At 65.4% G+C, this 40752-nt stretch carries 36 protein-coding genes, 1 other RNA gene, 1 pseudogene and 2 CRISPR repeat arrays; of the genes and pseudogenes, 23 read left to right on the top strand and 15 right to left on the bottom strand.

Annotated elements, in window-relative coordinates:
- Positions 1–35 precede the first annotated feature (35 nt).
- Positions 36–412, bottom strand: an RNA gene (gene rnpB, locus DPM12_RS21160) — RNase P RNA component class A.
- A gap of 144 nt (positions 413–556) precedes the next feature.
- The gene (locus tag DPM12_RS21155; protein ID WP_123788505.1) at positions 557–1117 is read right to left on the bottom strand and encodes a TetR/AcrR family transcriptional regulator; all 561 of its coding nucleotides are present in this window, start codon (positions 1115–1117) and stop codon (positions 557–559) included.
- 134 nt (positions 1118–1251) lie between these two features.
- On the opposite strand from DPM12_RS21155, the gene DPM12_RS21150 reads away from it, so the two are divergent.
- Positions 1252–1881, top strand: coding sequence for an SRPBCC family protein (locus DPM12_RS21150; RefSeq protein ID WP_158542991.1), 630 nt, complete (start codon positions 1252–1254; stop codon positions 1879–1881).
- Positions 1882–1989: 108 nt separating this feature from the next.
- Here DPM12_RS21150 and DPM12_RS21145 read toward each other — a convergent pair whose 3' ends face one another.
- Entirely contained in the window at positions 1990–3585 is a 1596-nt protein-coding gene (locus DPM12_RS21145; RefSeq protein WP_112260331.1) for an MFS transporter, read from the bottom strand.
- A gap of 202 nt (positions 3586–3787) precedes the next feature.
- Complete coding sequence (gene map, locus DPM12_RS21140; RefSeq protein WP_112260330.1) at positions 3788–4636, bottom strand: type I methionyl aminopeptidase; 849 nt, start codon at positions 4634–4636, stop codon at positions 3788–3790.
- Positions 4637–4753: 117 nt separating this feature from the next.
- Here map and DPM12_RS21135 point away from each other — a divergent pair, with 117 nt between their 5' ends.
- On the top strand, positions 4754–4954 hold the full coding sequence (locus DPM12_RS21135) for a hypothetical protein (RefSeq protein ID WP_112260329.1): 201 nt from the start codon (positions 4754–4756) through the stop codon (positions 4952–4954).
- A 12-nt stretch (positions 4955–4966) separates the two neighbouring features.
- On the opposite strand, the gene DPM12_RS21130 is transcribed toward DPM12_RS21135, so the two are convergent.
- The gene (locus DPM12_RS21130; protein ID WP_112260328.1) at positions 4967–5602 is read right to left on the bottom strand and encodes a PadR family transcriptional regulator; all 636 of its coding nucleotides are present in this window, start codon (positions 5600–5602) and stop codon (positions 4967–4969) included.
- A 124-nt stretch (positions 5603–5726) separates the two neighbouring features.
- Between DPM12_RS21130 and DPM12_RS21125 the strand changes: the two genes are divergently transcribed.
- Together DPM12_RS21125 and DPM12_RS21120 are read left to right on the top strand one after the other, a co-directional pair.
- Positions 5727–6584 carry an SDR family NAD(P)-dependent oxidoreductase gene (locus DPM12_RS21125; RefSeq protein ID WP_112260327.1) on the top strand — a complete coding sequence of 286 codons (858 nt, stop codon included), beginning with the start codon at positions 5727–5729 and terminating at the stop codon, positions 6582–6584.
- On the top strand, positions 6581–7429 hold the full coding sequence (locus DPM12_RS21120) for an SDR family NAD(P)-dependent oxidoreductase (protein ID WP_112260326.1): 849 nt from the start codon (positions 6581–6583) through the stop codon (positions 7427–7429). The genes DPM12_RS21125 and DPM12_RS21120 overlap by 4 nt, the downstream gene beginning before the upstream one ends.
- 124 nt (positions 7430–7553) lie before the next feature.
- Here DPM12_RS21120 and panB read toward each other — a convergent pair whose 3' ends face one another.
- A complete protein-coding gene (gene panB / locus DPM12_RS21115; protein WP_112260325.1) occupies positions 7554–8390 on the bottom strand; it encodes a 3-methyl-2-oxobutanoate hydroxymethyltransferase in 837 nt (278 codons plus the stop codon).
- 100 nt (positions 8391–8490) lie between these two features.
- Here panB and DPM12_RS21110 point away from each other — a divergent pair, with 100 nt between their 5' ends.
- Entirely contained in the window at positions 8491–9501 is a 1011-nt protein-coding gene (locus DPM12_RS21110; RefSeq protein WP_158542990.1) for an aquaporin, read from the top strand.
- Positions 9502–9538: 37 nt separating this feature from the next.
- Here the strand turns inward: DPM12_RS21110 and DPM12_RS21105 are convergent, their stop codons facing one another.
- On the bottom strand, positions 9539–9913 hold the full coding sequence (locus DPM12_RS21105; protein ID WP_112260341.1) for a nitroreductase family deazaflavin-dependent oxidoreductase: 375 nt from the start codon (positions 9911–9913) through the stop codon (positions 9539–9541).
- 116 nt (positions 9914–10029) lie between these two features.
- Positions 10030–11856, bottom strand: coding sequence for an NAD+ synthase (locus DPM12_RS21100; RefSeq protein WP_112260340.1), 1827 nt, complete (start codon positions 11854–11856; stop codon positions 10030–10032).
- Between the two features lie 98 nt (positions 11857–11954).
- Between DPM12_RS21100 and glnA the strand changes: the two genes are divergently transcribed.
- The 3 genes from glnA to crcB all read left to right on the top strand — a co-directional run bounded on the left by glnA (position 11955) and on the right by crcB (position 14233).
- A complete protein-coding gene (glnA, locus tag DPM12_RS21095) occupies positions 11955–13283 on the top strand; it encodes a type I glutamate--ammonia ligase (protein ID WP_112260323.1) in 1329 nt (442 codons plus the stop codon).
- Positions 13284–13311: 28 nt separating this feature from the next.
- Positions 13312–13785: a fluoride efflux transporter FluC gene (locus DPM12_RS21090; RefSeq protein ID WP_112260322.1), complete on the top strand. Its 474-nt coding sequence runs from the start codon at positions 13312–13314 to the stop codon at positions 13783–13785.
- Between the two features lie 82 nt (positions 13786–13867).
- Positions 13868–14233, top strand: coding sequence for a fluoride efflux transporter CrcB (gene crcB, locus DPM12_RS21085; RefSeq protein WP_112260321.1), 366 nt, complete (start codon positions 13868–13870; stop codon positions 14231–14233).
- Positions 14234–14255: 22 nt separating this feature from the next.
- Here crcB and DPM12_RS21080 read toward each other — a convergent pair whose 3' ends face one another.
- Entirely contained in the window at positions 14256–15773 is a 1518-nt protein-coding gene (locus DPM12_RS21080; RefSeq protein ID WP_112260339.1) for an aldehyde dehydrogenase (NADP(+)), read from the bottom strand.
- 291 nt (positions 15774–16064) lie between these two features.
- On the opposite strand from DPM12_RS21080, the gene DPM12_RS21075 reads away from it, so the two are divergent.
- Positions 16065–19109 (top strand): bifunctional [glutamine synthetase] adenylyltransferase/[glutamine synthetase]-adenylyl-L-tyrosine phosphorylase, encoded by a 3045-nt coding sequence (locus DPM12_RS21075; RefSeq protein ID WP_112260320.1) that lies wholly within the window; start codon positions 16065–16067, stop codon positions 19107–19109.
- A 6-nt stretch (positions 19110–19115) separates the two neighbouring features.
- Here DPM12_RS21075 and DPM12_RS23350 read toward each other — a convergent pair whose 3' ends face one another.
- On the bottom strand, positions 19116–19367 hold the full coding sequence (locus DPM12_RS23350) for a hypothetical protein (protein ID WP_123788503.1): 252 nt from the start codon (positions 19365–19367) through the stop codon (positions 19116–19118).
- 194 nt (positions 19368–19561) lie between these two features.
- Here DPM12_RS23350 and DPM12_RS21070 point away from each other — a divergent pair, with 194 nt between their 5' ends.
- Positions 19562–20851, top strand: coding sequence for an ABC transporter ATP-binding protein (locus tag DPM12_RS21070; protein WP_112260338.1), 1290 nt, complete (start codon positions 19562–19564; stop codon positions 20849–20851).
- Between the two features lie 205 nt (positions 20852–21056).
- Here DPM12_RS21070 and DPM12_RS21065 read toward each other — a convergent pair whose 3' ends face one another.
- Both DPM12_RS21065 and DPM12_RS21060 read right to left on the bottom strand, forming a co-directional pair.
- Entirely contained in the window at positions 21057–21527 is a 471-nt protein-coding gene (locus DPM12_RS21065) for a hypothetical protein (RefSeq protein ID WP_211659205.1), read from the bottom strand.
- Positions 21528–21550: 23 nt separating this feature from the next.
- Complete coding sequence (locus DPM12_RS21060; RefSeq protein WP_112260319.1) at positions 21551–21943, bottom strand: heavy metal-responsive transcriptional regulator; 393 nt, start codon at positions 21941–21943, stop codon at positions 21551–21553.
- Positions 21944–22238: 295 nt separating this feature from the next.
- On the opposite strand from DPM12_RS21060, the gene DPM12_RS21055 reads away from it, so the two are divergent.
- Entirely contained in the window at positions 22239–23648 is a 1410-nt protein-coding gene (locus DPM12_RS21055; RefSeq protein ID WP_112260336.1) for a mycothione reductase, read from the top strand.
- A gap of 85 nt (positions 23649–23733) precedes the next feature.
- Positions 23734–25008 carry an HNH endonuclease signature motif containing protein gene (locus tag DPM12_RS21050; RefSeq protein WP_112260318.1) on the top strand — a complete coding sequence of 425 codons (1275 nt, stop codon included), beginning with the start codon at positions 23734–23736 and terminating at the stop codon, positions 25006–25008.
- A gap of 27 nt (positions 25009–25035) precedes the next feature.
- Here the strand turns inward: DPM12_RS21050 and DPM12_RS21045 are convergent, their stop codons facing one another.
- The gene (locus DPM12_RS21045) at positions 25036–25710 is read right to left on the bottom strand and encodes a haloacid dehalogenase type II (protein WP_112260317.1); all 675 of its coding nucleotides are present in this window, start codon (positions 25708–25710) and stop codon (positions 25036–25038) included.
- 294 nt (positions 25711–26004) lie between these two features.
- Here DPM12_RS21045 and DPM12_RS21040 point away from each other — a divergent pair, with 294 nt between their 5' ends.
- From DPM12_RS21040 to cas6e, 11 genes are all read left to right on the top strand, one after another.
- A complete protein-coding gene (locus DPM12_RS21040; protein ID WP_123788502.1) occupies positions 26005–26700 on the top strand; it encodes a TlpA family protein disulfide reductase in 696 nt (231 codons plus the stop codon).
- A 2-nt stretch (positions 26701–26702) separates the two neighbouring features.
- On the top strand, positions 26703–27584 hold the full coding sequence (locus tag DPM12_RS21035; protein ID WP_112260315.1) for a cytochrome c biogenesis CcdA family protein: 882 nt from the start codon (positions 26703–26705) through the stop codon (positions 27582–27584).
- A 125-nt stretch (positions 27585–27709) separates the two neighbouring features.
- Complete coding sequence (locus DPM12_RS21030) at positions 27710–28240, top strand: DnaJ family domain-containing protein (RefSeq protein ID WP_164465299.1); 531 nt, start codon at positions 27710–27712, stop codon at positions 28238–28240.
- Positions 28241–28501: 261 nt separating this feature from the next.
- Positions 28502–28798, top strand: coding sequence for a Fe-S cluster assembly protein HesB (locus DPM12_RS21025; RefSeq protein ID WP_112260314.1), 297 nt, complete (start codon positions 28502–28504; stop codon positions 28796–28798).
- Between the two features lie 437 nt (positions 28799–29235).
- A CRISPR array of direct repeats spans positions 29236–30912; the repeat unit is 28 nt; unit sequence GGATCATCCCCGCGTGCGCGGGGAGCAC.
- Between the two features lie 174 nt (positions 30913–31086).
- Positions 31087–33552: a CRISPR-associated helicase Cas3' gene (gene cas3 / locus DPM12_RS21020; protein ID WP_112260313.1), complete on the top strand. Its 2466-nt coding sequence runs from the start codon at positions 31087–31089 to the stop codon at positions 33550–33552.
- Between the two features lie 2 nt (positions 33553–33554).
- Positions 33555–33923, top strand: coding sequence for a hypothetical protein (locus tag DPM12_RS21015; protein WP_112260312.1), 369 nt, complete (start codon positions 33555–33557; stop codon positions 33921–33923).
- A gap of 305 nt (positions 33924–34228) precedes the next feature.
- On the top strand, positions 34229–35992 hold the full coding sequence (gene casA / locus DPM12_RS21010) for a type I-E CRISPR-associated protein Cse1/CasA (RefSeq protein WP_112260311.1): 1764 nt from the start codon (positions 34229–34231) through the stop codon (positions 35990–35992).
- On the top strand, positions 35992–36606 hold the full coding sequence (gene casB / locus DPM12_RS21005) for a type I-E CRISPR-associated protein Cse2/CasB (protein WP_112260310.1): 615 nt from the start codon (positions 35992–35994) through the stop codon (positions 36604–36606). The genes casA and casB overlap by 1 nt, the downstream gene beginning before the upstream one ends.
- Positions 36603–37748 carry a type I-E CRISPR-associated protein Cas7/Cse4/CasC gene (gene cas7e / locus DPM12_RS21000; RefSeq protein ID WP_112260309.1) on the top strand — a complete coding sequence of 382 codons (1146 nt, stop codon included), beginning with the start codon at positions 36603–36605 and terminating at the stop codon, positions 37746–37748. Before casB ends, cas7e begins: the two co-directional genes overlap by 4 nt.
- Positions 37749–37750: 2 nt before the next feature.
- On the top strand, positions 37751–38494 hold the full coding sequence (gene cas5e / locus DPM12_RS20995; protein WP_112260334.1) for a type I-E CRISPR-associated protein Cas5/CasD: 744 nt from the start codon (positions 37751–37753) through the stop codon (positions 38492–38494).
- Positions 38485–39165: a type I-E CRISPR-associated protein Cas6/Cse3/CasE gene (cas6e, locus tag DPM12_RS24570; protein WP_112260308.1), complete on the top strand. Its 681-nt coding sequence runs from the start codon at positions 38485–38487 to the stop codon at positions 39163–39165. The genes cas5e and cas6e overlap by 10 nt, the downstream gene beginning before the upstream one ends.
- A 198-nt stretch (positions 39166–39363) precedes the next feature.
- On the opposite strand, the pseudogene DPM12_RS24395 reads toward cas6e, so the two are convergent.
- Together DPM12_RS24395 and DPM12_RS20980 are read right to left on the bottom strand one after the other, a co-directional pair.
- A pseudogene (locus DPM12_RS24395) lies at positions 39364–39659 on the bottom strand (HigA family addiction module antitoxin).
- 13 nt (positions 39660–39672) lie between these two features.
- Positions 39673–39954, bottom strand: coding sequence for a type II toxin-antitoxin system RelE/ParE family toxin (locus tag DPM12_RS20980; protein ID WP_112260307.1), 282 nt, complete (start codon positions 39952–39954; stop codon positions 39673–39675).
- A 155-nt stretch (positions 39955–40109) separates the two neighbouring features.
- Positions 40110–40686: a CRISPR direct-repeat array (repeat unit 28 nt; unit sequence GGATCATCCCCGCGTGCGCGGGGAGCAC).
- Between the last annotated feature and the right edge of the window lie 66 nt (positions 40687–40752).

The raw sequence follows: 40752 nt of genomic DNA, 5'->3' as shown, positions 1-40752 counted from the left end.
GTGAGGCTGGGTCGGCGTCTGTCGGTGCAGGTGAGAGGACGAGCTGGCCTATAAGCCGGATTCTGTGCCTCCCGACGATGCGGGAGCGGCGGCCATCCATCTAGGACTGCCGTTGCCGACAGCCTCGTGCGGTCTACCCGGAAGCATCGGGCGGGCCACCCTCGAACGCTTCCTGTCTGACCTTGCTCCAGGTGGGGTTTGCCGAGCCGTCCTGGTCACCCAAGACGCTGGTGGTCTCTTACACCACCGTTTCACCCTTACCGGCATGCCGGGGCATGCCGGCGGTTTGCTTTCTGTGGCACTTTCCCGCGGGTCACCCCGGGTGGGCGTTACCCACCACCTTGCCCTGTGGAGTCCGGACTTTCCTCGGCGACGCTGCACACAGCGTCGACGCGGCCGCCCGGCCAGCTCGTCCTCCGCTACATCCGAGGATACCGCGCTGCCGGTCTCGGTCACGACCGGCCATGTCAGCTCGCCGCGTTCCAGGCACGCAGCATGGCATCGGGCGCGGTCGGCCACGGTTCCCGCGCCGGTGAGCTGTCGAGGCTAGGTCGCGTCAGCCAGCGAGGCGGGTGAGGAGGTGACCGACGAGATCTTCAGGGGTCGGCGAGTTGGGCTTCTTGCGGAGGTGACCGGCAAGGCTGAGGTCGATGGCGCCGTGGCCGAGCGCCCACACCAGGGTGGTGATGTAGCTGGCGTCCCCGATGAGAGTGCCGTCGTCGATGGCCACGCCTACGCATTCGTGTATGACCTGCGTGGCCGCCTCGGCGGCGTGGCCGAGTTCGGCGTGTGGAACGTCGCCCCAAGGGCCGAAGGTGAGCTTGAAACGTGTCGGATGGGCCTGTGCCCAGTGCACGTAGGTGAGCGCGCAGGCGTGTACCTTGGCTCGCCCGGTGGAGTGGCCGGCAGCTGCCCCTCTCATTTGCTGCGCAAGTGTGTCGAGCTCGGCCGCGGCGACGGAGGCGAGAAGGTCTTGTTTGTCAGAGAAGTGTTTGTACGGGGCGTTGTGCGAGAGGCCCGCGCGCGTGCCGACTTCTCGCAGTGTCACTGCCGCCGCCCCACCCTGGTCGACGAGCTCGGCTGCCACGTCGATCAGCCTTTCCCGCGTTGATCTCATGTGTTGACCGTATCGCACTGGTGCCGCCAGGTTGACACTGTCAACCTGACTTGATACACGTAGTTGACAATGTCAACCCAGCGGGAAAGATCGACATGCGTCAGTGGTGGCAGAGACTGAGCAGGAGGCGAAAGATGACATTCTCGGTGCTTGCGGGATTCGCCGTGCTGATCGTCATCGGTGGTGTTGTGGTGACGCGAGTGGCGGCGCCACCGTCATCGCCGCCGGAGTTTGCGGGCCCACATCCGGACCTCGCGGCCGAGGGCTATGTCAGCCACACCGAAACGATCTTTATCGGCGTCCCACGCGACGAGTTCTACGCCTGGGTCAATGATCCCCAGCGCGATCTGAGTGACCTGGTCGAAGGGACCGACGATCTTCCCGCGATAAAGGACACGGAGAACCTGCGCGGAAACTGGGATCCGAACACCGATCGTGCGGGTCACCGGAGGCGGGTAGAGTTCGAGACGGGGCACTATGTGGCCGAGGAAGTCCTCGTGGACTCCAAGGAGACGTTCCGGTACATGATTTGGGGCTTCACCAACCTCCCGCAGCGGCTCGCGATCAGCCATGCGGTGGCGGAGTTCACCTACGAGGTCGTCGACGATGGAACCCAGTTGACATGGACGTACTCGTTTCAGCCGACGGCAGGTCTGGTCCGCCCGTTCCTGTCGAACTTCGTCGACGGCACGATGTCCGGCATGATGCAAGCGACGCTCGCCGCGTGGAAGGACCGCGCCGAAGCGGATCTCCAGCGAGCGTAGCGGCGGGGGATCCGTTTCGGCAGTGCCGGCCCTCGCCGTGGACCTCCACGACGACGGATGCGCGCAACGGCCATGCCGCGCTGTCGGGCGCCGTCACGACCGAGGATGTCAGCTCGGTGTCGGGAGCTGGCCGGATGCCGGGTCGGATGCCGGCTGCTCCACTGGCTCGGCGGTCTCTGCGCCGGGCTGAGCACCTTTGCGGCGCAGGAGCACGGCGGCAAGCGCCGCCGCGGCGATGACGAGACCGGCGTTGACCACACTCGCCACGTGTACTCCCTGGGTGAATGCATCCCGGGTGAGAGCCAGCAGCTCGTCACCGGTCGCGCCGGACACGTCGGCGGCCGCCTCGGTCGCGCCGCCCAGCGTCTCCTGGGCAGCACTGCTGGCGTCGGGCGGGAGGCCGTCCGGGAGCGTGCCGGGGGTGACGAGCCTGCGGTAGACGGCGGTGGCGACGCTCCCGCCGATGGCCACACCCAGGGCGAGCCCGAGTTCGGACGCGGTCTCGGCGATGCCCGACGCCGATCCCGCGCGTTCCGGTGGAGCGCTGCCGATCACGAGGTCGTACGTCAGCGCGATGGCGGGGTTGATGGCGAACATCAGAATGCTGAAGCCGACCGTGGCGACGACGAGTCCGGAGTCGGCGGATGCCTGGGTGATCACCAGCAGCCCGGCGGCTCCGAGCACGAGCGTCGCGCTGATCGCGGCGCCGTGTCCCACGCGCCGCGCGATGGCGGGAGCGAGCAGCGTGGTCACGATGGAGAGCAGCATGGCGGGCACGACGAGCACGCCGGCTCGCAAGGCAGACACATCCAAGACGAGCTGCATGTATTGCAGGATCAGGAACTGGGTTCCGGCCATGACGAGCAGCCCGGTCAGCTGGGTGCCGAGTGCGGTGCTGAACGCGCGGCGACGGAACAGGGCCAGGTCGATCAGCGGATCGGCGAGGTTCCGCTGCCGGCGGATGAAGAACCCGCCGACGACGAGCCCGGCCGCGAGCGTGAGGAGCGCGATGTAGGTCTCGCCGCCCTTGGCGAACTCCTTGATGCCATACATGATGGCGAGGATCGACACCAGAGAGAGCGCGACACTCGTGGCGTCGATGCGCGCAACGGTGCTGGTGCGGTACTCGGGGAGCAGGATCCGGCCGAACAGCAGGAGCGCGGCCATGACGGGCACGGCGATCAGGAAGACCGATCCCCACCAGAAGCGTTCGAGCATGATGCCGCCGGCCAGCGGCCCGACCGCGCCACCGATCATGAAATTGATCATCCATGCGGCGATGGCGAACGAACGTTGCTTCGGATCGGTGAACATGTTGCTGATCAGGGACAGCGTGGACGGCATCAGCGTCGCGCCGGTCACACCGAGCAGTGCCCGGGCAACGAGAAGCATCTCGGCACTGGTGGAGTACGCGGCGATCACCGAGGCCAGGGCAAAGGCAGTGGCGCCGATCAGCAGCAGGCGGCGGCGTCCGAGCCGGTCGCCGAGAGAGCCCATGGTCATGAGAAATCCGGCGATCATGAAGCCGTAGATGTCGGTGATCCACAGCAGCTGGGTGCTGCTGGGCTGGAGTTCGGCACTGAGTGCGGGTACGGCGAGGTGCAGTACGGTGAGGTCGAGTCCGAGCACCATCGTCGGAAGCGCGAGCAGGCCGAGGCCCATCCATTCGCGCCGACCGGCCTTGATGGCCGTCGAGGTTTCCATGATTCTGTGTCCCTACGTCGTGAGCCAGCGACACAGATGATGACGTTCCGGGTCGTATCGTTATTTCAGGTTTATCGTGGCGGCGTCCGTGAGCTGTGCCACGCCCGAGATCGCGTAGGCCACGCGTCGGGGGACGGCGCAGGTCACGCGCCCGGGAATGGTGCAGTCATGCGGACGGAGGCCCATGCAGGCTGGCCGATCATCAGGGACGGGTGAGGATCTCGGCTCCCGCGTCCGTCACCAGAATCGTGTGCTCGAACTGTGCCGACCGGCGCAGATCCTTGGTGACGACCGTCCATCCGTCGTCCCACATGGTCCACTCGTGAGTACCGAGGTTGAGCATCGGTTCGATGGTGAAGACCATGCCCGGCTCCATAATCATCGTCGATCCGGGGTCGTCGTAGTGCGGAATCACGAGCCCGGAATGGAACGCCTCGCCCACACCGTGCCCGGTAAATTCGCGGACGACGCCGTAGCCGAACCGCTTCGCGTAGGACTGGATCACCCGGCCGATCACGTTGATGGCACGCCCCGGCTTGACCGCCTTGATGCCACGCATGAGCGCTTCCTGGGTCCGCTCGACCAGCAGGCGGCTCTCCTCGTCGACGTCACCGGCGAGGAAGGTGGCGTTGTTGTCCCCGTGCACGCCATTGAGATAGGCGGTGATGTCGATGTTCACGATGTCGCCGTCGGCAATCACCGTGGAATCGGGGATGCCGTGACAGATGACCTCGTTGACGCTGGAGCACAGCGACTTGGGAAAGCCGCGGTAGCCCAGTGTCGACGGGTACGCGCCGTGGTCACAGAGGAACTCGTGGCCGATCCGGTCGAGCTCGTCGGTGGTGACACCGGGCTCGATGTGCTTGCCGACCTCTTGCAGCGCCTGTGCCGCGAGCTGGCCGGCGGCGCGGATGCGTTCGATGGTTTCGGCGTCTTTGACTTCCGAACCGGTGAACGGTTCGGGGCTGCGTTTGCCGACGTACTCGGGCCGCGGAATGGATGCCGGCACCGCCCGCTCGGGCGATACAGTGCCAGGGACAACAGGACTCACGGCAGGCCAGTCTAGGCAGTGACGGGGTGCTCTGCCGAGGGCGGGGAGTTCTGGCCGTATGACGCGGCACCGACGCGTCGTCGGGACGAGCCGGGCAGCGCCGAGTAGGAGGCGGACATGAGCGGATCGTGGTTTTGGTGCTTGGAACACGGGCAGGTCGAGGAGGGCCGCGGCTGCCCGAACGACCGCCGGCTCGGCCCGTACGACACGTACGAGGAGGCGGCCGACGCCATCACGCGCACGCGGGAACGTACCGAACAGATGGAACGCGCCGACGAGCAGGAGCGTGAGTGGGGGAAGGGCTGGGATGGCTCCTGACCTGTGGCCTGCTCAGGTGCGCTCGGTGCCATCGTCGGGCGAGGTGCCATCGTCGGGCGAGGTGCCATCGTCGGGTGCGGTGCCGACGCCCGGTCGGGCATGAGCGTCGCCCTGGGTCTCCTCGGTGACGAGGGGTGCGGACTGCGCCCATATCGCCCATTCGGCGAGCGCCTGGTGGAGACGGACGCCTGCCTCAGCCGCGATCCGCAGCGACTGGGTTGGCGGGCTGTCCCCGTAGTCCCCGCGATCTTTAGCCTCGGCGATCTCGCGGTAGAAGTCGGCCGCCTTGCTGAAGTACGCCGCCTCCCGCGCGAGATGTTTCCGTAGCTCGTCAGGCGGCATCAGCCAGAAGAATACCGATCGCAGCAGCGTTTGCAGCCGCATCGTGTGATCGACGTCGGTCTCGATGAGCCAGCTGCGTACCTCGGCCAGGCCGGCGTCGGTGATCCGGTAGGCCTTGCGGCCGCGTGCCCCGATGCTCTCGACCTCGATGTATCCCTCGTCAGCAAGCCGGTTGAGCTCGGCGTAGATCTTGGGGTGTTGGGCCGGCCAGACCGCGCCGAGCACCTCCTGGAACCGCCGGGCGAGGTCGTAGCCGCTGGCGGGACCCTCGGCGATCAGTCCGAGCAAGCCATGACGCAGCGACATCGAGTCTCCATTCGTGCGTGGTCCGGATTCTCATCTTGACACGCCCAGCTGGGACTTTCAGAATCGGACATGTACCTTAGAACATGTCGTTATTTACATGTAAGAGAGAACAGGTGATGCGGTTATGGCCTCGAACGATGGAGCCGTCCTCGTGACAGGAGCATCTGGTGGAATCGGAGTCGCGACTGTGCGTGCGCTCGCGGATCAGGGAATGACCGTGTTTGCGACGGTCCGCGATGATCAGGGCGGCGCGCTCGACGGCGTCGCTGGAGTTCGCATGGTGGAGATGGATGTCACCGACCCGAAGAACGTCGAGCTCGCCGCAGAGCAGGTGGCCCAGGGTGTGGGGGATCGAGGGCTGCGGGCAGTGGTCAACAACGCCGGTGTGATCGTCCAGGGGCCGCTCGAGCTGGTCCCTCCGGAAGAGCTGCGTCGACAGTTCGAGGTCAACACGTTCGGCCCCGCCTACGTCACGCAGGCGTTCCTTCCGCTGCTACGCCGAGGCCACGGCCGGATCGTCAACGTCACCGCGCCCACCGCCCGGGTCACGGCGCCCTTCCTGGGGCCGATCAGCGCCAGCAAGGCAGCGCTGAACTCGCTCTCCACGGCCATGCGCGGGGAGCTGGCGGCGTGGAAGATTCCTGTCACCCTGGTGGAGCCCGGCGCCATCGCGACGCAAATCTTCGCCAAGGCCGAGGCCGCAGCGCGCAGTGCATTGGCGAACACCGACCCAGCGCGAGCGGCACTGTACGGGCCGCACCTGACCGCCGTCGCCCGGGCCACCGAGAAGCAGAGCACCAGTCCACCTGAAGCCGTGGCCAGGACAATCGTCAAGGCCGTGCAGGCACGGCGGCCCAAGCGGCGCTATGCGGCCACCAGGGATGCGCGCGTGATGGGTCTGCTTTCCCACCTCCCGGCCGGGGTGCGCGAGTCGATGGTCCTGCGGGCCTTCGGGCTGTCCGGCATCAAGGCGGGCGCATGAGGGGCTCGAGTCGGACTATCGTCGTCGCCGGCGCGACGTCCGGTCTCGTCCGGCACACCGCGGTGGAACTGGCCCGAGCGGGACACCGGATGGTGCTCATCGGCCGCGACCCGTCCCGAGCGGCGGACCTGGCGCGGGCAGTGCCTCGGGCACACGTCGTCGTCGAGGATTTGTCCACGTCCGAGGGCGTCGAACGTGCTGCCGCGCAGGTCAGGTCCGTGGTGGATCGCGTCGACACGCTGGTCAACGGGGCTGGCGTGATGCTGCCCCGGCGGATCACCACTGACGAGGACATCGAAATGAACTTCGCCGTGCACCACTTGGCTCCGTTCTCGCTGACCAGCGCGTTGCTGGCGGAGCTACAGCGCGGCGACGGGCGGGTGGTGAACGTCAACTCGGAAGGCCACCGGGCGCCCTTGCGTGGCAGCGGAGCGGTCCGTCTCCAGTTCGACGACCTGCAAAGCGAGCGCAGCTACGACCCGTTCCTGGTGTACAGCCGGACCAAGCTGGCCAACCTGCTGTTCACCTACGAGCTGCACCGGCGGCACCCGGAACTCACCGTGGTGGCGCTGCATCCGGGGATGATCCGGACCGACCTTGGTCGTAACTTCCCGCGGGTTCGGGTGATGCTGTTCACGGCGATGCTTCCGCCGGCGAGGAAGGGTGCCGAGCCAGTAGTCCGCCTGGCAGCCGGCTCAGACCTGGTCAATGGTGCGTATTACGACAAGTTCCAGCCCACGTCATCCTCGAATGCCTCCTACGACGTCGAAGACGCACGACGGTTGTGGGAGATCACCGAGCGCCTCCGCGGCCCGTTCGGCGCGCGCCGCGACGTTCCAGAATGACGATTCCCCAGACTGACGATTCCCCAGACTGACAAGTTTGGCAGGTCCCTGCGCTGTATCGCCCCTGCACCGGCGATGTTCGCGAAGAGACCCAAACATGGTCATTCGGGCACGTTGACCGGCATCAGTGGTAAGCGTGCTCTTCAGTGGGGAACCGCCCGTTGATGACGTCGTCGGCGAAGTCCTGCGTTGCCGAGGTCAGCGCCGCGCGAAGGTCACCGAAAGCCTTGACGAATCGCGCAGCATCTCCCGCGTTCATGCCGGCCATGTCCTGCCAGACCAGAACCTGCGCGTCGCAGTACGGCCCGGCGCCGATACCGATCACGGGTATGGAGAGCCGCTTGGTGATCTCGGCGGCGACCTCGGCGGTCACCATCTCCAGGACCAGGGCGAACGCCCCCGCCCGTTCGAACGCCTCGGCCGCCGCGATCAGGTCCTCGGCCTGCTCGCCGCGGCCCTGGACGCGATAGCCGCCCAGCGCGTTGACGCTCTGCGGCGTGAAGCCGGCGTGCGCCATGACGGCGATCCCGGCGTCGACGATACGTCGTACCGACTCGGCCGCCTGCTGCCCACCTTCCAGCTTGACGGCCTGCGCACCGGTCTCCTTGACGATCCGGATGGATGTGGCCAGTGCCTGCTCGGGATTGATCTGGTAGGAACCGAACGGGAGATCGCACACGACCAGCGCCCGTGATGTGGAGCGGACGACCGCCCGCGCGAGCGGGATCATCTCGTCGACCGTGACCGGGACGGTGTCGGGATGCGCGTACACGTTGTTGGCGGCACTGTCTCCGACGAGCAATACCGGGATGCCGGCCTCGTCAAAGATCTGCGCCGTGTACATCTCGTACGACGTCAGCATCGGCCAGCGCTCGCCGCGTTCCTTCGCTCGGTGAAGGTCGCGGATGGTGATGCGGCGTCCGTAATCGCCGCCGTACAGGCGCGTCGTTTCGTCAGCCATGACAAGAAGCTCCTAGAGTTGCCTCGAGGCCCGTAACGGGTCCCCCTGACATTCGCGATTGTCTCACCTGCCAAAGCTGGAGTGGTCGTCAATGCCCCACATGTGGGTTCGTAATGCCGTCGCGGAGGGCATCGGAACCTTCGCGTTGACGCTGGTCGCGGTCCTGTCCATGACCAGCAACCAGGTCGCGCCGTATGCCCTGGCGCAGGGGTTGACGGTGTTGGTGATGGTGGCAGCACTCGGACATGTCTGCGGCGGGCATTTCAATCCAGCCGTCACTCTGGCGCTCTTTCTTGGCAAACGCATCGACGTGGTGGGTGCAACGATCTACTGGGCAGCGCAGCTCATCGGCGGCATCGTCGCCGCGCTCGTCGTCTTGTTCACGACGAGCCGGGATCTGGTGGCTTCCGGCGTTCCGGGACCGGCCAGCGGAGGCGAGATCAATGTCGTCGGTGCCCTGGTACTTGAGGCGTTCGTCGTGGTGGTCTTGGTGTTGGCCGTCTTCGGTACCATCGTCGATCCGCGCGCCCCGCTCTCGGTCTACCCGTTCGCTGTCGGGCTCGCGTACGCCGGGGGCATCCTGGCTATCGGGGACCTCACGGGTGGTGCGCTTAACCCGGCGCGAGCCTTTGGCCCGGCCGTCGTCGGCGGCGAGTGGTCCGGGATTGCATCGTGGCTGGTCGGCCCCTTGCTGGGTGCGGCGATCGCCTGGCTGATCTACGAGTTCGTCATCGGTGCCGACGACGACACGGCTGCGGCTGACGTGGACGAGGCGGAGCCCGAGCCCGCCGCGGTCGCCTCGGCGACGGCGCCCGCGAGCATGACGGCTCCTGCGATGGGGGCCGCTACCGTGAGCTCGGGCGCCGGCGAGGAGGCGGGCACCCGGCCACAATCCGCAACCGAGAAGGTCGCCGATGGTGGCACTGCTCCCGAAGACCCGGGCGAGGGCGGCGATGCCAACGAGGCGGACCATGCGGACCATGCGGAGGCAGACGCGGCGGAGGAGGCCGAGCAGCCGGCTTCATCTGGGCGTGAGGCGAAACAACCGCCGCCCCCGCCGTCGGAGAATCAGGATCTTCCGCCCGAGCATCGGGGCCTGCTCGACCAGTGACTCGTAGCTGATCGAGTCCGGCGTGGGCCGGGTGGGTTCAGCGGTCCGCCAGGTCCATGCGCAGGTATTCGTTGATGCGCAGGAAGCGTGGCGGACGTTTTACGCTGTCTGGAAGGAGCCGCCACGCCTCGTCGTCACCGATCACCCGAGGGTTGGAGAGTTCGACGTCCCGTCCTTCGATCCTCAGGCGTGCCCGCCCCTCGGCGAGCACGTTCCGCACCCAATCGGATTCGGAGCCGTAAACGAGGATGAATACGTAACCGTCATCGACGGCGTGCGCATCGAGCGGTGTCAGGTGGGTCGTGCCCGATCTCCTTCCGGTGTGGAAGAGAATGGGACGCCTCCCATGCCTGATTTCACGTTGGTTGAACACCCGTTTGTTGATCTGTGTCCACCATCGGGGCATGGGCATGATGGCTCCTGTCGTCACGTCACTTCGATGCCGAGAGATGCGGAAAAGCCGCCAAAACGGCGAATAGATGCACGTCTCAGTATCGAAGTCAGTTCCTCCTGACCGTCAAGCCCCGGTCATGCCGGTGGCGGCGGTGGTGGTGGCTCCTCGGTGGACGGTGCCGTGTTCGTCTCGACGAATTCGCGCCACGCCGTGGTGATGGGTAGCCGCCGGTCACGTCCGAAGTTGCGCTGGGTGATCTTCGGCCCCGGCGGGTACTGGCGCCGCTTGTACTCGGCAGCATCGACCATGCGCAGTACGCGTGCCACGAGCTCTGGCGGAAACCCGACATCGACGAGTTCGTCACTGCCCCGATCCTGCTCGACGTAGTGGTCGAGGATGTCGTCTAGCAAGGAGTAGTCGGGCAGCGAGTCCGAGTCGAGCTGGCCGGGACGGAGCTCGGCACTCGGTGGTTTCTCGATCGAGCCCTCCGGGATGGGTGGCGTCTCGTCTCGATCCTTCGCCACGGTGTTGCGCCACCGGGCCAGCTCCCACACCAGCGTCTTCGGAACGTCCTTGAGCGGCGCGTATCCGCCGACGGTGTCGCCGTAGATCGTCGAGTAGCCCACGGCCAGCTCGCTCTTGTTGCCGGTGGCCAGCACGAGGTGGCCGTCCTGGTTCGACATGCCCATGAGGACCATGCCACGGATCCGCGCTTGCAGGTTCTCCTCGGCCAGCCCGGTCAAGGTGAGGTTGTCGAGGTAGGCCCGCACCATGGGGGCTACGGGAACGACGTGATAGTTCAGCCCGGTGCGTTCGGCGAGCTCGTGCGCGTCGGACTTCGAATGTTCCGACGAGTAGTCGCTGGGCATGGACACACCGTGGACGTTCTCCGCTCCGAGCGCGTCGACGGCGGCGGCTGCGGACAGCGCGGAGTCGATGCCGCCGGACAGGCCCAGTACGACACTGGAGAAGCCGTTCTTGAGTGCGTAATCGCGCAGGCCGGTGACGACGGCGGCATAGACCTCGGCCTGCTCGGACAGTGCGGGCGCTATGACACCGGGCTCGGGCGCGTAGCTGGGCAACGGCGCGGTGGTGAGCGTCGTCCGGCGCACGCGGAAACTCCCGACATAGCCGTCGGCCGAGCCCCACGGATCGGGAGCGGCCGCCGTCGCTTCCGGTAGCTCGAGATCGACGACGAGGCAGCCTTCCTCGAACTGCGGTGCCCGCGCGAGGAGTTCGCCGTCGGCGTCGACGATGAGGGAGTCCCCGTCGAAGACAAGCTCGTCCTGCCCGCCGATCATGTTCACGTAGGCGAGTGCTGCTCGCGAATCGAGGGCGCGGTGCTGGACGAGTTCGAGACGGGTGTCGTCCTTGTGACGCTCGTATGGCGATCCGTTGACGACGAGCAGGAGTCCCGCGTCGGCCTCCCGGGTGACCGACACCGGGCCACCGTCCTGCCACAGGTCTTCGCAGATCGCCAGCGCGATGTCGACACCGTGCAACCGGACGATGTCGAGATGGTTGCCGGGCACGAAGTAGCGGAACTCGTCGAACACGCCGTAGTTGGGCAGGTGATACTTGGCTTGCCGCAGGGCGATGCGCCCGCCATAGAGAACGGCTACGCAGTTCTGTGGCGAACCCTTCGGGCGGCCGACTTGGGGCTGATCGGCGGTGGTGTCGTCGCGGCCGAGATAGCCGACGACGACGGCGATCGAGCCGAGCCCTTCGTCGTCGAGCCGGGTGGCGAGCCGCTCCAGAGCGTTCCTCGATGCGTGGACGAACGGCCGCCGGAATGCGAGATCCTCGACGGGATAACCGGTGAGCACCATCTCGGGGAACGCCACCAGATGGGCGTTCTGCGAGGCGGCGTGGGCGGTCATCCGGACGACGAGCTCGGCGTTGGCGTCGAGCGCGCCGACCGTCGGGTTCACTTGCGCGAGCGCGAGTCTGATCTGCGGCACACCACCGAGCCTATCGGTGTGCTGGCTGCGCGACGTCATATGGCGGACAACGGCGGGGCGTTACGTGGTGGACATCTCTGTGAGGCACACTGTGCAGCGTGGAGAAGCAGCAGGAGTTCGTCCTCAGAACGCTGGAAGAACGCGACATCCGGTTCGTGCGGTTGTGGTTCACCGACGTCTTGGGTTATCTCAAGTCGGTGGCCGTGGCGCCGGCCGAGCTGGAGAACGCCTTCGAGGAAGGCATTGGCTTCGACGGTTCGGCGATCGAGGGTTTCGCGCGTGTCTACGAGGCGGACATGCTGGCCAAACCGGATCCGTCGACGTTCCAGGTGCTTCCGTGGCGGGCAGCGACGGCACGCATGTTCTGCGACATCACGATGCCGGACGGTTCCCCCTCCTATGCCGATCCGCGGCACGTCCTCAAGCGGGCGCTGAGCCGGGCGGCGGAGCGGGGTCTGACGTTCTACACCCATCCCGAGGTCGAGTTTTTCGTCTTCAAGGAGCCGCCACAGCCGGGTAGCGAGCCCATTCCAGTGGATGCCAGCGGGTTCTTCGACCACACGGCGCACGGCGTCGCCCAGGATTTCCGGCGGGACACCATCACCATGCTGGAGGAGATGAGCATCTCCGTGGAGTTCAGTCACCACGAGGTGGCGCCCGGCCAGCAGGAGATCGATCTGCGTTACGCCGACGCGCTGGCGACGTCGGACAATCTCATGACGTTCCGCGCGGTGGTGAAGGAGGTGGCGTTGTCGCAGGGCATGTACGCATCGTTCATGCCCAAGCCGTTCACCGAGCACGCGGGTTCGGGGATGCACACCCACGTGTCCCTGTTCGAGGGGGACCGCAACGTGTTCTTCGAGTCCGGCATGCAGTACCAGCTGTCGAAGACCGCGGAGCAGTTCATCGCGGGTTTGTTGCGGCACGCTCCGGAGATCACGGCCGTCACCAATCAGTGGGTCAACTCCTACAAGCGCCTCCAGGGCGGGGGAGAGGCTCCAGCCTACGTCTGCTGGGGACACAACAACCGCTCGGCGCTGGTGCGAGTGCCCATGTACAAGCCGGGCAAGGGCCAGTCGGTGCGGGTGGAGTTCCGCTCGCTCGATTCCGCGTGCAACCCCTACCTGGCCTACGCGATGATCCTCGCGGCCGGGCTGCGTGGCATCGAGGAGGGCTACGAGCTGCCCCCCGAAGCCGAGGACGACGTGTGGGCGCTGACCGAACGCGAGCGGCGTGCGCTGGGGATCGACCCGCTGCCGACGTCGCTCGACGAGGCGATCCGGGTGATGGAGGGCTCCGAGCTCGTCGCCGAGACGCTCGGGGAGCACGTCTTCGAGTTCTTCCTCCGGAACAAGCGTCAGGAGTGGAACGCCTACCGGCGCCAGGTCACCCAGTACGAGCGCGACATCATGCTGCCCGTGTTGTGAGCCGGCCAAGGGCACGGACGGGCATCCGGTGTTCGGGCGGCAGGTGCCGGTCCTCGGGGCGGTAGCCGCCGGGGGAGTGATCGGTGCGCAGGCGCGATACGGGCTGAGCGTGTTGCCAGGCCTCGGTGGCGATGCGGGTGCCGGCAGTTCTGATAATGCCGACATTGCTGGCAATTCTGACATTGCTGGCATGGCGGGGTTTCCATGGGCGACGCTCGTCGCGAACGTCACGGGATGCCTTCTCATCGGCGTGCTCATGGCGCTGATCGCCGAGATGGCGGCGCCGCATCCGCTCCTGCGGCCGTTCGTCGGCGTGGGCGTTCTTGGCGGGTACACGACGTTTTCCGCCTACGCGGTGGAGACGCATCAAATGCTGGTGGATGACCGGTTCGTGGCTGCTGGCGGGTACCTGGTGGCGACCCCGGTCACGGCCTTGGCCGCGGTGTGGTGCGGCATCCGTCTGACGCGGGCATGGCGCGCACGACGGGTCAGCGGCGGGTGAGCCACAGGTGAGCCACGGGTCAGCTACGGTGAGCCTGCGGCCGACGACGAGGCAGACGCGCGAGAGATGATACGGAGGATCGGTGACGGCGCTCCTGGTGGCGGTGGGTGCGGCACTGGGTGCGCCGCTGCGGTATCTCACCGACCGGTTCATCCGGGCGCGTTTCGGTACGACGTTCCCGTGGGGCACCCTGGCGGTGAACGTGGTCGGCTCGTTCCTTCTCGGGATGCTGATGGCCGGGTGGGTACGTGATCATCTGGACGACGAGATGCTGGCGCTGTTCGGCGTCGGCTTCTGCGGCGCGCTCACGACGTACAGCACGTTCGGGTTCGAGACGCTCCGGCTGCTTGAGGACGGCGCGCGCTGGCACGCGTTCGGAAACGTCGCCGGGAACGTCGTCGCCGGTCTGGCCGCAGCGGCCGCCGGCTGGCTGCTGATTCCCGCGTGAGTGCGTGCTGATCCTCGCGTGATCAGCGGCGAATGGCGCCGTCGATGCGGCGGGGCACCCCCAGCGGGTTGCCGTCCTTCAACGACTCTGGCAGCAGCTCTTGCGGAAACGCCTGGTAGGCCACGGGCCGCATCCACCGGCGGATCGCCGAGGCGCCGACCGAGGAGTGCGTGGGATTGGTCGACGACGGCCACGGGCCGCCGTGCTGGGTTGCCCATGCCACCGGCACGTCCGTCGGCCAGTCGTTCCAGATGAGCCTCCCGGCACGGGGACGCAGGACATCGAGCACCGGCCCCAGCGATTGGAGGTCGGACTGCTCGCCGTGGATGGTGGCGGTCAGGCTGCCTTCGATGGCCTGCAACGCATTGATCAGCTCGTGGGTACTGGCGTATTCGACGATCAGCGAACTCGGACCGAAGCATTCCTCGGCCAGCGTCTCGGCGGATTCGGTGAAGCTCTCCGCGGACGTGACGAACAGGCACGGAACGCCCCACGCCCCGGGCTCGGTGTGCAAGCGTGGCGTGATGAGGCTGCGCACCTCGGAGTGCGCCGAAAGTTCCGCGCTGAGTTTCGCGTACGACTCGGCGACGCGAGCGTTGACCATCGGCGCGGGCGGTACGACGCTGACGGCTTCGGCCAGCGCGGAGTCCAGCTTGTGCCCGACCGGTACGAAGAGTAGCCCGGGCTTGGTGCACAGCTGGCCGTGATCGAGAGTGAACGAGTTGACGAACTCGGTGGCGATGTCGGTTCCCCGCGCCCGGGCCGCAGCCTTGGTGACGACGGTGGGGTTGATACTGCCCAGCTCGCCGTAGAACGGGATGGGGTCGAGCCGGCCGGTGGCGAGGTCATACAGCGCGCGCCCACCATTGGTGGAACCGGTGAACCCGGCGGCCTTGATCCGCGGGTCGACAACGGCGTCGCGTCCGGCCTGCTGGCCGAAGACCACGGTGAAGATCCCGGCCGGCAGGTTGTGGTCCGCGACCACCGAGTTGATGATCTCACCGACGCGCCGGGACAACTCGGGATGGCCCTCGTGTGCCTTGACGATCACCGGACACCCGGACGCCAGGGCGGATGCGGTGTCTCCGCCGGGAATGCCGAACGCGAACGGGAAATTGCTCGCGGCGAAGACGAGGACAGGGCCGAGTGGTTCGAGCTGGCGGCGCAGGTCGGGACGTGGCCCCGGTGCCGCGTTGGGGGACGGCGTGTCGATCGTGACGTCGAGAAAGGAACCTTCCTCGATGGTCTCGGCGAACAGCCGCAGCTGGAACGTCGCCCGGGTCAGCTCGGCGGTCAGGCGTGGCTTGCCGAGGGCAGTTTCGGTGTCGGCCAGTGGGACCAGCTCTTCTGCGCGATCGTCGAGACGGTCGGCGATAGCCCGCAGGAGAGCCGCACGTTCGGTGATCGGCTCGACCGCGAGCCGGCGCGCGGCCGATTTCGCGAGGGAGAGCGCAGAGCTCAGCTCTGCTGGAGGGGTCTCCGAAACCCCCGGCCCCGCAGGCTCTCCCGTCCTGGGGTTCACACTTTCGACCAGCTTCATCAACAACTCCCCGTGACCGGCGTCACGCCCCATCACAGCGCTGGATACGCTATCCATGTGGTGGCGTGATACCGACCATCTCCGCCTTGTATGTGCTCATTTGGTCACTCAGGATGACAGTCATGCGACGCTGGGATCCTAGTTGGTCACACGCGTTACGCACTATGGTGCGTTCGGCTGAGTTCGGCGCAGTATTGCCGATATCGACCGTTTCCTGAAGCCCCAGATCGGGACATCCCGGCGGCTTCCGGGTGGCGTCGTCGCGACCACGGACGCGATAGGTTCGAGACTGTGACCACCCGACCGCCACGCCGACTGGCCACCAGAAGCGCCGCGCTGGCCCGTGCGGGGTTCACCGACACGGAGGCCGCTGAGCGCGAGCTCGACGCGCTGCCGTCCGAGGTGCACGAGCCGGAACAGAACTTGCTCGCGTTGCTCGCCCGCGTGGCCGATCCCGACCTGGCCGTGCGCAATCTGGGGCGGCTACTCGACGCGCTCCCTCCGGGCAGCGATCGTGACGTCTTGCTGCACGGGGTGCGCACCGGGAATGACGCTGCGTTGCGCACGCTGGCGGTGCTCGGCTTCAGCACGGCGCTCGCCGATCACCTCGTGCGCCATCCTGATGATCTCCACGAGCTCTTCGTCGCGACAGCCGATTCCCTCGCAGGCCCGGAGGAGCTGCGCGCCCGCATACTCCGCACGGTGGGGGCCGATCCGGCATCCAGCACCCCCGAGGCCCGGGGGGACTATGGCGTGCTGATCGATTCCTTGCGGATCGCCTACCGGCGCCAGTTGCTCGGGTTGGCGGCGCTCGATCTGACAGCCGGCCTCGAGATCCCCACCGTCGGTACCCAGCTGTCCGATCTGGCGGGGGCCGTGCTGGAGGCGGCGTTGGCGGTCGCCCGCGCGCAGCTACCCGAATCCGCGTCACCCTGCCGGCTGGCGGTGATCGGCATGGGCAAGTGCGGGGGACGCGAGCTGAACTACGTGTCCGACGTCGACGTCATGTTCGTCGCGGAACCAGCCATCGAGGCCGCATCACACGACCAGAAGGACGCGCACGACAGCGATGCTACGGACGCGGCACTGCACACGGCGGCCGTCCTGGCGACGACGGTGATGCGCGCATGCTCCGAGCGCACGGCAGAAGGAACCATCTGGCCCGTGGATGCCGCGCTGCGCCCGGAGGGCAAGGCCGGACCCCTGGTGCGTTCCCAGGCGAGTTATCTCAAGTACTACGAAACATGGGCGAAGACCTGGGAGTTCCAAGCGCTGTTGAAGGCCCGTCCGGTCGCGGGTGACCGGGAGCTGGGAGAGGAGTTCGTGGCCGCGACCCAGCCGTTGGTGTGGAACGCGTCGGGCCGCGACGGGTTCGTCGCCGACGTGCAGGGGATGCGGCAACGCGTCGAGAGCCACATCCGCCCGAAGGAAGCCGAGCGCGAGCTCAAGCTGGGCCCGGGTGGATTGCGTGATGTCGAGTTCGCCGTGCAGTTGCTCCAACTGGTGCACGGGCGGACCGACGAAGGGCTGCGCTCGGCGACGACGCTGGATGCGCTGGCCGCCTTGACCGACGGCGGCTACGTCGGTCGCGACGACGGTGCCGTGCTCGATCGCGCATACCGTTACCTGCGTACCCTCGAACATCGCATCCAATTGCGCGGCCTGCGGCGCACGCACGTGATGCCCGAGGTGCCGGGGGAGTTGCGGGCGTTGGGACGCTCGCTGGCCTTGCGCGATGTCGACGAGCTCACCGAACGGTGGCGCCGTGAGACGCGTGAGGTGCGCCGGCTGCACGAGAAGCTCTTCTACCGCCCCTTGCTCTCGGCTGTGGCGAGCCTGCCTACCGAGGGTGTGCGGCTGAGCCCGGAGGCGGCGCTCGCCCGGCTCGAAGCGCTCGGCTACACCGACCCGGCCGGGGCGCTGCGTCACATCGAGGCGCTCACCAGGGGAGTGTCGCGCCGTTCGGCGATCCAGCGAACCCTCTTGCCGGTCCTGCTGGCGTGGTTCGCCGACGGCCCGCAGCCTGACGCCGGCCTGTCCGGGTTCCGCCGGGTCAGCGAGGCATTGGGGGAGACACCCTGGTACTTGCGGTTGCTGCGAGACGACGGGCTGGCTGCCGAGCGGATGGCACGCGTTCTGGCGTCCGGCCGGTACACGACGGAGCTGCTGATGCGCGCGCCGGAGGCGGTGGCCATGCTGGCCGGTGATTCCGAGCTGGTGCCGCGTGGCCGCGCGCAGCTGGAGGCCGAGGTCACGGCCGGGGTGGAGCGTCATGACGAACCGGTCGATGCCATCGGCGTCGTGCGGGCGATGCGCCGTCGCGAGTCGTTTCGTACCGCTGTGGCCGATCTCGTCGACCTGCTCGGGGTGCGCGAGGTCGGCGAGTCGCTGACGGTGATCGCCGAGTCGGTGCTGGCTGGTGCGCTGAGCGTGGCGGTACGCGCCGTTGAGCAGGAGCGGCGTGAGGAACTCCCGACGCGATTCGCGGTGATCTCCATGGGCCGGCTCGGCGGGCGGGAGATGGGCTACGCGTCCGACGCCGACGTGCTCTTCCTGCACATGCCCCACCCGGGAGTGAGCGACGAGGTCGCGACGAAGGCCGCCACGGCGGTGGCCAACGAGATGCGGCGGCTGCTCGCGCTGCCGTCGCCGGAGCCGGCGTTCACCATTGATGCCGGTCTGCGCCCGGAGGGGCGGCAGGGGCCACTGGTGCGCACCCTGCCGTCCTACGCGGCCTACTACGAGCGGTGGGCCGAGGTGTGGGAACGTCAGGCCCTGCTTCGGGCCGCGCCGTGCTGCGGCGATCCGGAGCTGTTGCGGCGTTTCGAGGCGCTGATCGATCCGGTGCGCTGGCCGGCACGCGGCCTGACCGAGGCGCAGGTTCGCGAGGTGCGCCGGATCAAGGCCCGGGTGGAGTCGGAGCGGCTGCCCCGTGGAGCCGATCCGTCGACCCACTTGAAGCTGGGGCCCGGAGGGCTCGCCGACGTCGAGTGGTGTGTGCAGCTGTTGCAGCTACGTCACGCGGGGGACGTCCCCGAGCTGCGGACCACCGCGACGCTCGACGTCCTCGACGCGGCGGTCGATGCCGGGCTGATGTCCACCTCCGATCAACGCGTGCTGCGCGACGCGTGGTGGCAGGCATCGGCGATACGCAACGCGACGGTCCTGGTCACGGGGCGCCCGTCGGATCAGATCCCGGCCGATCCGGAGACCCTCGCGGCGGTTTCGCGGGTGATGGGGCACGGCCCGGGCGAGAGCGCGGCATTCCTGGACGGCTATCGGCGGACGTCTCGCCGTGCGCGGGCCGTATTCGAACGGATCTTCTACGGGAACTAGCCCTGATCATGCCCCCGCCGAGCATCGGTGCGGCTCAGCATGCGGGCGAGAAACCGACATCATCAAGGCCATGACCTCGACAATGTCGGTTTCTTTGCGGGCGAGACGCTGGCTCAACCGTCGGCCGGATACCGCCGCTCCCGCTACGGAAGACACCGGAACCCCAACTCCGTTGCGCAGCACGACGTTGCCGAAGGGTGTGAACTTCCCGGTGTGCACGACGACGTGAGCCGCCTGCGCCTGCGACGACGTGTGCACAATCCGAAGGATCTCTTCTGGGAAACCCGCGACCGTGCCTCAAAATCGGGCCGCAAAGCGTACGGTCGTGGCCATGGCGTAACGCCAGAGACATTTTCTCAGTGTCCAGGAGCCGGTACCATCATTGTGGTTTTGCCCCTTTTGTGATCCCGTTCTCCTGCAAGGGGCAGCCGAGCGTTGGGGGTGTGTCGACCGTGGCTGACGTGACATTGGAGGGTGTGACCAAGGTCTTCGACGGCGGCACGACCGCGCTCGACAATGTGAGCCTGGATGTGGCCGACGGCGAGTTCATGGTCCTCCTCGGCCCGTCGGGCTGCGGGAAGTCGACCTTGTTGCGCATCGTGGCTGGCCTCGACGATCCGACCAGGGGCACCGTGTATCTGGACGGAGAGCCGACGGACGGGCTGGCGCCGAGGGACCGGGGCATCGCCATGGTGTTCCAGGACTACGCCCTCTACCCGCACATGAACGTCGGTGACAATATCGGGTTCCCGCTGAAGATGGCGGGGATCGAACCGGAGGAGCGCGAACGCCGCACGAGCGACGCCGCGTCCGCGCTGGGTATCGCGGACATTCTCGGGCGTCGCACGCAGCGTTTGTCAGGTGGCCAACGCCAGCGGGTCGCCATGGGCCGGGCCATCGTCCGCGAGCCCGACCTGTTCCTCATGGACGAACCGCTGTCCAATCTGGACGCCGGGCAACGCGCGGAGCTACGCAACGAGATCGGTGGGCTGGCGCAGCAGCTGGGCGTGACGGTCATCTATGTGACACATGACCAGACCGAAGCGCTGACCATGGCGGACCGCGTCGCGATCCTGCGCCGGGGAGTCTTGCAGGACGTGGGTACTCCGGCCGCTGTCTACAACCGCCCGGCGACCATCTACGTGGCGTCGTTCCTGGGTAACCCGCGGATCTGCCTCGCGGTCGCGAAGGTCGACGCGCATGAAGGTAGCCATATCGAGCTGCACATCGGCGAGCAGACCCTGAGCTTGCCATGGGCGCACTCCCGGACGCGAATCCTGTCGCGGTACGACAACGAGCGGATCATCGTCGGAATTCGCGCCGAGGCGTTGACCCCGGTCACTCCCGGAACGGCGAGCAACGAACTGGCCGGGAAGGTGCGGACCCTGGAGCATCACGGACACGAGACGCTGGCCTTCCTGGACATCCGTGCCTCCGCGATCGCGCCGGACGAGGTGGGAACCACCAAGGCGGAGCAGGTGCTGGGAAACCGGTGGAGGCGGCCATTCGGTAGCTGGGCGTCGCGCTGGAGCCGGAACGGGGGCCGCTCGGACGACGAGACGACATCCACCGCCGACGGCGAGACACCTGGCCGGCACCTGCGTCGCTCGGCCGAGGTAGCGGTACGGCTCGCGCCGTATCCGCACATCAAGACCGGAGAGCCGCTGTCCGTGGCGGTGGACACCGAGGCCCTCCTCTTCTTCAACGATCGCGGGAACCGCATCGACGTCGTCGGGCGCTGAGCGCTCCGAGCCGATCGACGAAGCGATCGTGTGCGTGATGAGCAAGCAGCATGTCCGCCGCTTCTCGATGAGCAACCAGCGCATCGCTTCAACGTCGTGCACCCTCGCCGAAGGCCCAGCCGTGATCACCATCACGGATCTGGCGGGCATCAGGCCTGGGGCGGGGGAGCGGGCCTGGCACGAGCCGCGTGAGTGGCGACGTGCGTCACTCTTCCGGCAGCGTGACCGTGACGGTGGCACCTCCGTAGCCGTACTCCTGGTCACGTCCCTCGATTGTCACCTCGTCGACGTCGTCGGGGATCTCGACGTCGCTCTGCGTCCGGGTGAACGGCTGTTCATTGGCGTGATCGTGCATCAACGTGTGCTCGCCGTAGACGGTGCCGTCCGCGTCGACGACGCGCCAGCCATCGGCGTAGCGGTCGGGCGTGTCGTAGGGAGAGCTGATCGTGACCGTGAACGAGTACGTATCGCCGTCGCGCTGCGCGGTGGCGTCGACGACGTCCGGGTACCGCTGCTCGTCGGGGTCTTCCCCGGATGTCTTGGGCTCGTCCTGCGACGATCCGGTGTCCGCAGCGGGCGATCCGGAGTCTGTCTCTGGCGCGCCGGTGTCACCCTCGCCGTCGGAGGAGCAGCCAGCCAGGAAGAGCATTACCGCGACGATGACGGCTCGTAGCATTCTCCCGAGCCTATCCATGGCGATCACGTCGCCTCGATGATGGTGCAGTAGCCGCCGCAGTCGGCCGGGTCGAGTTCCCGCGTTCGCCGGGCCAGGGCGGCAAGCCGGTCTCGGGTGTGTTCGAGCTCGGTGATGCGCTGCTCGACCTCCTCGAGACGCTGGTGGACAAGGTGGCCGACGTGTACGCACGGCGATTCACCGCCGTCGCGGATATCGAGGATCTGCCCGACCTGGCGCAGGGTGAAGCCTGCCTTCTGCGCATCGTGGATGAAGGCGATGCGATCGACCACGTCGGGCGAGTAGTCACGGTAGCCGGCGGGCGTCCGTTGCGGCGCGGGAAGCAGCTTCGCATCCTCGTAGAAGCGCAAGGTCTTCGTCGTCGTTCCCGTGCGCTGGGCGATCTCGCCGATGAGCATGGGTGCCTCGCCTGGTACCGTGATGGTCGCTGAACCTTCCAGTTTACTGGAACGAACGACGCGAGGATGCCGAGCCACGTGATGACACCGCACAGCCCAGCGTAGGTGGCGGCGACGATAGCGAGCCTGCCGAGCAGGTGCCAGCGCCGGCGTTGGACACCGGCAAATACCCGCTGCGCCGGACACCCGGCCACGCCGGTCCGAGAACGTTAGCGACATGACACGATATTGAAATCGGCCGCGCCATCCGTGTTGTTGCCGGCGTATTGGCCAATTCATGTGGAAGGAGGTGCGCGTGCCGCACTTCGATGTGGTGATCGTCGGTACCGGGTCGGGTAACTCGATCCTGGACGAACGGTTCGCCGGCTGGGACGTCGCTCTGGTGGAACGCGGGCGCTTCGGGGGTACCTGCCTGAACGTGGGGTGCATACCGACCAAGATGTTCGTCTACACCGCCGACGTCGCCGGCACGCCGGCCGAGGCCGCGAAGCTCGGCGTCGATCAGACCCTGGATCACGTGCGGTGGAGAGACATCCGCGACCGGATCTTCGGCCGCATCGATCCGATCGCCGAGAGCGGCAGGGAGTACCGGATCGGCCACGATGACAACCGGAACGTCACCGTGTATCTCGGAAATGCCGTCTTCAGCGGTCACAAGGAGCTGACGATCACTCCAGAGGACGGGGGAGTGCCGGAAACCATCACGGCCGATCAGATCGTCGTCGCTGCCGGTGGCCGCCCCGTCGTGCCTGATATCGACGGCCTCGCTGAGCTGCCGTATCACACCAGCGACACGGTGATGCGCCTGGAGAAGCTTCCGCGGCGAATGACGATTCTCGGTGGCGGCTTCGTGGCGGCCGAGTTCGCGCACGTGTTCAGCTCGCTGGGGGTCGAGGTCACCGTGGTGGCCCGTTCTGGTTCGCTGCTGCGCGCCGAGGACGCCGGCATCTCGGCGCGCTTCACCGAGCTCGCTCGCCATCGATGGGACGTGCGGCTGCACACCAAAGTCGTGCACGCCGAACAGGACGGCCAGGTGAGCCGGCTTCAGCTGGAAGGCCCGCGCGGAGAAGAGGTGCTCGAAACGGACGTGCTGCTCGTCGCGACGGGCCGGCGGCCGAACACCGACCAGCTCGACGTGGCCGCTACCGGCCTTCAAACGCGCGATGGCGGGCATCTCGTCGTCGACGAGTACCAGCGCACGACGGTGGACGGGATCTGGGCGCTCGGTGACATCTCGTCGCCGTGGACGTTGAAGCACGTCGCCAATCACGAGCAGCGCGTGGTGCAGCACAACCTGCTGTATCCCGACGAGCTGGTCGCCAGCGATCATCGGTTCGTCCCGCATGCCGTGTTCAGTTCCCCGCAGATCGCCGCCGTCGGCCTGACCGAACAGGCGGCGCGTGAGCGCGATCTGGACTACGTGGTGGCCACCCAGGACTATTCCGATGTCGCCTACGGATGGGCGATGGAGAACACGACCGGATTCGCCAAGGTGCTGGCCGATCCCCGGTCCGGGACGTTGCTGGGCGCACACATTCTCGGCCCGCAGGCTCCGACCTTGATCCAGCCTTTCATCCAGGCGATGAGCTTCGGTCTCGACGCTCGAACCATGGCGCGTGGACAGTACTGGATCCATCCCGCGCTTCCCGAATTGATCGAGAATGCCTTGCTGAAGCTGCCGCTCGACGCGTCTCCTGCTCAGTAATTCCTTGCAGTTTCAGCTCGCTTGCCTGTGTTTAGCTCTCGAATGGCGTCCGAGTCTGTCGGTGCCATCCGATAGCTTCAGGAACATGAGTTCGGAGCTGCTCAAGGACCTGACCGAAGCGGTGCGGGAGCTGGCCGCGTCGCCGGTCGGTGAGCTCTCCGATGCCGAGGTCACGGACCAGTTGGTGGCGTTGCGCAAGCTCGCTGACGCAGCGGAGGCGGCATATCTGACGAGGCTTCGCACCTTCGACACCCGGGGGATCAGCGAGACGACCTCCGCGCTGTCCACCCGCGCGTGGGTCCGGCACCAGCTTCATGTCGCGCCCGGTGAGACTAGCCGCTCGCTGAAGATCGCCCGGCGGCTGACGGACCTGCCGGTCGTCGAGAACGCGCTGATCGAGGGCACGATCCGGGTCCCGCACGCGGGCGCGATCACGGACGCGACCGCGTTGCTGGGAAGCGAGGTCATTGCCGGCTGCCAGGATGCGCTGGTGGAGGCCGCGCGCGCCGACGAGCCGAGCCGGCTCCGTGCCGCCTTGCGTGGCCTTGGCGCTGCGGTGGACGACACGCGTGCGGTCAAGCGGGCGGAGAAGCGGGACGAGGGCCGCTGGCTCGATCTCGCGTCGACGTTCGACGGTGCGTACGCCATCGACGGGGTGCTCGGCTCGGAACATGGAGCTGTGGTGGGCACCGCGATCGACGCACTGTCCAGACCTGCCGGTCCCGACGACGCTCGCACTCCCGCGCAGCGCCGCGCCGACGCCCTGGTGGAGCTCTGCCGCCGGGCCCTGGCGCACGGCGACGTTCCTAGCCAGGCCGGGGAGTCCTCCCACGTCGTCGTGGTGACCGATCTGGCCACTCTGGAGTCGCGCTCCGGCGGAACGGGAACGCTGGCCGATGGGTCGATGCTGCGTGGCGAAGCCGTGCGCCGCCTCGCGTGTGACGCCAGGGTCAGCCGGATCATCGTCGGGCCCGATTCGCGGCCCCTCGATGTCGGCCGTTCGCAACGAACCGCCACCACGGCGCAGCGCAAGGGGCTGCGGTTGCGAGACGGCGGGTGCCGTTTTCCCGGTTGCCGCCGTCCCGTCGAATGGTCCGAGGTGCACCACGTCGTCTTCTGGGCCCGGGGCGGGCGCACGGACGTCGACGAGATGATCCTGCTTTGCCGCAAGCACCACACCACGGTGCACGAGGGTGGCTGGCACATTCAGATACTCGGCCCGGGACGGTTCAGGTTCGTGGACCCCGACGGAGTACCCGTTCCGTCCGAGCCGCCCGAATCGATCAGCCAGATCGTCACCAGGCTCGTCGACGCCACTCGTGCGTCGCCACCTCGCGCCGGGCCGGAGACCGGCGCCTGATCGCCGGCGGATGCCGGAGTTCTGGTCCTACTCGGTGGGCAGGGCGAGCAGGCCCCGCACCACCTCCACAAGATCGTTTCCCGTGACGTCGGGCGCGGAGAAGATGTCTGGAAAGGTGGCTTCGAGCCGTGCCACCCAGCCCGTGGCCAGCCCGGCCTGGTGGGCGCCGTGGGTGTCCCAGGCGTGGGCGGCGACCAGCGCCACCCGTTCAGGGAGCACGTGGGTGCTGTAGGCCGCGTGCCGGTAGATCTCTGGGGCGGGCTTCCACCGTTGCACGTCGTCCACCGAGAGTACTTGCTCGATGTCGTCGTCGAGCCCAGCACGTTCGAGCAACCGCGAGGTGATCTGCGCCGAGCCGTTGGTCAGCGTCACCATCCGCACCCCGGCCTCACCGGCCAGCCGCACTGCGGGCACGACGTCGGGATGCGGTTCGAGCTCGGAGAATCCCCCGAGAACGGTGCGCAGCGTCGCGTCGTCGACGCCGGGACCGACGGTCGATCGCAGCGCGCTGGTGGCGATCTCGCCGAACGGGCGGTAGCCGCCGGTGGCGACGAGAGCGAACGCATCACGTAGCAGGCGAGAGAACCAGAGCTCGAGAAGGTGGCCAGGTTGCCCGGCGTCGATGAGCCGCTGACGGATCGGTTCGAGCGGGAACAAGGTCTCGATGACATCGAACGCGATGACTAGCGGGCGGGTCGCCATGAGCCGATCCAACCGGTTCTCGCCCGGTCGAGGCAAGCGGTTCGGGAATCGGCGCGAAGATGCCGAAGTCGAGGATCTGGCGCTCGGCGAGTTCGGCCGAGATTAAGGCTTCCTTACGGATCCCTGCTGGTGGGAGTTGTCACTGGTCCGCGTTCGTTCAGAGGGCACATGATGTTCGGGGCGCACGGTTGCTGGCGTCCACGAGATCCATGGCTGCTCGGTGAGCGCGCTCACGGTCTGAGCGGGGCTCGTCCGGCACCGTGGTCATACGTTCGAGTTGAAAAGGAGTTCGAGGTGTTGCGCCGATCTAGATTTGCCCTGCTCGTGGCAGCAGGAGCGCTCGTGCTGGCCGCGTGTGGTTCGGATGACGCCGTGGAGTCGGCCGACATGGAAGGCTCCGACGAGGTTTCCGGCGAAGCGGGCAGCGAGCCGGAAGGAGAGGTCGACGACTCAGCGGAGGACGCGGAAGCCGGCGAGGACGAGGAGACCGGCGAGCGCGACGAGCCGGAAGACGGCGCAGAATCTGGGGGCGACGAGGCTGCGGGCGGCGGCGAGTCGGCGGAGACTGATGCTGAGGACGCGCCGGTCCCGGAGCAGCTCGAATTCACCGCAACGACGGTGGACGGTGAAAGCTTCGACGGCGCGACACTGGCGGGACAGCCGTCGGTGTTCTGGTTCTGGGCACCATGGTGTTCCTCGTGCATGGCCGAAGCCCCGCACGTGCTCGACGTTGCCGAGGAGCACGAGGGCGAGCTCAACGTCGTCGGCGTGGCGAGCCTGGGTGGAGAGCCGGAGATGCGCGACTTCATCGAGCGGACCAACACCGAAGACCTTCCACACCTCGCTGACGAGGACGGCGAGATATGGATCCTCTTCGAGATCGCTGAACAGAGCACGTTCGCCCTGGTTGACGCGGACGGCGAGGTGACACACCGCGGGCCGCTCAGCCCGGAGGATCTGTCCGCCCAGGCCGCTGAGCTGGCCAGCTGAGCATGGAAAGTCTCCCGATCGCCCTGGCCGCCGCGGCTGGGATGCTGGCCGTGGTGAACCCGTGTGGGTTCGCCCTCCTGCCGGCATACGCGTCGTTCCTGGTCATGGGCGACGATTCGCCGGATCGGCCGGCAGCCGTCCGGCGTGCCCTCGGGTTCGCGGGTGCGATGACGGCGGGGTTCGCGGCCGTTTTCGGTGCCTTCGGCTTGCTCCTGTCGAGCGTGGCGAACATCGGCAGCGTCCAGCGATACCTGCCCTGGTTCACCGTCGTGCTCGGGGTGTTGTTGCTGGGCTTGGGCATCTGGTTGCTGGCCGGTGGAAACATTCCCGGAATGCGGTTCGGTGTGCGCGGGCCCGAGCTCACACGCTCCCTCGGATCCATGGCAACGTTCGGAGTCACGTACGCGCTCGTCTCGCTGACCTGCACGTTCGTTCCCTTCCTCGCCACTGTCGTGGCAAGTTTCCGGACCGGCTCGTTTCTCGGTGGGCTCGCCGTTTTCGGCACGTACGCGCTGGGCATGGGACTGGTCGTGGTCTCCGTGTCACTGGCCGTGGCACTTGCCCAGACGACGATGGTGACGTGGCTGCGCAGGGCAGGAAGGCTTGTCCCGCGTCTCGGTGGTGGACTCCTGCTCGTCGCCGGCGGGTATGTGGCGTACTACGGCTGGTACGAGATCCGGGTACTGCGCGGTGGCGCCGTCGACGATCCGGTCATCGGTGTGGGCGAGAGCATTCAGAACTGGATGTCCCGCAGCATCGACGCGGTCGGAGTCTGGGGCTTCGCCATCGTCGCCGCCGTTCTGCTCGCCCTGGCGTTCGTCGTGACCCGGCGAATCAGGCGCAAGAATCAGGCGTCGCAGGAGTTGCAGGAGTCGGTCCAGTAGGTGCAGCAGTACTCGGTAGGCGGTGTGGCCGTCCCAGATCGTGTGCTTCCCGCAGTCTGTATACGGGAACGCAGCTCCACGCGGTGCCATCTTCCGCACGCCGTTCTGTGGTGGACAATGGGTGTGTGACCGAGCGCAAGCCGTCGGGAATGAGCTTCGAATCGTGGATCGAGCGGCAGATCCGCGAAGCCCAGGAACGCGGCGAGTTCGACAACCTTCCCGGCGCTGGCAAACCGCTTCCCGAATTCGGCAAGGCCCACGACGAGATGTGGTGGGTCAAGCAGAAGCTGGAGCGCGAAGGCTTGCCGACCGATGCGGTGCTGCCGACCCCGTTGAAGCTGCGCAAAGAGATCGACCGCCTCCCGGAGACGGTGCGCGACCTGCCCTCCGAGGACGCCGTACGTGACGTCGTCAGAAATCTGAACGAACAGATCGTCGAGTACATGCGCGCCCCGTCGGGTCCTCAGATCCCCATTTCCCTCGTCGATGTCGAGAGGATCGTCGAGCAGTGGCGCGATGGACATGAGGATCGTTCTGCCCGACCGGGCGAGCCCGCCCGACCGGGCCAGCCCGCTGATCCGCCGGTGGCTGCGGAGCGGTCGGGCCGGCATCGTCCCTGGTGGCGACGGCTTGTGCGGCGGGGCGGCGACGACTGAGCGGACCCTCTCACCGGAGGCACGTTCGGGCAAGAGTGTGAATGATCACTCTGGTTGTTGTGCCGACGCGGCGATTCTCCTTGCGAGATATGGGTATCGACGTTCAGGGTGGAAGAAGTCGCTCTTTGTGGCTCCACCTATTTGCACGCCTTGGTTTCGGCCCTGGACGGCAAAGTTGGATCGCGAGCTGCTGGGGGTGTCTGGCGCCATTCTCTGGCGTGACATGACTGCAAGGCACGAACGAGCGCAAGGAGCGCCCAAATGTTGATGCTAACCGATCAAGCCGTGACCGCCGTTCGTCACCTGACCTCGCAGCCCGGGATGTCAGAGGATACGGGTCTACGGATCGCCTCGACGACGGGTGACGACGGTAGCCAGGGTTTCACGCTGCAGGTCACCGATGCACCGGAGCCCGGGGATCAGGTCGTCGATGCCCAGGGAACCAAGGTGATGATGGATTCGTCCGCCGCCGAGCAGCTCGACGACAAGGCCCTGGACGCCGAGATCAGCGAGCAGGGCGAGGTTCAGTTCATGCTCGGCATGCAGCCGGAGTCCTGATACTGCATATCGCTGACGGGTCCTGCCGTGGCGAGCATGCGGCGGGACGTGGGGCGGAAGCGGTCGGATCTGCTCCAACGACCCTCAAGGGTCGCCCGGTACTGCATCATTCGAGCTTGTGTTGGTCCGGCGTCGTCTGTCCAGCTACGGACGGCACCGGACCTTCGCATATCTAGCGCTCTGCCCCACCGGCCTCGTTCCATCCAGCGGGGTCGTGTAGAGGAGCACCTCGTGTAATGCGTCCTGGATGATCGATTCCCGTGTGTGCCGGGAATCGGGGGCGCCCGGCGGTTGTCGCGGACACGCTGGTTCATGATCGATGTGGTGTTTCGCAGCGCCTGCGTGGAATTCAGGCCACTATGGCGACCTCTTTCCCGCACACCCCTCAACCTAAACTCCACACGGACCCATCTCTGGCGAGAAGCACTCGCGTAGGCGGATCATCCCCGCGTGCGCGGGGAGCACACGAGAGGTCTACAGGTGATGATCATGTCCGAGGGATCATCCCCGCGTGCGCGGGGAGCACACATGCTGCTCGACCGCCCCTACCCCACGTCACGGATCATCCCCGCGTGCGCGGGGAGCACGGCCAAAACTATGAGGACAGCGGGATTTCAGTCGGATCATCCCCGCGTGCGCGGGGAGCACGTATATGATTTTAATGGTTCAGGCGACGTTGAAGGATCATCCCCGCGTGCGCGGGGAGCACCTGATCGGTCCGACTGGCCAGGGCAAAACAACAGGATCATCCCCGCGTGCGCGGGGAGCACCCGGGCAAGAGATCTAGATGTTAGTTTACGGGAGGATCATCCCCGCGTGCGCGGGGAGCACTCCCGGACCCGATTTCGCGACGGCACGGCTGAGGGGATCATCCCCGCGTGCGCGGGGAGCACGCGTTTTATGCACATGCGGACGTTGACCGACATGGATCATCCCCGCGTGCGCGGGGAGCACATCAGCAGAAGTGATTCGACAGATCGTGTCAAAGGATCATCCCCGCGTGCGCGGGGAGCACCTCATCCTGGATCATGCATCCTCCCCAGTGGTGGGATCATCCCCGCGTGCGCGGGGAGCACGCCGGTGTGGCTTACTGTCATCTAAGCGTCCGCGGGATCATCCCCGCGTGCGCGGGGAGCACTCTCTCCTGCGCATATGACTCGACCATCTCCTCGGATCATCCCCGCGTGCGCGGGGAGCACATGCCCCTCACGCGACCACCTCCACCAGCCGCCGGATCATCCCCGCGTGCGCGGGGAGCACGGCTGGCCACGCTGAACCGCGTTCGGTTCAACAGGATCATCCCCGCGTGCGCGGGGAGCACTGACAGGCGGCGAGGGAACCAATTCGACGCTGTGGATCATCCCCGCGTGCGCGGGGAGCACGCACGCGGGCGCGCGCCAGTCCCGGTACGCACAGGATCATCCCCGCGTGCGCGGGGAGCACTCCAGATTGATGATCTTGGCGTGGGCCTTCTCGGGATCATCCCCGCGTGCGCGGGGAGCACCTGTATGGCGTGGATGTTCAGCGCTCGGACGAGGGATCATCCCCGCGTGCGCGGGGAGCACCCGGGCTGGCTGCCTCGTGGCAATCCCGCCCGCGGATCATCCCCGCGTGCGCGGGGAGCACTCGACGGCGGTCAGCAGCTTCGCGGCCTTGCTGGGATCATCCCCGCGTGCGCGGGGAGCACGAGGCGCTGGCGAACCTCCAGGACCAGGCCGGTGGATCATCCCCGCGTGCGCGGGGAGCACTTGGGTAGCTCCCGGTCGAGCTTCTTCAGATCCGGATCATCCCCGCGTGCGCGGGGAGCACGTTGGGGCGGAGATGTCAGCAATGGTCGGGACCGGATCATCCCCGCGTGCGCGGGGAGCACGGGCTCGACGAGGCGGCCGCCGGCATCGAGGTCGGATCATCCCCGCGTGCGCGGGGAGCACCCAGTTCAGGGGTGGATCTATTGAGGGGTGATCGGATCATCCCCGCGTGCGCGGGGAGCACCGATTGGACGATACTTGGACGCTCGTTGGACGCGGATCATCCCCGCGTGCGCGGGGAGCACGGCGTCGGCCGTCAGGAGCAGGACTGCCGGTCCGGATCATCCCCGCGTGCGCGGGGAGCACCCTTTTTGACCTGGTGCGTTATGTGCCGATCATGGGATTTTTGGTTACCAAGTGTCGAGTGGCCAAGGCTAGCGTGCTGCCCGGCAATCTGTGTGCTAATGGCTTCGTTGGGATGTTCCCGATAGTACGCGGCAACTATGATGCTTGAGCTAGTGATCGCTCAGTGAGCTTCGGATGGCCGTAAGTTGGCCTCCGGATTCGGTGAACGTTGCGCAGGGGGTGGGATCTCTGTCGGAGGTTGTTGTCAGCGTTCCCGTCACAGCAGCCTGGGGTAAGGCCGGGAGCGGGTCAGTGCCGCATCCGCTGGTGTGTCACATGATCGATACTGTGGCGGTGGCGGAGCAGCTCTACGACGTATATTTGGGTCCGACCATGCGCCGTGAGCTTGAAACGGGACTTGGCCCACTGGGGCACGTTCCGTCCTGGGTGGCTGTGCTATGTGGCCTTCATGACCTGGGTAAATGCAGCCCAGTCTTTCAGGCGAAACGGTTGGATCTTGCCGTCGCCTCGTTCGGCGACCAGGTGAAAGGCGAGTTGGAGAGACTCGTCTCTGCTGCGCAAAAGGGACGTGTTGATATCAAGCACGGGGATTTCACTACTGTCTATTTCCGTGATGCCCTGCGCCGATGGGGAGCCACAGCTGACGTCACAGCGGCGATCGCACACGGGATCGGTGGTCATCACGGCAACTTGATCGCGTCTGACAAGTATCTCGCAGCGAAAGATAGACGTGGACACTATGGCGGGCACCGATGGGACCAATGGCGAGATGACTTGGTCACCGCTCTCATACAACTGTGGTCGTTGGGCGAGCCGGCCGAAGCTAACTGGGCCGAGACGTCGCTGGATGTTGCGACGGCAGCAGTGGGTCTGATCGCGCTGACTTCGGTATCAGACTGGATCGCGTCGGATGACACAAAGTTCCCCTACGCCGGATTCCCCGTAGATGATCTGGAAGCGTATCGGGAGTCTGCACGTGAGAAGGCCCAGGATGTTGTGGGTCGGAGGTTGCGCTGGCGGAAGTGGAGGCCACCGGAGGACACAAGGTTCAGGCAACTCTTTCCAGCCATCCACGACCCGCGGCCCTTGCATCTGGCTGTCGAGTCGTTGGTCGCCGAGCAGGACTCCGCAGGGGTGCTCGTGATCGAAGCGCCAACCGGGGAGGGCAAGACCAAAGCGGGAGTGCAGGCCATGGCCACGCTGGTGCGCCGTCTCGACCTCTCCGGTGGATACATTGCGTTGCCAACGCGGGCCACGGCCAACGGCATGCATAGCGAGCTGAGCGACGCCGCGCATGACCTGGGGATGGAGTACTCGCCCAAGCTCGTCTACAGCACGGCTGTGAAGGAGCTCGACGATGCTCGGCTCGACCCGTCGGAGGTTGGCCTGGACGACGATGCACCCATGCATGTGGAGAAGGAGTTCTTCACCCGTCGGCGTGGCCTGCTGTTCCCGGTTGGTATCGGCACCTGGGACCAGTCACTTCAGGCGAGCATCATGTCGCGCCATGTGTACGTTCGCTTGGCCGGATTGTCGAGCAAGGTCCTCCTGGTCGACGAGGTCCATGCACTCGACACTTACAGTTCGACTCTGCTGTACCGCCTTATGTGGTGGTGCGGTCGACTCGGGATCCCGGTGATCTTGCTCTCGGCAACGCTTCCAGCAGATCGTCGCGCAGAGCTGATTGCTCAGTGGAAGGCGGGGAGCCAGAGGCTGTTACCCAATGAGGTCGAGGCTTCTCGGGTTCAGGTACCTGGCGGTTGGCAAGTGACGTGGGCCGGCACGGTCGGCGAGCCCGTTTCCCGGCCGATTGCGATTTCGGATGTCAACGCTGATCGCGAGGTGGAAGTTGATCACTTGGCAGACGACGAGTTGACCACGTGGCTCGAGAAACGGATTGGGCAGGGCGGATGTGCCCTGGTCATCTGTAACCTCGTCGGTCGTGTCGAGGATATGTACACGAGGATTGAGCAGGCGATAGCCGATTGGGAGAAGCCGCCGACACTCGTCTACTTGACCCGCATGACCTCAGAGGGCCAGCGCACAGACATCGAACGGTGGCTTCGAGAGAGTTTTGGCGAGACCTCAGAGCAACGCCCCCACGCTATCGTCGTCGGAACACAAATCCTGGAGCACAGCCTCGACATCGACTTCGACCTGCTAGTCAGCGACCTGTGTCCGATAGACGTGCTGATCCAGCGGGTGGGCCGAGTGCATCGGCACCATCGCCCACCCGAAGTTCGGGGTTGTCAGGTCCCAACTCTGGGGTTACTTGAACCACCTATTGGTAAGAACGGCCCCTCGTTTCCACGAGGACTTCATGTCGTCTATCCGCACGAACCATTGCTACGTACCTGGCAAGAGCTGCGTGACGTGTCGTCGCTGCGGCTTCCGAGCCAGACGTCGAAGCTGGTGCATGACGTCTACGTCGCTTCGAAGCCGGCGCCGGAAGGGCTGGAGCGTCGCTTCGATCAAGCCGCGAAGACTTATAGCAAGCAGCAGGAACGTGACGAAGCGTATGCGCGACACTATTACATTCCACCGCTACGGTGTGACGACTCCATAACGCGCCTTACGGAACAACCGATGAACCCCGGCCGCACTCGCCGCGACCGTCGCGACCGACGGGATGGATCATGACTGTGCCAGACGACTCCGAAGAGAGTGTCGAGCTGGAGCGGCATATCGATGTCGTCATCCTGCGCTCCGATTCGCCGCATCCGCGCACGTTAGAAGGAGTTGCGCTGGATCTGACCGAAGAGAACGAACTGACAGCTGGCGAGATCGACGCCGCCCTGCGTTCAGCTGTCCACCTGACGTGCCCGGTAGACATTGATATTGATGCCTACCGAGCACTGGAAGGGCTTCCGGTACCCCGACCGTTTTCTCAGTCTGGGTGGCTGTACGACTATCGGCGGCTCGTACTCGACGACGACGGTGCATCCATCGACGCCGTCAGACTCGAATATCACCCTGTGTTCGGCCTGCGTATATGGGAAACCGAGACCTAGGCTATGTAAGCAGGGCGAGTGTCACGTTGCCCCCAGGAGCCCCCATGCCACGAGTCCGACGACGAGGAACAGGAAGATCCACATGACGAGAGACACCTCGGCGGTGACCGACAGGCGGAACGCCGGAAGGTGTCTGTCCGACCATCTACTGCGCCGATCTTTAAACAATATTTCCCCCCGGGACATTGCGGCTCGTGCTCGTCAGTGCTGACAGTACCACAGAACCAAGCGTATAGGTGTTGCTCGCCATTCGCGGCGTGTATGCTGATGGTGTCTCCCGGTTCAGGGAGGTGATCCGCGTATAGGTGTGGCGGATATGCACTTATCGCGATCTCCCCGCGTCAGCGGGGGTGTTGGCTCATCGCGATGGAACGGATATCTTGATCCCTCGATCGTGTAGAGGGGGGACGTTGAGCTACCGGCTTACCGAGCAGCCGTGGGTGCCGGTCGTCGATTGCGATGGCCATGCGCTGGAGCTCGGACTACGAGACGTGCTGCGGCGAGCGCATCAGTTGCGGTGGGTAGACGCGGAGGCGCCACCGGTCACGGCAGCACTGCATCGGCTGTTGATCGCGGTGTTGCATCGAGTCGTTGAAGGGCCTCGCAATAGACACGAATGGCGCCGGTTGTGGTCAGCGGAGTCGCTTCCCGAAGATCGGATTGACGCCTACTTCGATGATCATGCCCGTGCCTTTGACCTGTTCGACGACGAACGGCCTTTCTTCCAATGCCCTGCCCTGGCCGACCTGCAGGCACGGTCAGCCGCTCAGCTCGTACATTTCCGGGCCGTTGGCAACAATGCGACGCTGTTCGACCAGACGACCGCCGGAGAACGCCTCGTTCTCAGCGCGGCCGAAGCCGCGCGGTGGCTGGTTACGGTACAGGCATACGATCCCGGCGGGCTCAAGACCCCGTTCACAAAGGTGAAACAGTCGCAGCGGGCGCCATGCAACAATTTTGGGACGGTGGTGGTCGAAGGCGACACTCTCAAAGAGACGTTGTTGCTCAACCTTGTGCTCCATGAACCCGATGCGAACGAACCAAAGCACACGTCCTCCGCAGATCGTCCTTCATGGGAAGCTGAGCCTCCGTCGCCGGAGCCCGAGAAGCGAGTGACAAAGGGCTGGCTGGATGTCTTGACCTGGCAATCGCGGCGAGTACTACTACATCGGACGTCCGATGAGGATGGCGCGACAGTTGACGGTGCTGTGATCACGCCGGGCGATGCTATGGAAGAGCAGCTTCACTGGGTTGAGAAGATGGCAGCCTTCCACCAGCCTGAGAGGCGCAGCAGGCGTAGTAGTGATGAGCAGCGCCAATGGCAACCGATTCAGCTGCACAGGCTGCGGGGTATCTGGCGACATGCCCGGGAAATGTTGATCCCGGAAGATGACTTTGGTCATATCCGGCCGCATGTGCTCAACCACGTAGCAGATCGCCTGGCCGATGGATTCCTGCCCACGAACGAGGTATTCACGATACGCGTCTTCGGTCAGCAGCTCGACGACTCGGGCGGCGGATCGGTGCAGACCTGGCTGCAGGAACAGCTCCCGGCGCCGGCCGCATTGCTGCGGGCGGAGAAGGTATATAGCGACTCGGAGCATGCAGCGGTCGAGACGGATAGCTGGGCCAACGGTGCCCTGATCGGGATTTGTGTGGAACTGGCAGACGACGTCGGTCAGGCCATCAAAAAGTTGGTCGACCGGTGGCGTGAATCGTTAAGCGCACAGCATTCGGCAAGAGAGAAGCGCAATGCGCCATACAACGTCGGTCTCGAGCAGGACTATTGGCCACGGCTCGCCCCAGAGTTCGACAAATTCCTGAGCAATCTTGGTTATGCCGCGCTGAACGCGTCATCCCGGGAGCCGTTGGTGCTCGAATGGAAGGATACGGTTCGAAACGTCGCTTCAGTTGCTGTTGATCGGTGGGCAGTGGCCGTTCAGCAACGTCGGGTACGACAGCTAGACGCCGTGGCCAAGCATTACGAGTGGTTTCGGGGTCGCCTGCATGGCCTGTGTGACGATTTCGACGACAAGATGAAATCTATCTTGCCTTACGAGGGGGTTTGATGGGTGAACTCACCCTGGTCGAGAGACGACACCGACTGGTTGAGGGCCTGTATCAACTGGGGAAAGACTTGTCGTCGGATCAACGGCATCAAGTGGCGCACGCACGCAAGACGCTTGCTCAACTCCGGCGGGTCGCGGTCGCGGATCGGTACGAGCACGGAGCGTATGAACTGGTATTTCGCCATGACCCGCCAGAAAAGGAACAAAGGGTTTGGCTCATGGTCGCCGGACTGTATGCGCTCAATCCTCGACCACATCCGGGCAAGTCGCGGCTACCGTTGTGTGCAGCGTTAGGAAAACTTGCCAAGGTGAACGACGGCAAATACGCTTCGTCAGCGCAACGGCGTATGCAGCAGCTTCTCACGGCCGACACCGATCGACTTTCCCAAGACGTGCGGGCGAGCTTGCAGATGCTCGACGCCCACGAGCTACCGGTCAACTTCCACCATTTGCTGCGAGATCTCCTCGTCCTTCTTAACGCCGATGACGAGCGTGCCAGCGACGTTCGGATGAGGTGGGCGAGACAGTTCCACCGTCCTGATCGGGAAAGCAACACCACCTACGACACAAACGAAACCTCTGTTGCCGAGCAACTACAGGAGAGCGCCACGTGATCATCGAATTACACCTGCTGCAGTCGTTCCCAGCGAGTAACTTGAATCGAGACGATCTTGGTCAGCCCAAGAGTGTGACATTTGGTGGCGTGCCGCGTGGTCGAATTTCCAGTCAGTGCCTGAAGCGTTCAGCTCGTCAGCTGTTCACCAGCTATGGCCTGGATGACGAGAATGTCGGGACTCGTACGAAACGCCTGGTCACAGCGGCAAGTGAGCTTCTTGTAGAGCGGGGCCGAGACTCCGAGACCGCACAGGAAATCGTTGCTGCTGGGTTGCATTCACTTGGGTTTGGGGTGGAAAGGAATCGGCTAACCCAGTATCTGCTGTTTGTCGGTCGCGACGCGGTGACCCTGCTCACCGATTTCTGCGACGACAACTGGGACGCTCTGGCAGCCGGTATTGAGGAGGCGAAGAAGAAAGAGAAGAAGACCGACGACGCGGCTACCAAGATCTCTAAGGTGAAACCGGAGAAGGAGACCGCCGCCGAAGCTCAACGAATCTTCGACGCGAGTCGTGCCGCAGATATCGCGCTGTTCGGACGGATGATCGCAGACAACACGGACTTCAACGTCGATGCTGCGTCCCAGGTGGCTCATGCGATATCGACGCACGCCGTGGCAACCGAGTTCGACTACTACACCGCCGTTGATGATCTGAAGCGTGACGATGAGCAGGGTGCGGACATGATCGGCACGATCGACTTCAACGCCGCCTGTTACTACCGCTATGCCAACGTGGATCTGAGTCAGCTCGCGAACAACCTCAAGGGCGACGACGAGCTCGTCGCTCAAGCAGCTGGAGCGTGGCTCTCGGCATTTGTCCATGCCACGCCCAGTGGTAAGCAGACGACTACGGCTGCGCGCACGATGCCGGAGACTCTGCTCGGGACAGTACGTGAACGTGGAGCTTGGAATTTGGCCAATGCCTTCCTGCGTCCGGTCACGGGCAGCGACATCATGCGGACTTCCACCACGAACCTGATGTCGCATTTCCAGAAGCTGCGCGAGTTTTACGGCACCGACGAGCTCCGCGAGGTCGTCGGTGCGTCGATCAGTGCCGACACCGCTCCTCTGTCGGACAGCGAGACCGCGTTGACGCTGGACGACTTCCGTCATCGGCTGCTGACCTCGGCTCTGTCGTGACGATGCCTTACACACTTGCGCTATGCCTGGATGCTCCGATGCAGTCGTGGGGTGTCCGTTCTCGATTCACGAGCAGGGACACGGCGCGTGAACCGACCAAGTCCGGTGTCGTCGGGGTGGTTGCTGCCGCACTCGGCATAGACCGGGACGACGACGAGAAGATTCAGGCCCTGGCCCAATTGGAGATTGGCGTTCGCGTCGATCGTGAAGGTCTTCTGGAACGCGATTACCACACGGTCTCGAACGTGCCGAACACGGAAGGTAAGAATCACCGCACTGTGGTCAGTCACCGCTATTATCTTGCTGATGCGTTGTTCCTCGTCGCTGTCCAGTCAGAGCATCATGACACGTTGTTCCGAATACATGCGGCGCTGAACCAACCGCACTGGCCCGTCTACCTAGGACGGAAGGCATTCGTGCCTGCGCGCCCGCTCGTCGGGCCGTCACCGGATGACTCGTATCTCGGCGTGGCGGAGGGACGCGTCGAGGGAGTGCTCGAGTCGCATGTGTGGCTGGAGAACAGCAAGAAGGAGTGCGATAAGGCAGTCCGAGATCTACGTGACGGCAATGCCCGTCGGCTACGCACTCTCGTCGACGGTCGGCCGACGGATGCGAGAGCCGAGCCACGACACGATGTGCCAGTATCGTTCCGTAGCCGTGACCGGCGCTTCTACACCCGGTCGGTGTGTCGTGGTGAGGTCGTACTGACCGAGTCGATGATCGCGGGAGAACAGTCGTGTATTTGAGCAGACTCATTCCCGACACGACGGCGCACGCGTTCCGGCGCGATTACGCTGATATTCACCAGATGCACCGCACCATCATGTCTGGATTCCCGGAGCTTCCGGAGGGCAGCGCCACCCGTGAGCAGCATGGCGTGCTCTGGCGGCTGGACCACGGAAACGTGGGGTACACGCTCTACGTGCAAAGTCGCACTCAACCCAACTGGGACGGCTTCGACCAATATCTCAAACGACCCGCTGACGTACGTGAGCTCAGCACTACGTTCGACACCCTAAAGTCAGGGCGAGTTCTGTCCTTCCGGCTCATAGCGAATCCGACGCGTCGCAGAAAGCCAGAGCCCGGCGAGAAGCGCCGAGCCGATACGCGATACTCACTCAAAGATCCCGAGGAGCAGATCAGCTGGCTCGTGAACCGTGGTACGCAGAACGGATTCACCATACCCACGGGTGCCGACGCCCGCCCGGACCTGGCGCCATCGCCATGTCCTCGCCTCACCGGTTACCAGGGGAACGGGCGGCATAACAAGGTGACAGTAGATCCCGTGCGCTTCGACGGGCACCTGGTTATTACAGATCCGTCGGCGTTCGTGGAGGCTCTCTGTGCTGGCATTGGTCCGGCGAAATCATATGGCTGTGGCCTGGTGACCTTGGCACCTCCGCATCGATCCTGGTGACGTTCTGATCAGCTGCTGTCAATGACGAATCCCAGCTGACGGAGGCTGTCAACGTGACCGCGTGTCGGCGGGCACTCATAGAAACCGGACCGCTGAGTCGCCACGCCCGTTCAGTCAGGCAGCCCAGAAGAAGTCGAATCGGCCCTGGCCATCACCTATAGGGTAGGGCAAACGTAACAGGAGGTGTGTTGCGCGACTCTATGCGCTCGCTCTCGGTCGGATGGCGTCAAGATCTGATCCGAGATGATCACGTGCAATCTCAAGGTCGTACCTGCTTTGCAGATTCAGCCAGAACTGCTCTGATGTGCCGAGGTACCGAGCCAGCCGCAGGCTCGTGCCGGCCGTGATGCGCCGGTGACCATGAACGATCTCGTTGAGTCGCCGCGGTGGAACGCCGATCGAAACGGCCAGCTTGTGCTGGCTGATCCCATGGGATTCAGGTACTCCTCAACAAGGATCTCGCCTGGGTGAATTGGGGTGTCCGTGCTTGTCATGGTTCCTCCTGTTTCAGTGGTAATCGACGATCTCCACGTCTTCCGGCCCGGCCGGAGTCCAACGGAAACAGATTCGCCACTGCTGATTGATTTGAATACTGTGCTGGCCGCGCCGCTCTCCACGTAGTTGCTCGAGCCGATTGCCGGGCAGGATCCGTAGATCGGCGAGCGTCTCGGCCGCATCAAGGGTCAGTAGCTTGCGTGGCGCAGCACGTCGGAGGGTTGGATCGAGTCGTGGTGAGCGCAGTCTGTTCCACACGCGTTCGGTGTCCTTGTCGCCGAACGAGAGCAGCACGATAGCACTATAACGCTCTGCGTTATTAACGCTTCACGTTATGCTCTTAGTCGCGCATTTACATCTGGCGTCAGCGCGGGCAACACACGCGCGCACTACTCCCGCGTGCGCAGGAAGCACGGTGCCGACCAGGCGCGATAGCGGGATCTTCCGTCGGATCACCCCCGCGTGCGCGGGGAGCACGGCGATCGTCCCAATAAAGCGCGCTATCCGCTTCCATCACCCCCGCGTGCGCGGGGAGCACGGGCTGTGCGTGACGGCGGGGAACCTGGTCGACGGATCACCCCCGCGTGCGCGGGGAGCACTCGTCGAAGTGGAGGTCCTGCCGCACCGTCATGGGATCACCCCCGCGCGCGCGGGGAGCACTGCGGGATGTGCCTGTGACCGCAGGGGAAAGTGGGATCACCCCCGCGTGCGCGGGGAGCACGGCAGCCTGCTTCTCCCCCACCCCTCGCTGGGAGGATCATCCCCGCGTGCGCGGGGAGCACGTGCGCATATAGGTGTGCTTGCGGTCCCGGTGCGGATCATCCCCGCGTGCGCGGGGAGCACCACATGCCATATTCAGATTTCGACAAACCATGCGGATCATCCCCGCGTGCGCGGGGAGCACTGGATCCGCGTGTTGGCTGCCACAAATCGCGATGGATCATCCCCGCGTGCGCGGGGAGCACGCTTTTTCTGCTCTTAGGCGGACCATCGAGCTCGGATCATCCCCGCGTGCGCGGGGAGCACGCTAGTAGTGCCCCATAGAGTGGTGTAGCGCTGGTGGCCAGCCTCGTCGCGGACGTAGGCGCGGTC

Origin of the sequence: Phytoactinopolyspora halophila, assembly GCF_003287285.1 — a bacterium.
GTDB lineage: Bacteria > Actinomycetota > Actinomycetes > Jiangellales > Jiangellaceae > Phytoactinopolyspora_A > Phytoactinopolyspora_A halophila.
The sequence above is the reverse complement of the archived record's forward strand: the minus strand, read 5'-3'. Positions and strand labels throughout refer to the sequence as shown.

Excerpts from the sequence above, each read along its gene's own strand:
- DPM12_RS21120 (WP_112260326.1), top strand. The coding sequence starts at position 6,581 with ATGAGGGGCTCGAGTCGGACTATCGTCGTCGCCGGCGCGACGTCCGGT.
- DPM12_RS21050 (WP_112260318.1), top strand. The coding sequence starts at position 23,734 with ATGAGTTCGGAGCTGCTCAAGGACCTGACCGAAGCGGTGCGGGAGCTG.
- DPM12_RS21035 (WP_112260315.1), top strand. The coding sequence starts at position 26,703 with ATGGAAAGTCTCCCGATCGCCCTGGCCGCCGCGGCTGGGATGCTGGCC.
- DPM12_RS21045 (WP_112260317.1), bottom strand. The coding sequence starts at position 25,710 with ATGGCGACCCGCCCGCTAGTCATCGCGTTCGATGTCATCGAGACCTTG.
- DPM12_RS21110 (WP_158542990.1), top strand. The coding sequence starts at position 8,491 with ATGTGGGTTCGTAATGCCGTCGCGGAGGGCATCGGAACCTTCGCGTTG.
- DPM12_RS21065 (WP_211659205.1), bottom strand. The coding sequence starts at position 21,527 with ATGCTACGAGCCGTCATCGTCGCGGTAATGCTCTTCCTGGCTGGCTGC.
- DPM12_RS21080 (WP_112260339.1), bottom strand. The coding sequence starts at position 15,773 with ATGAAGCTGGTCGAAAGTGTGAACCCCAGGACGGGAGAGCCTGCGGGG.
- DPM12_RS21145 (WP_112260331.1), bottom strand. The coding sequence starts at position 3,585 with ATGGAAACCTCGACGGCCATCAAGGCCGGTCGGCGCGAATGGATGGGC.
- DPM12_RS21150 (WP_158542991.1), top strand. The coding sequence starts at position 1,252 with ATGACATTCTCGGTGCTTGCGGGATTCGCCGTGCTGATCGTCATCGGT.
- DPM12_RS21025 (WP_112260314.1), top strand. The coding sequence starts at position 28,502 with ATGTTGATGCTAACCGATCAAGCCGTGACCGCCGTTCGTCACCTGACC.
- DPM12_RS21060 (WP_112260319.1), bottom strand. The coding sequence starts at position 21,943 with ATGCTCATCGGCGAGATCGCCCAGCGCACGGGAACGACGACGAAGACC.
- DPM12_RS21105 (WP_112260341.1), bottom strand. The coding sequence starts at position 9,913 with ATGCCCATGCCCCGATGGTGGACACAGATCAACAAACGGGTGTTCAAC.
- cas3 (WP_112260313.1), top strand. The coding sequence starts at position 31,087 with ATGGCCGTAAGTTGGCCTCCGGATTCGGTGAACGTTGCGCAGGGGGTG.
- DPM12_RS21155 (WP_123788505.1), bottom strand. The coding sequence starts at position 1,117 with ATGAGATCAACGCGGGAAAGGCTGATCGACGTGGCAGCCGAGCTCGTC.
- panB (WP_112260325.1), bottom strand. The coding sequence starts at position 8,390 with ATGGCTGACGAAACGACGCGCCTGTACGGCGGCGATTACGGACGCCGC.
- DPM12_RS21125 (WP_112260327.1), top strand. The coding sequence starts at position 5,727 with ATGGCCTCGAACGATGGAGCCGTCCTCGTGACAGGAGCATCTGGTGGA.
- cas5e (WP_112260334.1), top strand. The coding sequence starts at position 37,751 with ATGCCTTACACACTTGCGCTATGCCTGGATGCTCCGATGCAGTCGTGG.
- DPM12_RS21130 (WP_112260328.1), bottom strand. The coding sequence starts at position 5,602 with ATGTCGCTGCGTCATGGCTTGCTCGGACTGATCGCCGAGGGTCCCGCC.
- casB (WP_112260310.1), top strand. The coding sequence starts at position 35,992 with ATGGGTGAACTCACCCTGGTCGAGAGACGACACCGACTGGTTGAGGGC.
- DPM12_RS21135 (WP_112260329.1), top strand. The coding sequence starts at position 4,754 with ATGAGCGGATCGTGGTTTTGGTGCTTGGAACACGGGCAGGTCGAGGAG.